At 61.9% G+C, this 57365-nt stretch carries 49 protein-coding genes and 4 pseudogenes; 33 read left to right on the forward strand and 20 right to left on the reverse strand.

All coding sequences use genetic code 11. The features are described from left to right. Positions 1 to 143 precede the first annotated feature (143 nt). Positions 144 to 440: a co-chaperone GroES gene (groES, locus tag NKI58_RS08320; protein ID WP_006203049.1), complete on the reverse strand. Its 297-nt coding sequence runs from the start codon at positions 438 to 440 to the stop codon at positions 144 to 146. Between the two features lie 217 nt (positions 441 to 657). Here groES and NKI58_RS08325 point away from each other — a divergent pair, with 217 nt between their 5' ends. Then, positions 658 to 1593 (forward strand): bifunctional helix-turn-helix transcriptional regulator/GNAT family N-acetyltransferase, encoded by a 936-nt coding sequence (locus NKI58_RS08325; protein WP_352788913.1) that lies wholly within the window; start codon positions 658 to 660, stop codon positions 1591 to 1593. Between the two features lie 40 nt (positions 1594 to 1633). Here NKI58_RS08325 and NKI58_RS08330 read toward each other — a convergent pair whose 3' ends face one another. Further along, a complete protein-coding gene (locus tag NKI58_RS08330) occupies positions 1634 to 3022 on the reverse strand; it encodes an FAD-binding oxidoreductase (RefSeq protein ID WP_352788910.1) in 1389 nt (462 codons plus the stop codon). 140 nt (positions 3023 to 3162) lie between these two features. Here NKI58_RS08330 and NKI58_RS08335 point away from each other — a divergent pair, with 140 nt between their 5' ends. The 5 genes and pseudogenes from NKI58_RS08335 to NKI58_RS08355 all read left to right on the forward strand — a co-directional run bounded on the left by NKI58_RS08335 (position 3163) and on the right by NKI58_RS08355 (position 10581). After that, on the forward strand, positions 3163 to 4071 hold the full coding sequence (locus tag NKI58_RS08335; RefSeq protein ID WP_352517858.1) for a LysR substrate-binding domain-containing protein: 909 nt from the start codon (positions 3163 to 3165) through the stop codon (positions 4069 to 4071). Positions 4072 to 4227: 156 nt separating this feature from the next. After that, the gene (locus tag NKI58_RS08340; protein ID WP_352788918.1) at positions 4228 to 4707 is read left to right on the forward strand and encodes a MarR family winged helix-turn-helix transcriptional regulator; all 480 of its coding nucleotides are present in this window, start codon (positions 4228 to 4230) and stop codon (positions 4705 to 4707) included. Further along, entirely contained in the window at positions 4704 to 5882 is a 1179-nt protein-coding gene (locus NKI58_RS08345) for an HlyD family secretion protein (protein WP_352853121.1), read from the forward strand. The genes NKI58_RS08340 and NKI58_RS08345 overlap by 4 nt, the downstream gene beginning before the upstream one ends. Positions 5883 to 6185: 303 nt before the next feature. Further along, the gene (locus NKI58_RS08350) at positions 6186 to 7721 is read left to right on the forward strand and encodes a DHA2 family efflux MFS transporter permease subunit (RefSeq protein WP_352788907.1); all 1536 of its coding nucleotides are present in this window, start codon (positions 6186 to 6188) and stop codon (positions 7719 to 7721) included. A 224-nt stretch (positions 7722 to 7945) separates the two neighbouring features. Further along, positions 7946 to 10581: pseudogene (locus NKI58_RS08355) on the forward strand (EAL domain-containing protein). Positions 10582 to 10625: 44 nt separating this feature from the next. Here NKI58_RS08355 and NKI58_RS08360 read toward each other — a convergent pair. After that, positions 10626 to 11144 carry a CAP domain-containing protein gene (locus tag NKI58_RS08360; protein ID WP_352788904.1) on the reverse strand — a complete coding sequence of 173 codons (519 nt, stop codon included), beginning with the start codon at positions 11142 to 11144 and terminating at the stop codon, positions 10626 to 10628. A 235-nt stretch (positions 11145 to 11379) separates the two neighbouring features. Beyond that, on the reverse strand, positions 11380 to 11772 hold the full coding sequence (locus tag NKI58_RS08365; protein WP_352788901.1) for a MarR family winged helix-turn-helix transcriptional regulator: 393 nt from the start codon (positions 11770 to 11772) through the stop codon (positions 11380 to 11382). A gap of 124 nt (positions 11773 to 11896) precedes the next feature. On the opposite strand from NKI58_RS08365, the gene NKI58_RS08370 reads away from it, so the two are divergent. After that, entirely contained in the window at positions 11897 to 12346 is a 450-nt protein-coding gene (locus NKI58_RS08370) for an SgcJ/EcaC family oxidoreductase (protein ID WP_352680705.1), read from the forward strand. A 276-nt stretch (positions 12347 to 12622) separates the two neighbouring features. Here the strand turns inward: NKI58_RS08370 and NKI58_RS08375 are convergent, their stop codons facing one another. After that, on the reverse strand, positions 12623 to 12988 hold the full coding sequence (locus NKI58_RS08375) for a winged helix-turn-helix transcriptional regulator (protein ID WP_023674333.1): 366 nt from the start codon (positions 12986 to 12988) through the stop codon (positions 12623 to 12625). A gap of 108 nt (positions 12989 to 13096) precedes the next feature. Here NKI58_RS08375 and NKI58_RS08380 point away from each other — a divergent pair, with 108 nt between their 5' ends. Then, positions 13097 to 13801, forward strand: coding sequence for a glutathione S-transferase family protein (locus NKI58_RS08380; protein WP_352788897.1), 705 nt, complete (start codon positions 13097 to 13099; stop codon positions 13799 to 13801). A 143-nt stretch (positions 13802 to 13944) separates the two neighbouring features. After that, positions 13945 to 14769 carry a DUF2189 domain-containing protein gene (locus NKI58_RS08385; RefSeq protein WP_352788894.1) on the forward strand — a complete coding sequence of 275 codons (825 nt, stop codon included), beginning with the start codon at positions 13945 to 13947 and terminating at the stop codon, positions 14767 to 14769. 6 nt (positions 14770 to 14775) lie between these two features. On the opposite strand, the gene NKI58_RS08390 is transcribed toward NKI58_RS08385, so the two are convergent. The 3 genes and pseudogenes from NKI58_RS08390 to NKI58_RS08400 all read right to left on the reverse strand — a co-directional run. Continuing rightward, positions 14776 to 15408: a LysE family translocator gene (locus NKI58_RS08390; RefSeq protein WP_352788892.1), complete on the reverse strand. Its 633-nt coding sequence runs from the start codon at positions 15406 to 15408 to the stop codon at positions 14776 to 14778. A gap of 119 nt (positions 15409 to 15527) precedes the next feature. Next, a pseudogene (locus NKI58_RS08395) lies at positions 15528 to 16136 on the reverse strand (hypothetical protein); the annotation flags it as partial. A 30-nt stretch (positions 16137 to 16166) separates the two neighbouring features. Continuing rightward, positions 16167 to 16379: pseudogene (locus NKI58_RS08400) on the reverse strand (TadE/TadG family type IV pilus assembly protein); the annotation flags it as partial. Positions 16380 to 16659: 280 nt separating this feature from the next. Between NKI58_RS08400 and NKI58_RS08405 the strand changes: the two are divergent. Together NKI58_RS08405 and NKI58_RS08410 are read left to right on the forward strand one after the other, a co-directional pair. Beyond that, positions 16660 to 17520: a TIGR01459 family HAD-type hydrolase gene (locus NKI58_RS08405; RefSeq protein ID WP_352788889.1), complete on the forward strand. Its 861-nt coding sequence runs from the start codon at positions 16660 to 16662 to the stop codon at positions 17518 to 17520. Between the two features lie 9 nt (positions 17521 to 17529). Continuing rightward, the gene (locus NKI58_RS08410) at positions 17530 to 18513 is read left to right on the forward strand and encodes a bifunctional riboflavin kinase/FAD synthetase (protein WP_352788886.1); all 984 of its coding nucleotides are present in this window, start codon (positions 17530 to 17532) and stop codon (positions 18511 to 18513) included. Between the two features lie 78 nt (positions 18514 to 18591). On the opposite strand, the gene NKI58_RS08415 is transcribed toward NKI58_RS08410, so the two are convergent. Together NKI58_RS08415 and NKI58_RS08420 are read right to left on the reverse strand one after the other, a co-directional pair. Continuing rightward, entirely contained in the window at positions 18592 to 19146 is a 555-nt protein-coding gene (locus NKI58_RS08415) for an HdeD family acid-resistance protein (protein WP_352788883.1), read from the reverse strand. 340 nt (positions 19147 to 19486) lie between these two features. After that, on the reverse strand, positions 19487 to 20047 hold the full coding sequence (locus tag NKI58_RS08420) for a DUF2165 family protein (RefSeq protein WP_352788880.1): 561 nt from the start codon (positions 20045 to 20047) through the stop codon (positions 19487 to 19489). A 238-nt stretch (positions 20048 to 20285) separates the two neighbouring features. On the opposite strand from NKI58_RS08420, the gene NKI58_RS08425 reads away from it, so the two are divergent. Then, on the forward strand, positions 20286 to 21191 hold the full coding sequence (locus NKI58_RS08425; RefSeq protein ID WP_352788877.1) for an alpha/beta hydrolase: 906 nt from the start codon (positions 20286 to 20288) through the stop codon (positions 21189 to 21191). Between the two features lie 198 nt (positions 21192 to 21389). Next, on the forward strand, positions 21390 to 22193 hold the full coding sequence (locus NKI58_RS08430) for a MipA/OmpV family protein (protein WP_352788874.1): 804 nt from the start codon (positions 21390 to 21392) through the stop codon (positions 22191 to 22193). A gap of 16 nt (positions 22194 to 22209) precedes the next feature. On the opposite strand, the gene NKI58_RS08435 is transcribed toward NKI58_RS08430, so the two are convergent. Further along, a complete protein-coding gene (locus tag NKI58_RS08435; RefSeq protein ID WP_352788871.1) occupies positions 22210 to 22644 on the reverse strand; it encodes an RES family NAD+ phosphorylase in 435 nt (144 codons plus the stop codon). 2 nt (positions 22645 to 22646) lie between these two features. Continuing rightward, entirely contained in the window at positions 22647 to 23021 is a 375-nt protein-coding gene (locus NKI58_RS08440) for an Xre family toxin-antitoxin system antitoxin (protein WP_352453467.1), read from the reverse strand. Between the two features lie 309 nt (positions 23022 to 23330). Between NKI58_RS08440 and ileS the strand changes: the two genes are divergently transcribed. Next, complete coding sequence (ileS, locus tag NKI58_RS08445) at positions 23331 to 26321, forward strand: isoleucine--tRNA ligase (RefSeq protein WP_352826854.1); 2991 nt, start codon at positions 23331 to 23333, stop codon at positions 26319 to 26321. 195 nt (positions 26322 to 26516) lie between these two features. Beyond that, complete coding sequence (locus tag NKI58_RS08450) at positions 26517 to 27197, forward strand: hypothetical protein (protein ID WP_352458053.1); 681 nt, start codon at positions 26517 to 26519, stop codon at positions 27195 to 27197. Between the two features lie 72 nt (positions 27198 to 27269). Here the strand turns inward: NKI58_RS08450 and NKI58_RS08455 are convergent, their stop codons facing one another. Continuing rightward, the gene (locus NKI58_RS08455) at positions 27270 to 27722 is read right to left on the reverse strand and encodes a nucleoside deaminase (RefSeq protein ID WP_352593023.1); all 453 of its coding nucleotides are present in this window, start codon (positions 27720 to 27722) and stop codon (positions 27270 to 27272) included. Positions 27723 to 27798: 76 nt separating this feature from the next. Here NKI58_RS08455 and NKI58_RS08460 point away from each other — a divergent pair, with 76 nt between their 5' ends. From NKI58_RS08460 to NKI58_RS08480, 5 genes are all read left to right on the forward strand, one after another. After that, entirely contained in the window at positions 27799 to 29727 is a 1929-nt protein-coding gene (locus NKI58_RS08460; RefSeq protein ID WP_352788863.1) for a pseudouridine synthase, read from the forward strand. Then, entirely contained in the window at positions 29708 to 30262 is a 555-nt protein-coding gene (gene rsmD / locus NKI58_RS08465) for a 16S rRNA (guanine(966)-N(2))-methyltransferase RsmD (protein ID WP_023674349.1), read from the forward strand. Before NKI58_RS08460 ends, rsmD begins: the two co-directional genes overlap by 20 nt. Before the next feature lie 95 nt (positions 30263 to 30357). Next, positions 30358 to 31722: a M16 family metallopeptidase gene (locus tag NKI58_RS08470; RefSeq protein ID WP_352788859.1), complete on the forward strand. Its 1365-nt coding sequence runs from the start codon at positions 30358 to 30360 to the stop codon at positions 31720 to 31722. Between the two features lie 289 nt (positions 31723 to 32011). Beyond that, positions 32012 to 33262 (forward strand): M16 family metallopeptidase, encoded by a 1251-nt coding sequence (locus tag NKI58_RS08475; protein WP_502897009.1) that lies wholly within the window; start codon positions 32012 to 32014, stop codon positions 33260 to 33262. Next, positions 33259 to 34128: a patatin-like phospholipase family protein gene (locus NKI58_RS08480; RefSeq protein WP_352465401.1), complete on the forward strand. Its 870-nt coding sequence runs from the start codon at positions 33259 to 33261 to the stop codon at positions 34126 to 34128. Before NKI58_RS08475 ends, NKI58_RS08480 begins: the two co-directional genes overlap by 4 nt. Positions 34129 to 34217: 89 nt before the next feature. Here NKI58_RS08480 and NKI58_RS08485 read toward each other — a convergent pair whose 3' ends face one another. Next, complete coding sequence (locus NKI58_RS08485; RefSeq protein ID WP_352474998.1) at positions 34218 to 35114, reverse strand: MBL fold metallo-hydrolase; 897 nt, start codon at positions 35112 to 35114, stop codon at positions 34218 to 34220. On the opposite strand from NKI58_RS08485, the gene NKI58_RS08490 reads away from it, so the two are divergent. Then, on the forward strand, positions 35092 to 35223 hold the full coding sequence (locus NKI58_RS08490; RefSeq protein ID WP_023674354.1) for a hypothetical protein: 132 nt from the start codon (positions 35092 to 35094) through the stop codon (positions 35221 to 35223). The two genes, NKI58_RS08485 and NKI58_RS08490, sit on opposite strands and share 23 nt — an antisense overlap. Before the next feature lie 30 nt (positions 35224 to 35253). Further along, positions 35254 to 36159: a LysR family transcriptional regulator gene (locus tag NKI58_RS08495; protein WP_352680688.1), complete on the forward strand. Its 906-nt coding sequence runs from the start codon at positions 35254 to 35256 to the stop codon at positions 36157 to 36159. A gap of 190 nt (positions 36160 to 36349) precedes the next feature. On the opposite strand, the gene NKI58_RS08500 is transcribed toward NKI58_RS08495, so the two are convergent. Further along, positions 36350 to 36886 (reverse strand): dihydrofolate reductase family protein, encoded by a 537-nt coding sequence (locus NKI58_RS08500; RefSeq protein ID WP_352788853.1) that lies wholly within the window; start codon positions 36884 to 36886, stop codon positions 36350 to 36352. Positions 36887 to 37109: 223 nt separating this feature from the next. Next, positions 37110 to 38840: an adenylate/guanylate cyclase domain-containing protein gene (locus NKI58_RS08505; protein ID WP_352788916.1), complete on the reverse strand. Its 1731-nt coding sequence runs from the start codon at positions 38838 to 38840 to the stop codon at positions 37110 to 37112. A 482-nt stretch (positions 38841 to 39322) separates the two neighbouring features. Here NKI58_RS08505 and NKI58_RS08510 point away from each other — a divergent pair, with 482 nt between their 5' ends. The 9 genes and pseudogenes from NKI58_RS08510 (at position 39323) to NKI58_RS08550 (ending at position 52076) form a co-directional block, all read left to right on the forward strand. Next, positions 39323 to 40111 carry a hypothetical protein gene (locus NKI58_RS08510; RefSeq protein ID WP_352707229.1) on the forward strand — a complete coding sequence of 263 codons (789 nt, stop codon included), beginning with the start codon at positions 39323 to 39325 and terminating at the stop codon, positions 40109 to 40111. Next, complete coding sequence (locus NKI58_RS08515; RefSeq protein WP_352853124.1) at positions 40104 to 43412, forward strand: DEAD/DEAH box helicase; 3309 nt, start codon at positions 40104 to 40106, stop codon at positions 43410 to 43412. The genes NKI58_RS08510 and NKI58_RS08515 overlap by 8 nt, the downstream gene beginning before the upstream one ends. Positions 43413 to 43654: 242 nt before the next feature. Further along, positions 43655 to 43867: pseudogene (locus tag NKI58_RS08520) on the forward strand (LacI family DNA-binding transcriptional regulator); the annotation flags it as partial. Between the two features lie 198 nt (positions 43868 to 44065). Beyond that, positions 44066 to 45403: a DUF6600 domain-containing protein gene (locus tag NKI58_RS08525; protein WP_352824328.1), complete on the forward strand. Its 1338-nt coding sequence runs from the start codon at positions 44066 to 44068 to the stop codon at positions 45401 to 45403. A gap of 310 nt (positions 45404 to 45713) precedes the next feature. Beyond that, on the forward strand, positions 45714 to 46769 hold the full coding sequence (locus tag NKI58_RS08530; protein WP_352786260.1) for a LacI family DNA-binding transcriptional regulator: 1056 nt from the start codon (positions 45714 to 45716) through the stop codon (positions 46767 to 46769). A gap of 82 nt (positions 46770 to 46851) precedes the next feature. Beyond that, on the forward strand, positions 46852 to 48105 hold the full coding sequence (locus tag NKI58_RS08535) for an ABC transporter substrate-binding protein (RefSeq protein ID WP_352786262.1): 1254 nt from the start codon (positions 46852 to 46854) through the stop codon (positions 48103 to 48105). A gap of 174 nt (positions 48106 to 48279) precedes the next feature. After that, on the forward strand, positions 48280 to 49209 hold the full coding sequence (locus tag NKI58_RS08540) for a carbohydrate ABC transporter permease (protein ID WP_352452309.1): 930 nt from the start codon (positions 48280 to 48282) through the stop codon (positions 49207 to 49209). After that, positions 49209 to 50066 carry a carbohydrate ABC transporter permease gene (locus tag NKI58_RS08545; protein WP_352617427.1) on the forward strand — a complete coding sequence of 286 codons (858 nt, stop codon included), beginning with the start codon at positions 49209 to 49211 and terminating at the stop codon, positions 50064 to 50066. The genes NKI58_RS08540 and NKI58_RS08545 overlap by 1 nt, the downstream gene beginning before the upstream one ends. Before the next feature lie 27 nt (positions 50067 to 50093). Beyond that, the gene (locus NKI58_RS08550; protein WP_352786265.1) at positions 50094 to 52076 is read left to right on the forward strand and encodes a glycoside hydrolase family 127 protein; all 1983 of its coding nucleotides are present in this window, start codon (positions 50094 to 50096) and stop codon (positions 52074 to 52076) included. Here NKI58_RS08550 and NKI58_RS08555 read toward each other — a convergent pair. Beyond that, a complete protein-coding gene (locus tag NKI58_RS08555) occupies positions 52063 to 52803 on the reverse strand; it encodes a gamma-glutamylcyclotransferase (protein ID WP_023674368.1) in 741 nt (246 codons plus the stop codon). The genes NKI58_RS08550 and NKI58_RS08555 overlap by 14 nt on opposite strands. Before the next feature lie 307 nt (positions 52804 to 53110). Between NKI58_RS08555 and NKI58_RS08560 the strand changes: the two genes are divergently transcribed. Further along, on the forward strand, positions 53111 to 54268 hold the full coding sequence (locus NKI58_RS08560) for a putative hexosyltransferase (RefSeq protein ID WP_352739180.1): 1158 nt from the start codon (positions 53111 to 53113) through the stop codon (positions 54266 to 54268). Next, positions 54255 to 54887, forward strand: a complete 633-nt coding sequence (locus NKI58_RS08565; RefSeq protein WP_352786268.1) for a hypothetical protein — start codon at positions 54255 to 54257, stop codon at positions 54885 to 54887. Before NKI58_RS08560 ends, NKI58_RS08565 begins: the two co-directional genes overlap by 14 nt. Here NKI58_RS08565 and NKI58_RS08570 read toward each other — a convergent pair. Genes NKI58_RS08570 through NKI58_RS08580 form a run of 3 tightly spaced genes read right to left on the reverse strand, consistent with a single transcriptional unit; the run spans position 54884 to position 57024 of the window. Beyond that, positions 54884 to 55324, reverse strand: coding sequence for a GtrA family protein (locus NKI58_RS08570; RefSeq protein ID WP_352707211.1), 441 nt, complete (start codon positions 55322 to 55324; stop codon positions 54884 to 54886). The two genes, NKI58_RS08565 and NKI58_RS08570, sit on opposite strands and share 4 nt — an antisense overlap. Further along, on the reverse strand, positions 55317 to 56009 hold the full coding sequence (locus tag NKI58_RS08575; RefSeq protein ID WP_352786270.1) for a class I SAM-dependent methyltransferase: 693 nt from the start codon (positions 56007 to 56009) through the stop codon (positions 55317 to 55319). Before NKI58_RS08575 ends, NKI58_RS08570 begins: the two co-directional genes overlap by 8 nt. Beyond that, the gene (locus tag NKI58_RS08580; RefSeq protein WP_352786448.1) at positions 55984 to 57024 is read right to left on the reverse strand and encodes a glycosyltransferase family 2 protein; all 1041 of its coding nucleotides are present in this window, start codon (positions 57022 to 57024) and stop codon (positions 55984 to 55986) included. The genes NKI58_RS08575 and NKI58_RS08580 overlap by 26 nt, the downstream gene beginning before the upstream one ends. Positions 57025 to 57365: the final 341 nt, after the last annotated feature.

A 57365-nucleotide genomic window follows, 5' to 3' on the forward strand; every position in this document is an offset into this window, starting at 1 on the left:
CACCGCGTCGGCGAGGATGTTGACGCCGCGCAGCATGCGCTCACGAGCGTCGCGGGAGAATTTTACGTCTTTGGCAGCCATTTTTAGCTCCTGGCAGGGGCTTGGATTGAGCCCGAAGATTTAAACGAGGGTGAGGCCGATATTCAGCCGATGATGCCCATGATGTCGGATTCCTTCATGATCAGAAGGTCTTCGCCATTGAGCTTGACTTCGGTGCCCGACCACTTGCCGAACAGGATGCGGTCACCGGCCTTGACGTCCAGCGGGACGAGCTTGCCGGCTTCGTCGCGGGCGCCGGAACCGACGGCGATGATCTCGCCTTCCTGCGGCTTTTCCTTAGCCGTATCGGGGATGATGATCCCGCCCGCGGTCTTGGATTCGGATTCGACCCGACGAACGACCACGCGGTCATGAAGCGGGCGGAACTTCGACTTTGCCATTTTTTATTCCTCGATGAGAATGGTGAGAACAGTTCCTCCGTCCGGCGGCGCCGGACATGTGGTTAGCACTCATCTTGGGGGAGTGCTAACGTGGCGCTGAAATAGGCTGGCAACTCGCGCGAGTCAAGGCGCCCGGTGAGCATCATCAGGACAATTGCTTCAAACGGATACTTGACCAAGTCAACTAAATCGCTGATCTTGCCGGGAGGAGGATGCCATGACCATTCATGATCACCCAGGCAAAGAGCGGATCGACGCGGTGCGGGCCTTCAACCGCTTCTACACCCGCCAGATCGGGCTGCTCGACGAAGGGCTGCTGAAAAGCACCTTCTCGCTGACCGAGGCGCGGGTGCTCTATGAGCTGGCGCATCGCGATGGCCTGACCGCCACCGACCTTGCGCGCGATCTCGGCCTCGATGCCGGTTATCTCAGCCGGCTGCTGAAGAAGTTCGAGGAGCGTGATCTGGTCGAGCGCGCCACGATCGAGGCGGATGCGCGGCGCTCGTCGATCGCGCTGACCAAGGCCGGGCGGCAGGCCTTCGCGCCGCTGAACCAGGGTTCGCACGACCAGGTGGCGGCTTTGCTCGAACGGCTTTCGGTTGCCGAACAGGACAGGCTGGTCAAGGCCATGCAGACGGTGCAGCTTCTGCTGGGCGGAAGCGCCGAACCCAAAATTCCCTATATGCTGCGGTCCCTGCAAGTCGGCGACATCGGCTGGATCATCCATCGCCAGGGCCTGCTCTACGCACAGGAATATGGCTGGGACGAAACCTACGAAGCGCTGGTCGCCGAAATCCTCAGTGCCTTCGTCAAATCCTTCGATCCGAAATGGGAACGCAGCTGGATCGCCGAGCGGGAAGGGGAGGTCGTCGGCTCGGTCTTCGTCGTGCGCCAGTCGGACGCGGTGGCGAAGTTGCGCCTGCTCTATGTCGAGCCGGCGGCGCGCGGCCTCGGTATCGGCAAGCGGCTGGTCGAGGAATGCATCGGCTTTTGCCGCGCCACGGGTTACACGACACTGACGCTGTGGACCAACGACGTTCTCGCCGCCGCTCGCCACATCTATGAGGCTGCGGGCTTTAAATTGACCAACGAGGAGCGCCACCATTCCTTCGGCAAGGATCTGGTCGGCCAGAACTGGAATTTGGAGCTGTAGCAGCGCCGCAGAATTTCGAGCATCGGCCTGGGGCGGTCGCTCAGGCCGCAGGCTTAATGTTTTGGTTCAAGCGAAAGAAATTGGTGGGATCATACTTGTTCTTTAGTGCGGCCAATCTCGGATAATTCTCGCCGTAAGCCGCCAGAACCCGATCAGTGCCCTCTTCGCCGAGATTATTCGCATAGACGCCGCCGGTCGAGAACGGTCTCATTGCATCCCACAGGTCGCGCGCCCATCGGATGTGCGTTTCGTCGTCAGACGGATTGTCCCAGATCGATATCGGGAAGCAATCGTAAAGTGCATCTCTGTTGGCGTAGGGCGTTCCGTCCATCGGTACTCGCGAGATGGCGCCGCCAACCTGCTGCAGGACCAGAAGCGATTCGCTGGGTGCAGTCATGTAAGCCGCAAGCATGGTATCGATCGCCTGATCTGTGATTTCGCGCATGAACTGCGCCTTCCAGTAGTAGCGCCGCCCGCGCGGAAAGAGGCTGTCCCCGGCCGATTGGATTTGAAGATAGGGGACAGGAGCAATCCGGCGCTCAACTGGCGTGCCATACTCTCTCAGAGCTTGAATGATTTGCTGGCCTTCGTCGAGTGGGCCGATGTAGCACGCCGATATGCTGAAGAAGCGTTCGCCCGAGGGCGCCGTCACAAGTGCTGCATCCAGGCTCAGCTCATCCGGGGCGCCGCTCGAGAACGCACGATAGAACCGCATCGCTTCGCGTGCCTCTTCGTAGCGGTATAGCATCGATCCCGCGATGAGGAGCGGACCCACGGGATGGAGCTTGTATTCGAAGGTGGTGACTATTCCGAAATTGCCGCCGCCGCCCCGAATGCCCCAGAACAAATCTGCATTTTCGGCCGCGTTTGCCGTGAGCAACCGGCCGTCCGCCGTCACGATTTCGACAGCGACAAGGTTGTCGCAGCTCAGTCCATGTTTGCGGCCAAGCTTGCCGAACCCGCCGCCGAGTGTCAGTCCGGCTATGCCGGTATCCGCGTTGACACCCATGGTCGTCGCAAGACCATGGACCTGTGTGGCTGCGTCGAACTCGCCCAGGTTTAGGCCGGCTTCTGCGCGCGCAACACGGCGGATCGGGTCGACTTCGATCCGCTTCATGCGTGACACATCGATCACCAAGCCGCCGTCGCATACCGAACTGCCGGCGACGTTATGACCACCGCCGCGGACGGCGACGAGGAAGCCTTGCGATCGGGCGAAGTTGACGGCCGTGACGACATCGCTGGATTCGGCGCAATAGAAGACAGCCGCCGGCCTCTTATCGACCATGCCATTCCAAACTCTGCGCGCCTGGTCATAGCCAGGGTCATCCGCAAGGATCAGATCGCCGCTAATCGCCTGCCTGAGCCGGGCGATATCTGGCGCCTGCAACGTCGGCTCGGAACCGTCTATAAGCTTGAACATGCTCATCGAGGGATACCCTTCGTGATCCAGCACGGTTGGACAGGCCGCTGTCGTTCACCGGATCATAATGATCTCATGCGGCGCCATTCGCTGCAAAATCGAATATCTCAGTCGCTGGATGAGCTAAATTCATCTAAACTGCCTGGATGAGAAAACTTCCGCCGCTCGGGTCGCTTCGCGCCTTCGAAGCCGCTGCCAGGCTGATGAGCTTCAGGAAGGCCGCGACGGAACTCGGAGTGACGCCAACGGCCATCAGCCACCAGATTCGATTGCTGGAGGAGGTCTGTGGGCAACTGCTGTTCCGGCGGCGCCCACGACCGCTCGTGCTCACAGGCGTGGGCGAACGGCTATTCCCGGTAATTTGCAGCGGCTTCGACGCTTTCGCTGCGGCAATAGCATCAGCCTCGGCCGGAGTTGGCCAACGCCCGTTGCGCGTGACGAGCCCAAATGCATTTGCCAGCCGATGGCTGGTTCCGCGCCTGTCGAAGTGGCGCGAACAGCATCCGAACATTCCACTGGAGATCATCGGGACAGACGCCGTTCTGGACCTGCGAGCCGGTGACGCCGACGTCGCGATCCGCTATGCGCGCAGGATGCCGCGGGATGTTCCCGCGCAGGAAATTTTTCGGGACGCATTCTTTCCGGTATGCAGCCCGGAGCTGTTCGCAGGAGGCGACCGACAGATCGAGCGCGCCGCCGATCTGCTGCAATACCCGCTCATCCATTTCAATTGGACGAACCGCGACCCGGAAGCGCCGACTTGGCAACGATGGCTGGCGATCGCACGCTCGATCGATCCCAGCATCCCCAATGCCAACCAGGCATGGGACCTAAGCTTCCGCGAAGAGCTGCACGCGATTGACGCGGTAGCGGCAGGCCAAGGTATCGCTATCTGCAGCGATGTGGTCGTCAGTGGCGAACTCGAGGCTGGCAGGCTAGTCAAGGCACATGATCTCTGTCTGCCAGGCTATGGCTTTTACCTTGCCTGCGTAGCCAATCACCCCCGACAAGCGCATATCGAAGCGTTTTCCGCCTGGATGAGATCGATAGTCTGAGCATCTGAACGCCGATCTTCTGCATGCTCGTCACAAGCGCCCGGCGTAATAAATTGCTAACCACGATCGCCCTGCACCGACTGCCATGCACACTTGCCGGCTTCAGGTACAATCGGGCTCCTTGAATTATGAGCACGCTTATTATATATGTCGCTCATGGTTTCCGATGGCATCGACAGATTGGGCTTTTTGATCCACGACGTGCAGCGCCTGATGCGCAAGCGCTTCGAGGCGCGCGCCAGTGGTTTCGGCCTTTCTTCGGCGCAATGGCGGCTTCTGGTACGTGTCGCCAAGGAGGCGGGTGTCGCGCAGGCGCGGCTTGCCGAGCTTCTCGAAATCGAGCCGATCAGCGTCTCGCGTCTTGTCGATCGCATGGAGGAGGGCGGCTGGATCGAGCGCCGTCCCGACGCAACCGACAGGCGAGTGCGCATGATTTTCCCGACCGCCAAGGCGAACGCGGCCTACGCCCACGTCAAGAGCCTTGCCGGCGAGGTTTATGAGGAATCGCTCGTTGGCGTTTCGCCAGAAGATCGCCGCGTCCTGGTCAAGGCGCTGGAGATGATGGTGCAGAATCTTGCGGATGGTGAGACGCCGCCCTCGGAAAAAGTGAAGAATACGGAAGGCGCAGCAGGATGAACGCGGTAGCCAAACTAGATGAGAATGCGGCCAAGCTGCAGATGGAAGCTCCCGCGAAGCCGGCGGCAGCTCCGGTAACGGTCGCTCCGCAGATAGCTCCGGCACCGGTGGCGCCGAAGAAGAAGCGCCGTGCCGGCCGCTTCCTTTTGATGTTTGTGCTGCCCGCTGCGTTGATCGCCGGCGGCAGCTATGTCTGGGTGACCGGCGGCCGCTATCAGGAGACCGAGAACGCCAATCTGCAGCAGGCCAAGGTGTCGATAGCCGCCGATACGGCGGGCCGCATCGTTCAGGTCGACATTTTCGACAACCAGTCTGTCAAGCAGGGCGACGTGTTGTTCGCTATCGATCCCGAGCCCTACCGGATCGCATTGGCCCAGGCCGACGCGGCGGTGGCCGGCGCACGGCTCAATGTCGAGCAGTTGCGTGCGGCCTACAGCCAGGCGCTGGCGCAGGAGAAGTCCGACGAAAGCCAGGTCCAGTACGCGCAGTCGCAATATGACCGCGCCGCCGACCTTGCCCAGAAGGGCATCAACGCCAAGTCGTCTCTGGACGAAGCCAAGAACGACCTCGACAAGGCGAAGCAGCAGCTGGCCGTGGCCCAGCAAGGGATCGTCAGCGCCAAGGCGGCACTTGGCGGCAATCCCGACATCGAGACCGACAAGCATCCAACGGTAATGGCGGCGCTCGCCGCACGCGACAAGGCGGCCTACGATCTGGTCCAGACCACGGTCAAGGCACCTGCCGACGGCATCATCAGCCAGGCCGCTTCGTTCAAGGTCGGCCAGTATGTCGGTTCGGGCACGCCGCTGTTTTCGCTGGTCGAGACCGGCGACACCTGGGTCGACGCCAATTTCAAGGAAACCCAGCTCACCAACATGAAACCCGGCCAGAAGGCCGAAATCATGGTCGATACTTATCCGGGCAAGACGTTCGAAGCCACCGTCAAGGCGATCGGCGCCGGCACCGGCGCCGAGTTCTCGCTGCTGCCCGCGCAGAACGCTACCGGCAACTGGGTCAAGGTCACGCAGCGCATTCCGGTCCGCCTGGAATTGACCGATGCCGACGCCAAGGCGGCGCTGCGCACCGGCATGAGCGCGACCGTCACGGTGGACACCGGCGTTTCCCACGGGCTGCCGAGCATTTTCCGCCGCGCCACGGCAGGCGAGGCCAGGTAAAGAGGCCTGGTAGCGGCCGCATAGCAAACAGCGAGATGGATGCAGGATTGGTCCGAGGGAGGCGCAGGAAAAGTTGAATGCGTAGACGGGCTGCGCTGTAGCCTGCCTGAGCAGACAACGCCGCGCAGGATCTTCGGTCCTCAGGTTTCCGGGCGGCAGGCGCCCGCTTTGCGAGACGCTCAGTCGATGTAACCCCCACATCGATGCTCGCGTCCCACCGCGATGAGGGTCTCTCTACAGCGGGGCCTCGCCGTCCGGAAACCTAATGTACACGTTTTTGTTACCTGCTGGAAGTTTTACGTCATGAGCAGCCCAGAACCCTTTCGCGAAGTACCGCACCGCGGCCTGATCACAGTTGCGCTCATGCTTGCGACGATCATGCAGGCGCTCGACACGACGATCGCCAACGTTGCGCTGCCGACCATGACCGGCGATCTCGGCGCCTCCCCCGACAACATCAACTGGGTGTTGACCTCCTACATCGTTGCCGCGGCGATCATGACGCCGGTGACCGGCTGGCTGGCCGACCGCTTCGGTCGCAAGGAGCTGTTCCTGACGGCCGTGGTCGGTTTCACCGTCTTTTCAATGCTGTGCGGCATCGCCTGGAGCCTTGAGACCATCGTTTTGTTCCGGCTCATGCAAGGCGTGTTCGGCGCGGCCATCGTGCCGCTGTCGCAGACCTTCCTGCTCGACATCAACCCCAGGGAACGCCACGGCCAGGCCATGGCTATCTGGGGCGCGGGCATCATGCTGGGACCGATCCTTGGCCCGACGCTGGGTGGCTGGCTGACCGAGAATTTCAACTGGCGCTGGGTGTTCTTCATCAACCTGCCGGTCGGCATCATCGCCTTCCTCGGCATGGCCGCATATCTTCCCAGCGTCGCCCGGCGGGTGCGCAGCTTCGATTTCTTCGGCTTCACCATGCTCTCGCTCGGTGTCGGCGCGCTGCAGCTGATGCTCGATCGCGGCGGCGAGGTCGACTGGTTTTCCTCGATCGAGATATGGATCGAGCTTGGTCTTTCCATCACCGGCTTCTGGGTATTCACCATACATACGTTGACGGCGGAGCACCCCTTTATCGACCCCAAGATCTTCCTCGATCGCAATTTCGTCACCGGGCTGGCGTTCATCTTTGTCATGGGCGTGCTCATCCTGGCGAGCATGTCGCTGCTGCCGCCAATGCTGTCGACCATCTTCGGCTATCCGACCCTCACCATCGGCGTCGTCCTGGGGCCGCGCGGTGTCGGCACGATGATCGCGATGCTGTTCGTCGGGCGGATCATGCACAGGATCGATGCCAGGATCCTCGTCGTCGTCGGCTTCCTGCTGACCGCGCAATCGCTCTACACGATGTCGAGCTTTTCGCCGCAGATGGACAACTGGCTTATCCTCAGCTCCGGCGTCATCCAGGGCCTTGGAATGGGAATGGTGTTCGTGCCGCTGTCCACCGTGGCTTTCGCCACGCTCGACGCACGTTTCCGCACCGATGCAACGGCGCTGTTCAGCCTGGTGCGCAATCTTGGCTCGTCGATCGGCGTATCGGTGGTGACGGTTCTGCTGGTACGCAACACGCAGATCAACCACGCCGAGCTATCGGCCTATATCAATCCGTTCAATCCCAACCTCTGGGCGGCATCGCCGGCAGCGGCGGGCGGCGATCCGACGGCGCTGTCGCTGATGGATCGCATGGTCAATATCCAGGCGATGATGATCTCCTACGTCAATGACTTCAAGCTGCTAATGATGATGACACTGCTTGCTGTCCCCTTTGTATTCCTGCTGCGCAAGCCAAAGGCTGCGCCGCCCGCCGGTGGCGCGCCTGCCGCGCATATGGACTAAGTCTCACGGCTCCGGCACCGCGACCGGCTCAGGGCTTCCGTTGCCTGTGCCGGTAGCGTCGGCGTTGAGTCAGGTTCACCTGCCATTAGTATATCCGGACCAATATGCAGTCGCTTTTGGGTTGAAGGCGAGCCTCCTTTGCTTGCCTCAGGCATCAGCGGGAGGAATTGTGTTTGGCCACGAAGTCATCCAGGCAAACCGCCGACGCGCCCGAATCCGCAAATTTGACGACGCTGGCACAACTGGCGACTGCCTCATATGAGGCCCTCGAGCGCGAGCTTCGCGCCACGATTGCGGCACTTCAGGACCAGGCACTGCGGTTCCAGACCGCGATAGAGAACATCTCGCAAGGCATCTGTTTCTTTGATGCCGATGAACGGCTGATCCTGTGCAATCGACGCTATGCGGAAATCTATCGCCTTGCACCGGAGCAATTGCAGCCGGGTGCGGCGCTGCGCGAAATCGTCGAGCGGCGCGTCGCTGTCGGAACCTCGGCAATGAATGCGGACGCTTATCTGGCGTTGGCCCGGGCAGTCAATTCGGGCACGGCTTCGGGGAACTGGACAGCGGAGCTCGCCGATGGCCGGACAATTCAGGTCTGCCATCAGCCGATGCCTGACGGCGGCTGGGTGGCCACGCATGAGGACATCAGCGAGCTCAGCGCCAACCGCTTGGTCGTCGACGAGCGTATCTCCTTGCAGACGCTGATCGACCTGGTGCCTGACTACATGTGGGTGAAGGACACCGAAAGCCGCTTCGTCGTCGCCAACCGAGCCATTGCGTCCGACAGCGGTCGAGACAGCACGAGCGACATGATCGGTCTGAGCGACTTCGACCTTCACGCGCCGGATCTTGCGCAGAAATTTCCCCTCATCGAGCAGCAACTGATGCGCGACGGACAACCGATGATCGACGAGGAGGAGTTCGTCGTCGATGCGTCAGGCACCGGCAAATGGTTCCTGTCTACGAAACTGCCGTTGCGCAACGTTCAGAACAACATTTTCGGCCTCGTCGGCATTGCCCGCGACATCACTGCGCGCAAGCAGGCCGAAATCCTTCGCGACGGGCAGGCGCATATCCTCGAGATGATCGCAAAGAGCGCTCCCCTCGAAGACGTGCTCGAGCGGCTCATGCGTCTGGTCGAGTCCCAACTGGCGGGGATATTCGGCTCGGTCTTGCTGCTCGACAAGGATGGCAGCCACTTGCGCCACGCCGCCGCGCCGAGCCTGGCGAGAGACTACACCGACGCCGTCGACGGCGCCGCGGTAGGCCCAAGGGCAGGGTCTTGCGGTACCGCAGTCCATCGGCGCGAGCCGGTGATTGTCGCTGACATCATGCAGGATCCGCTTTGGCAGGACTATCGCGAACTCGCGCGGCCACACGGTTTGCGTTCATGCTGGTCGACGCCGATCCTGTCGCATCAGGGCGCCGTGCTCGGCGTTTTTGCGATGTATTCTATGACGGTGCGCGAACCGACCGAGGCCGAGACTCGCCTCATCGATTTCACCACGCGCATCGCCGGGATCGCCATCGAACGCAAACAGGCCGAAGACCGGATCCACTTCATGGCCAATCATGACGTGCTGACCGGGCTTCCCAATCGCGCCTTGTTGGAGGACCGGCTTTCACAGGCGGTCTTGTACGCCCAGCGATACGATCGCTGGGTGACGGTGGTGTTCATCGATCTGGACAATTTCAAATTCGTCAACGACACCCTCGGCCACAATGCCGGCGACGAGCTCCTGAAGATCGTCGCAAGTCGCATGGTCGACTGCGTCCGGGCGACCGATACCGTCGTGCGACTTGGCGGCGACGAATTCGTCGTCGTGCTTTTCGACCAGCCGGCGAACGTCGATCTCGTTTCCGAGACCTTGCAAAAGCTCAGGGCTGCACTCGCCGAGCCGGTTCGGCTCGGAGCGCATCTTGTGCGGGCGACGGCCAGTATCGGCATTGCCAACTATCCCAAGGATGGAACGGATCCCGATACGCTGCTGGCAAATGCCGATGCGGCCATGTATCGCGCCAAGGAGTTCGGCCGCGATAATTTCCAGTTTTACGCTCCGGAGTTCAACACCAGGGCGCATGAAAAATTCGTGCTTCAGGAAGAGTTGCGAAACGCCTTGGCGCGTTCGGAATTCACGCTGCTCTACCAACCGCAGGTGGACCTTCGGTCAGGTCGGGTTTTTGCGGTCGAGGCGCTGATACGCTGGAACCACCCAACGCTTGGCACGGTAATGCCGACGATGTTCATCCCGACCGCCGAGGAGACAGGTCTGATCGTACCGATCGGCGACTGGGTTCTGCATGAGGCGTGCCGGCAGAACAAAGCCTGGCAAGACGCAGGACTGCCGCCCTTGACCGTTTGCGTGAATGTGTCGGCGCGGCAATTCAGGGAGCGCAACTTGATCGATCGCATCGTCAGCGCGCTGAAGGACAGCGGCCTAGAGGCCAGGTATCTTGAGCTGGAGGTGACCGAGAGCCTTATCATGCAGGATATCGAGCTGGCGGTCGCCACCATGAACGCCCTGCAAAGCCTGGGTGTCCAGATCTCGATCGATGATTTCGGCACCGGCTATTCCAGCCTCAGCGCACTCAAGACCTTTCCCGTGGCGCGGCTGAAGATCGACAAGTCCTTCATCAAGGGCTCGCCGCCGACGAGAACGATCAGGCTGTGGCCAGCGCGGTGATTTCATTGGGGCAAAATCTCAACCTGAGGGTCATCGCCGAGGGCGTTGAGACAGATGATCAGGTGGCTTTCCTGCGCAGGAACAATTGCGACGAAATGCAGGGCTATCATTTCAGCAGGCCGGTTTGTGCGCAGGACGTCGAGGAATTGCTCGGCGGCGGCCGCAAAGACTGACGGGTCGGCCATCCTGCAGGCTTCCGCCGACCAAATGGCGGAAATTATCTACCGAGCACAAGGCACCAATAGCGAAGCGTGCTGTCGCGGCCGTCGCGCACATAAGCGAGGCCGAAGCGGGTGAAGCGCGGGTCGAGCATGTTGCGGCGGTGGCCTGGCGAATGCACCCAGATATCAAACAGCTTCTGCTGGTCGAAGCGGCCTTCGGCGATGTTTTCGGCGGCAGCGCCGGCAATGCCATTGTCTTTGACGCGCGAGGCAAAGTCCTTCCCCCAGCCGGTGGTGTGGTTCATTCGGCCGCCGCGCGCCATATAGCCGGCCTGCTGCAGCGCCGCCTGCTCGATCTGCGCATCGGGGACAAGCGGCCCGAGACCCGCCGAAGCGCGGATGCCGGCCAGCGTGCCGGCGGCGGAAGCAGAGACACCGGCGCTTTCGCCGGTAGGCAGCACGGCGGTTGCGCATCCGGTGAGCCCGGCAAGGGCGCCAAGGCCGGCAGCTCTGAGCAGCACGCGCCTGCTTAGGCTTGGTTGGGCCTCATAATTTGCGATTTTCGTAACGGTCATGCCCGCCTGACATAACCGCGATCATGGCTTTTGCCGGGCAGGGCGGTGAAAATGCGTGATGAATGGTTTCGACGCGATGGCACTGTGTCAGATTGATTTCACCGCTCAATCGAAACAGGCTTGCTCGGATGGCAGCATTCGCCCAGACGGCTGTTCGGGCTCGACACTCCCAGGGACTCGATACCCAGTCAGGCATTCACGGACAGGGAGTTTCTTTTGCCCTACCTTTGCGGCTTCACGAGCGCTGGCGAGGTATCCTCGGTTGCAAATTTTCGCTGGGGGATATCGCTTGCAGTGACGACCGGAGCGATTCGTACGCCTGAGCACCAAGCAGCCTTCGGTATTGGTCTTCGAGACGCTGATTGAAATCGTGGACGGTCCGGATCACCGCAAGCGCCGCGTCAGTTGCAACGATTAATTTGGCCCGTCGGTCGTTCGGATCATGCGAACGCCGAACATAACCGAGGCGCTCCAGTTCATCGATCAACTCACCCATCGATGCTTTGCCGATGCCCGCACGCTCTGCGAGGACGCTGGGTCGGGTTCCCTCCGCGTCGATGTTGGCGAATACAGCGCCGTGTTTGGGCTTGATTGCCGAATGGCCGCTCTCCCGGAGAACCTGGACCAAAGCGCTCGCCGACGATTGATAAGCATAGAGAAGCAGAGACTGCGTGTATGGCCGATTATCCATCTTTCCAAACTATATGGTGCCCATATAGTATGGCAACCGAACTATATGGCAGGAGGTCAGCATGGCTACCGGCAACGTCCGAACTGAAGGGGTGGAAAGTGTCGCGCACAGGCTGATCGAAGCTTGGAATCGTCACGATGCTCGCGCCTTTGCCGCCGTATTCGCGGCAGATGCCGAATTTACAAACGTCTTCGGTATGCAGGCGACTGGACGTGACAAGATCGAGCAGTTCCATGCCCCGATTTTTGAGAAGATGTTCAAGCACAGCCACCTATCCGCCGAAAGCGTGCGGAACAGGCTTGTCCGCCCTGATGTTGCCACGCTCGACCTGCGGTGGTCCATGACTGGCGCGCTCGATCCGATGGGAAACGAATGGCCGCGTCGGCGCGGATTAATCAGCGTAGTGGCGACGCGGGATCATGATGAATGGTTGATTGCAACGATGCACAATATGGAACTTGGGGACGATCAAATGGCAAAGTCTCAGGAGAAACTTCAAGAGCATAAGTAGGCTCTTCATTCACACAGAATCAAAAGCGACAGCCAGCCAGCATGGTCAAGCCGATCTGATCGGGCAACGAGATCGAACGGCGGGTCACGTGATCGGGATTGGCGAGCTATGCTACAGGAGTTGGTGCCGGATGGCGGTGCCTTGTCCCGGTTTGGCTGGCACAATGGCGCGCCCCATAGCCGGTCGCCTTGGTCTTGCGGAATCTAATGTATGAACGGCTTGGAGCGCGCTGGGCTCTCGCCGGCAGTTCTTTGCGGCGCGGTGATCGCCGGGCGGCTATTCCGCCGCCACGAGTTTGGTTTCCGGCGTCGATGTAGCCCGGCTGGCCCGATCGTCCTCGGTATCTTCCCACCAATCGCCCAGGGCGTCGATGAGCGGCACAAGCTTGAGACCGGGCTCCGTCAGGTCGTAATCCACGTGTAGCGGATAGCCGGCATGCGCTGTTCGCCGCACAATCCCGGCTTCCTCCAGCTTGCGTAGCTCGAGCGCCAGGATGCGGTGCGACACTGTCGGATTGTCACGCCTCAGGTCGCTGAAGCGCTTGGTACCGTCCTTGAGATAATAGAGCAGCAAGGTGGGCCAGCGACCGCTGAGCACACGCATGGTCTCCTCGATCGGGCAGCGTGAGACGACATCTTTCATGGCGGGGACCTGGTTACAGAATAGTGCGTAATTTACATGGGGCGACCAGCGTTTAGGGTCAAGTTTCGCTGCGCAGCGTGATCCCTAAATCATGGAAGAGACAAAGAAATGGAACCTATTCTCCTTTACGGCTTCCCGCTGGGAAGTTCGATGGGGCTTGTCGCTGCTTTTGAACGCCTCGAACAACGCTACCGCCTGTGTCGTGTCGACATGCTCGCTGAGATGAAGAACGATGCCTATGCCAGCATCAACGGCCGTCAGGAAACGCCGGTGTTGATCACCGACGAAGGCAGGGTGCTCACCGAGACCATGGCGATTGCCGCCTGGCTCGAAGCCCGCGATACGCAACGCCGTATCAGCTTCGAGCCTCGCTCGCCGGAGGCCGACCGGATGCACCAGCTAATGGCTTTCGTGAACACCGGTTTCACCGCCGCCTTCACCCCGCTCTGGGCCGCATATGAAATGGAATCGGCGGAACCGGTGCTGCTGGCGACCTTGCGTGATTTCGGCCGCAAGGTCGTTACCAACCGCCATGACCAGCTGGAGGCGATGATCCTCGACACGGATTTCCTGGTCGGCGGCCGGCTGACGCTTGCCGATACCACGCTGATCGGCGTGGCGCGCTGGGCGGAGTTCCACCAGGCGGTCGACGGCGCCGCTTATCCCAGGGTGGCGGCGCTACGTCGCCGCATCGAAGCCGATCCGGCCGTGCGATACGCGCTTGCTGTCGAGGCTGGCGAAAAGCCCGCCGGGTCAGGCGCTTGCCTCGGTCACGTGCCGCTGGCCGAGGTGATCGATCGCTTCGCGGCCTAATCCGTTCGTTCAGCCGCCCGGCGCCCCGGCGCCGGGCGGTGGCGACAAGCACGCCGAGATCCGCTATCATACGGGCGTTCTTGAAGTGGCAGCTGCGGGCGGCCATCCTGGCGGTGACCGCCCCGACACACGGGAGAAAGGTTATGGCCGGCTTTCATGTCGTGGCGGACGCACGTGGAATGCATGTACAGCCCACGGTGCGCCGCATCAGCACCGAGGATCTGATCGATGCGCTCCGTCTCGGCGTAGAGGATTTCTGGGCCAAGCCGTCGCACTATGTGTTCCTGTGCCTGATCTATCCGGTGGTCGGCCTGATCCTGACGCAGTGGACCTCGGGCTCGAACGCCATCCAACTCATCTATCCGCTGATGTCCGGCTTCGCTTTGGTCGGTCCGTTCGCCGCTATCGGCCTTTACGAAATCAGCCGCCGGCGCGAGTTCGGCATGGATACATCCTGGTGGCATGCGCTCGACGTGCGCCACTCGCCGGCGCTGCCCGCGATTGCAGTCATCGGTATCATGCTGGTGGTACTGTTCCTGCTCTGGCTGTTCACCGCGCAATCGATCTACACCAGCCTGTACGGCAATCAGCCTCCGGCCTCTATCGTCGGCTTTATTCGCGAAGTCCTGACGACCAGCAAGGGCTGGACGCTGATCCTGCTCGGCAACCTGGCCGGGTTCGCCTTCGCCGCGATCGTGCTGGCGACGACTGTCGTCGCCTTTCCGCTGCTGCTCGACCGCGATGTCGGCGCGGTCTCGGCAGTCGAGACGTCGGCGCGCGCAGTTATGACAAACCCGCTGCAGATGGCGCTGTGGGGCCTGATGGTCGCCGTGCTCCTGGTCATCGGCTCGATCCCGCTATTTGCCGGGCTTGCCGTCGTCATGCCCATCCTTGGCCACGCGACCTGGCATCTCTACCGCAGGGTGGTCGAACCGGAGCGGGCACAGCAGGTCAGGCGGCCGATGTAGGACCGATCAGCGTTGCGCGTCGGTTGCCATCTTGACGGCCAGCGCGGTCAGCACCGTGCCCATCATCCAGCGCTGGATCACCAGCCATAGCGGCCGCCCGGCGAGGAAGATGGCGATCGAGCCGGCCGTCACCGCGATGATGGCGTTGACGGTCAGGCTGATCGCGACCTGCGTGGCACCGAGCACCAGAAGCTGCGACAGCACGTGGCCCTTGCCGGGGCTGATGAATTGCGGCAGCAGCGACAGATAGAGCACTGCCACCTTTGGGTTGAGCAGGTTGGTCATCAGGCCCATGGCGAACAGCTTGCGCGGTCTGTCTTTCGGCAGTTCGCGGATATGGAAGGGCGAGCGCCCGCCGGGCTTCACCGCTTGCCAGGCGAGCCACAGCAAATAGAGCGCGCCGGCAAGGCGCAGCACATCATAGGCGAAGGGCACGGCGAGCAGCAGCGCGGTGATGCCGAACGCCGCCGACAGCACGTAGAACAAAAAACCGAGCGCCACGCCGCCCAGCGAGATCAGCCCGGCCTTCGGCCCTTGCGACAGCGAGCGCGAGATCAGATAGATCATGTTCGGGCCGGGCGTCAGCACCATGCCGAGGCAGACCAGCGCAAAGGCAAGGTGGTTGGCGGGTTCAGGCAAGAGCGCATCTCCGGATGAGGACACTCACCACATGCTTCCATCACCCGCAAGGGCATGAGGGCAGGAGCCTTTGCGCCAGTGCGCCGGGCCCCCTGCCTTAGTCGCCAATCCCATCGCCTTCAGCCGACGATGCGCAGGTTCGACAATTCGTTGGCGATTTCCTTGAAATTGTCGGACAGCGTCGCGCCGGTTGCATTCCAGAACAGCTTGGCAGGTTTGCTCGGGTCGGCCGAATCCTTGCGGAAGCGCGAATCCGACGAACACGCCTTCAGCGCATCGATTGCCTTCTTGTCGCTGGCATCTGTGGGCGACAGGTCGAGCGCCACCGTCATCACCAGAACGTTCGAATTCTTTGCATTGGCGCAGAGCGTTTTCATCTGCTCGTCGAGTGCTGCCGTGTAGTTGGCACCGGTATAGGTGGTCTTGCCGATATCGGTGCTGGTATTCATGAACAGGCGGGTTACGCTTCCAGATCCCGGATAGGTCAGCCCAGTGTAGCCGTAGGCGGCGTAGGTCGACCTGTTGTTGGCGTAGCTGCCGTCGCTGACGGCACTATAAGTATTGGCTCCGTCGGTCAGCACCACGACCACCTTGTCGTTGCCCCTCTCGCTGTTCGGCCGACCATCGGTGAACGGTGGGTTGCTCGATACAGTTCGCCAGCCCCAGGCAAGGCCCTCCGGCACGTTGGTGTTGCCGTTCGGCGCCATGGCGTCGATGGCGTCCTTGATTTCCTGCTTCTCTGCGATCTGCTGGGCGGCGGCGAGGCCGGCCGCGTCAAGTGCGTTCAGCGTTTCGTGCTTCTGGCGCAACAACTCTCCGTAATCGACGCTGAGCGCCAACCCGCCCATCAGCGGTACAATGGTGATTGCGGTCATTAAGGAGTAGTTGCCACGTCTGTCGCGTCGGAAATTTCCGATCATTGCCTTCAGCGTTCCCGCCCGCCCCGTTTTTTTCCGGACGATGGCATGCATGTTTAAATTTCCGATTGCTAAAATACGTTCAAGGTCGGCACGGTTTTTCAATGCCCGTTAACCACACGTCCGCAATCGGCAATGTTGCTGCGCGGCAAAGCCCCATAAGGCTCTGAAAAAGAAGGCTTTCGCCATCACGTCCTCGCCGGCGTCCCCGGGCGGCAATCTTGCGGGCACAACGAAAGCTGGTGACAGAGCGAAATGCTTCGGTTAATCCGGGCCGGCCGCTACGGACCGTCGGTCGCGGCGCTTGCAAGCATCATGGTACAGGGACAACGGCATGGCGGATTCGCCCGACATCATTGGTTCGCTCGCAGACCTGTCGGGAGCCTATTCAGCCATCCTGTGCGATGTCTGGGGCGTGGTGCACAATGGCGAATGGCATTTCCCGGCGGCGGCTGCCGCGCTGATCGCTGCTCGCGCGGCGAAAATACCTGTCGTGCTGATCACCAATTCGCCGCGTCGCAGCGCCGACGTGGTGGCACAGATGAGCGCCATCGGCGTTCCGCCCTCCGCCTACGACCGTGTCGTGACGTCCGGCGACGTTACCCGCGACCTGATCGCCGAAGGGCCGCGAAAGATCTTCCATATAGGCGCCGATCGGGATTTCACGCTCTATGAGGGCCTCGACGTCGAACTCGTCGAGGAGTTCGAAGCATCCGGCGTGGTCTGCACCGGCCTGTTCGATGACGAGGTGGAGAAGCCGGAAGATTATGCCGATCTTCTGCAGAGGCTGCGTGCCAGGAACCTGCCCTTCATTTGCGCCAATCCCGACATCGTCGTCGAGCGCGGCGAACGCATGATCTGGTGCGCCGGCGCTTTGGCCCGCGAATACGCACAGCTTGGCGGACGCACGCTGATCGCCGGCAAACCCTACGCGCCGGTCTATGACGTCGCCATGAAGGAGATCGCCGTCATTCTCGGCCGCCGGGTCGAGCGTTCGCAAGTTCTGGCCATCGGCGACGGCATGATGACCGACATCAAGGGCGCGGCCGACAATGGCTTCGACGTGCTCTACGTATCGGGCGGCATCCATGCCCGCGATTACGGTGAGACGCTGCAGCCGGATCCGGCCAGGCTCGCGGCCTTCCTGGAAAAATATGGCTACAGGCCGGTCGCGGTGATTCCCAGGCTGCAATAGGTTCAAGCCATGACGGCCATGTTCGAACGCATTTCCGCAACCGCACCGCTGCCGCCCCATCTGCGCGGCGGCGTAGTGGCTATCGGCAATTTCGACGGCGTCCACCGCGGCCACCAGGCGGTGCTCGAACGCGCGCGCGCCGAAGCGGAGCGTCGAGGCGTACCCGCCCTGGTGCTGACCTTCGTACCGCATCCGCGAAAGGTGTTCAGACCGGACGTGCCGTTGTTCGTGCTGACGCCGCCGCCGATGAAGGCACGGCTGTTGTCGCATCTGGGCTTTGCGGCGCTGGTCGAGCAGCCGTTCACACGCGAGTTCGCCTCCTTGTCGGCGGAGGCTTTCGTCACCGGCGTGCTCGAGCGCAACCTCGGCATAAGCCACGCCGTCACCGGCTTCGATTTCCATTTCGGCAAGGACCGCCAGGGCGGTCCGGCCTATCTGATGGCTGCCGGCGAGCGCCACGGCTTCGGCGTCACGCTGGTGGATGCGTTTCGCGACGAAAGCGCCGAGGTGGTGTCGTCGAGCCGCATACGCACGCTGCTGTGCGAGGGCAATGTGGCCGAGGCCGCCGGCTTGCTCGGCTACCGTTTCACCGTCGAGGCGGAGGTGATCGGCGGCCAGCAGCTCGGCCGGACACTCGGCTTTCCGACCGCAAACATGAGGCTTTCGCCGGAAGCCACGCTCAAGGAAGGGATTTATGCCGTCCGCTTCCGCCGCGCCGACGGTTCGCTACACGATGGCGTCGCCAGCTTCGGCCGCCGGCCGACGGTCGACGACAATGGCGCGCCGCTGCTGGAGACCTTCGTCTTCGACTTTTCCGGCGACCTCTACGGCGAGATTTGTGCCGTGTCCTTCTTCGGCTACCTGCGCTCGGAGGTGAAGTTCGACGGGCTTGACGCGCTGGTCGCCCAGATGAAGCGCGACGAGGCCGAGGCGAAGGCACTGCTCGCCGGCGTCAGGCCGCTTTCCGGGCTGGACGCGGCCATAGCTTTTTAGAGCATGGTCCCGAACCGAAGGTCAGCGAAGCAAAAAGTGGGATCCGGTTTTCCGATTAAGATCATGCTCAACCAGAATTTATCTCTTCAGCGCCAAGCCAAGGGCGATGAAGGTCCAGCCCTGGAAGATCAGGTCGACGGCCAGGAACAGGCCCAGCACCCACACACTGTTGACCGGCCAGCCCATGGCGATGACCAGTCCCGCCAGCGCGCTGATGACGCCGGCCGCGACCACCCAGCCCCAGCCCGGCTGCGGCCGGTGGCTGTAGCCTACCCAGGCCCTGAGCACGCCTGAGGCAAGCAGCGCGACCGCCAGGAGGAAGGTCAGCACCGCCGAGGCGAGGACCGGATTGTCGAAGGCGAAGAAGCCGGCGACGGCGTAGAGGAGGCCGCTGAGCAGCCAATAGAAGAAGCGGCCCCATGTCTTCACGCCGAAGGCATGGATGATTTCGACAATGCCGGCCATCAGCATCAGCCAGCCCACGACAAAGACCGAGGCGACGGTTGCGATGAACAGATTGCCGAAGGCAATGCCGCCGAAGACAAGCAGCAGCACCCCGAGCGCGACGAACCATCCCCATTTCGCCCGCGTCTGGCTGATCGCATCTTTCAAGGCATCGCCGTGCAGTGTCATCGCCCTCTCCCTCAAGGCTACTTGGCCTTTTTGTCGGCTTTGAAGGTAACGCCGATAGGCCTTCTCGTAAAGCGAGCAGGCTGTGAGGGTCACACCCATGCTCGGGCGGTACGCCTGCGAGACGTCTGCTTTTGGCAAGAGCAGCCGCTGCGAGTTCATTTCCGTGAAACGTGGGCTTGCGCCCTCAGGCCAAACCGTGGTCACGCCGAGGTTTAGTTGGAGAATAGCTCCTGTCCGTAAAGCGGCCGCAACGTCGAGCTATGATACAGAGCCAAACCTCCAAACGCCGCGCAACGCCGGTCGCATCAGCATCCGCATGTCACAACCTTGCGTCGAGGTCTCAGTAATCGCCGCCCTCGCGATGCAGCGTCGCGAGGATTAGCCCGAGCGCGTTGGGCAAGAAGTAGATTGTTCCGCCGAGCTGGTTCGAGAGCGGCATGGTCTTGGCTTCCCATGACAGGAAATAGTCGCCGGCGATCATCGTGAAGCCGATGCCCCACACCAGGATTGCGCACAGGCAGCCCAACATCATCCATGCCTTGCCATGAGCGAAATCGGCGCTGCTGCCAACCACCTTGCGCAGCATAAGCACAACCCCGATCAGTCCGAATATCCCCGCCAGGGTCTCGACGGCCATGATGCCGACGAGTGCCACAGGGGCAGCCCATGGCATGGTGATGGCACGCCATTGCTGCCATGGGTTGCCGTAGGTGTTGGTCATTTCGATCATCGGCTTCACGGCATTCACCAGAGTGTCTTTGAAGTCGGTTGGATCGTTCAACAGACCGAGAAAACCCCACAGGGTGGGGAACAGCGCCATCACGATCAGCCCCAATCGTCCTACGCTGCGCGGATTGACAAGCCGCTCGGCAGTGGTTCCGGCATACGAATTGTCCGGCATCGGAATTCCCCCTCTTTTGAACCTTGCACCGTCGAGCAAATCGAAAATTGGCTGACACGGCAGCGCACCGCCAAATATGGCACGGACGTCGGGCGATTTCTCGCTGATGTTGATCGGGCTGATCGCAAGATGATCGTGGCGCTGGTTCGTCGCTATATTTGCAAGCGGGCAATCGGTATCTTGTCGATGACCTTTGGCTGTTCGCCTTTCTCGGCGCTTGCAAAGACTGGGGGAGCAAATGGGCGATGTGGACGAACACCTCGATCTGGCAGAGATCAACGCCGTCCGCAGGCTGTTGACGTCAAAACCACGAACGGTCCGCTGGGACGAACGCCGGGCGCGGCTCGACGAAGTCGGTTCGGTCTGGCCGGTCGCGGAGGACATCCGATGCGAGCGCGTGGTTTTCGATGGCCTTGAGGGAGAGTGGTCCCTGGCGCCTGGGAGTGACAGGGATAAGGTTCTGCTCTTTTTCCACGGTGGTGGCTACTGCTCCGGCTCCCTTAAAAGTCATCGTCGAATGGTTACCGAGGCAGGTCGGGCAATGGGAATACGCACCCTCGCGATCGACTATCGCCGCGCACCGGAACATCCTTTCCCGGCGCAACATGAAGACGCACTCACCGCATGGCGCTTTCTGAGCCGGCAAGGCATCGCGTCCGATCGCATCGTGGTTGGCGGAGACAGTGCGGGCGGCAACCTCACTCTGTGCCTGGTCAGTATATTGCGCACGGCAGGCGAGCCGTTGCCGCGATGTCTTTGGCTGGTTTCGCCCTGGACGGACCTTTCGATGTCCGGCGCGACACTATCAACCAAGGACGCAATCGACCCTATCATTCACCGGGCGTATTTGGAGGAACTGGCAACGGCCTATGTTCCCAATGGCGTTGGTCGGCGCGATCCGCTGATCTCGCCCTTGTTCGCCGATCTGAGCGGATTTCCCCCAATGCTGATACAAGCCGGTTCGGCCGAGACGCTGTTGTCGGACGCAACTCGGCTCGCCGAAGCCGCTGGCGCGGCTGACGTCAAAGTAGGTCTCGAAATTTGGCCGCATATGATTCACGCTTGGCCGGTTTGGAATGCGGGGTTGAGCGCCGGTCGCCGCGCTCTTCACAGCGCAGGCATGTTTGTCCGCGAATGTTTGTAACCCCTGCCGAGGCAACTGCTATCGTATTCCAAGCACTTGATCTGGAATCTTGGTGCGCCAAGCAATCGACTGCAACGCGGAACAGGCCGGCCAACGCTGCCAATGTTGCGGATATTAAGTCAAATTTTACCGAACTGGCGCCATGGCTTCAGTCAAGGCTGATTGTGTCGGCCAATGCGTTCGACGTATGGAGTAACGATGCGGTCTGTCCCGACGATCTTGGCCGCATTCATGCTCGGCACCTGCGGCGTTGCCAAGGCCGGCGAGGGCACCTTCGGCTGGCTGTCCGGAGACTGGTACCTGACGGTCGGCGCCACCGGCATGGTTGCTCCGAATTTCGAGGGCGGCAAGAACTACCTGCTCAGTGCCTCGCCGATCATCTCGCTCGGCAAGGCTGGTCCCGCGGCGCGCTTCACCTCGCGCAACGATAATATCTCATTGGCATTGATCGACGATGGCGGCGTCCGCGCCGGCCTGACAGGCAAGTTCTTGTTTTCCCGCGACGGTGGTGACGCCGACGAATTGAAGGGTCTCGACCCGGTGCGCTGGGGCGGCGAGGCTGGTGGCTTCTTCGAATTCTATCCTTTGGATTGGCTGCGTGCCCGCGCCGAATTGCGGCACGGCATTCGCGCCCATAACGGTTTTGTCGCCGACATCGCCGCCGACGCCTTTTACGATGTGACGCCCGACGTCAGGATTTCGGCCGGACCGCGCGTTTCGTTCGCCTCATCGGACTATTTCGACGCCTATTACGGCGTTGATGCCAAGGAGTCCCTGGCCTCGGGACTCAGCGAATATCATCCCGGCGGCGGGGTGAAGTCGGCAGGCCTGGGCGGCGCGGTGACCTGGAAGGTGACCGAGCCGATGACGGCCAGTCTGTTCGGCGAATATTCCCGCCTGATAGGCCCGGCCGCCGATTCCAGCCTGGTCAAGGAGCGCGGCTCCAGGGATCAGTTCATGATCGGCGTGTCGACGACCTATCGCTTCGATTTTTCGATGTGAGCGGGTAGGCGTCGGCTCATTTGATCAAACGGCTGTCGAACGGATAACGGTATAGGCCCGCAATCGTAATGCGTGACGCATCGTCATGGGTCGGGTTGAGCAGATAGTTGTTTGCTTTGCGCATTATGATCGAAGGAATTTTCATGAGCGCGTAACGATTGGCCGAGAGAAAGTCCGTGCCCTGTCGCCGTGTCGATTCCATATCCTTGTCCCAACCGTCATGGATAACCGGTTCGGTCATTTCTATTCCGTCCGGAACATCGATTTCGATAAGCTGGTAGGTTTCCGGAACGGTTTCGCGCGTCGCATGCACCAGTATCTCCAGCAGTGCCGTCGAAGGGTGGTCGGTGCAATACACGATGGGCATCCCGCGCCTGTTCCATCTTCCATCAACGAGCGTTCCGCCACGACCCGAGAGATCCGCGAAATTGGAGATGCGCCAGATGCGCATCGTCAGGCAAGCATGCCAAAGTCGATGCGGATAAGCTCTTCGGAAACGACGTGGGCGCCGGTCTCTGTCTCGAGGAGATCGATCGGCCTTGCACCATCCAATGCTATGATCTCGCTTCTCAGCCAACGCTGGGCTTTCTCATGGCTGCCGAATACCCGATCCGCCTGCTCGGCGATGCGTTCTAGGCGCAGGGCGCGGTCGGATTCAGCTGGCGAAAGCGGCTCGGCACGTTCCTTGCGACGCGCCAGCGTGCGGCGGGGGGCAACGATACGATAGAGTTCTTCGCTACTGAAACCCAGACTGCGCAGATGATCGATCTTGTCCGTAGGGACGGAAAAGTCGTGTGTTGCGCGAATTGCCCTTGCTGCGACCGACATGAACGTCTCCTTGGCACAGGCCATTCTGCTTGCCATTTGCCTACAAATGTATGCGCAATTGGCACATAACGCAATGAAGCATCAGAGTTCGGGCTTTTCAACGTCGCCTGTCTCGGTTAAAAGCCCAGCCATGACGAGCTTTTCGCGCCTTCCCGCGACTGCGATACGAATTACAGGCCCGGTGTTCCGGGCGGCTTGACCGCCGCCGGAGCCGCCGGGAATCTTGCGCGCGCCTCTCGCGCTTTTTCCAGATCATGATAGTTCAACGCCCGGGCTCTTTTGCCGCCGGGCAACGCATATGGCAGACGAATGACTGATACCGAGACCGCCGAGACGATCGATTATTCCAAAACGCTCTACCTGCCGCAGACGGATTTCCCGATGCGCGCCGGTTTGCCGGAAAAGGAACCGCTGCTGGTCAAACGCTGGCAGGACATGGATCTTTACCGCAAGTTGCGCGAAGACGCAGCCGGCCGCGAAAAATACGTGCTGCACGACGGCCCACCCTATGCGAATGGCAACATCCATATCGGCCATGCGCTGAACAAGATCCTCAAGGACGTCATCACCCGCTCGTTCCAGATGCGCGGCTATGACTCGAACTATGTACCCGGTTGGGATTGCCACGGCCTGCCGATCGAATGGAAGATCGAGGAGCAGTACCGCGCCAAGGGCAAGAACAAGGACGAGGTGCCGGTCAACGAGTTCCGGCAGGAATGCCGCGAGTTTGCGGCGCACTGGATCAAGGTGCAGGGTTCCGAATTCCAGCGGCTCGGCGTCGTCGGCGACTTCGACAATCCCTATACAACAATGGCTTTCCATGCTGAGGCGCGCATCGCCGGCGAGCTGCTGAAATTCGCCATGTCCGGCCAGCTCTATCGCGGCTCCAAACCGGTTATGTGGAGTGTGGTCGAGCGCACCGCGCTGGCCGAGGCGGAGGTCGAATACCAGGACTATGAGTCGGACACGATCTGGGCGAAGTTTCCGGTCGTCAGCCTCGCTCGCCAGGTCATCAACATCGAGGATGGGCAGCCAGCCCTGGACCCCAAGCTGACGCAGACGTCGCTCGATCTGCTTGATGCCAACGTCGTCATCTGGACTACGACGCCGTGGACAATCCCCGGCAACCGCGCCGTCAATTACTCGCCGCGCATCAACTATGGTCTCTACGAGGTTACGGCGGCCGAGAACGCCTTTGGTCCTCAGCCCGGCGAAAAGCTGATCTTTGCCGAGAAACTTGCGGACGACGCTGCCGCTAAGGCCAAGGTCACTCTGAATCGGCTTCGCAGCGTTGGCGCCGAAGAGCTTGAAAACCTTACGCTTTCGCATCCCCTCAAAGCTCTGGGCGGCGGCTACGATTTTCCCGTGCCGATGCTCGCCGGCGATCACGTCACCGACGATGCCGGCACCGGTTTCGTCCACACCGCGCCGGGACATGGCCGCGAAGACTTCGACGCCTGGATGGATGCTGCCTCTGACCTTCGCCAGCGTGGCATCGACACCGCGATCCCCTTCACCGTCGACGATGCCGGCTTCTTCACCAAGGACGCGCCGGGCTTCGGCCCGGACCGCGAGGGTGGAGCGGCGCGCGTCATCGACGACAATGGCAAGAAGGGCAACGCCAACCAGGCTGTCATCGACGAGCTGATCAAGCGCAACGCGCTGTTCGCGCGCGGCCGCCTGAAGCACTCCTATCCGCATTCCTGGCGCTCGAAGAAGCCGATCATCTTCCGCAACACGCCGCAATGGTTCGTCTATATGGACAAGGAGCTTGGCGACGGCACGACGCTGCGCAGCCGCGCCCTGAAAGCCATCGACGATACCCGCTTCGTGCCCGCCGCCGGCCAGAACCGCATCCGCGCCATGATCGAGGAGCGCCCCGACTGGGTGCTGTCGCGCCAGCGCGCCTGGGGCGTGCCGATCGCCGTCTTTGCCGATGCCGACGGCAATGTGCTGCGCGACGAGGCAGTCAACCAGCGCATCATGGACGCCTTCGAGAAAGAAGGCGCCGACGCCTGGTTCGCCGCCGGCGCCAAGGAGCGGTTCCTCGGCAATCACGATGCCTCGAAATGGCAGCAGGTCATGGACATCCTCGATGTCTGGTTCGATTCAGGCTCGACGCATGCCTTCACGCTTGAGGACCGGCCCGACCTGAAATGGCCGGCCGACGTCTATCTCGAAGGCTCCGACCAGCATCGCGGCTGGTTCCACTCCTCGCTGCTCGAAAGCTGCGGCACCAGGGGCAGGGCGCCCTACGACACCGTCGTCACCCATGGCTTCACCATGGATGAGAAGGGGCGGAAAATGTCGAAGTCGCTCGGCAACACCGTCGTGCCGCAGGACGTCATCAGGCAGTCCGGCGCCGACATCTTGCGGCTGTGGGTGGTGACGACCGATTATTGGGAAGACCAGCGGCTCGGCAAGAACGTGCTGCAGACCAATATCGACGCCTACCGCAAGCTGCGCAACACCATCCGCTGGATGCTGGGCACGCTCGCCCATGACGACGGTGAGGAGGTGCCGCTGGACAAGATGCCGGAGCTGGAGCGGCTGATGCTGCACCGGCTCGCTGAACTCGATGAAGTCGTACGCTCGGGCTACGACGCGTTCGAATTCAAGCGCATCACCCGCGCGCTGCTCGACTTCATGGTGGTCGAGCTGTCGGCCTTCTATTTCGACATCCGCAAGGACGCGCTTTACTGCGAAGCGCCTTCCAGCGTGAAGCGCAAGGCTTCCGTGCAGGTGGTGCGCCATCTCTTCGACTGCCTGGTGAAATGGCTGGCGCCGATGCTGCCCTTCACCATGGAAGAGGCTTGGCTCGACCGTCATCCGGATGCGGTCTCCCTGCATCTCGACCAGTTCCGGGAGATCCCGGCGGACTGGAAGAACGAGGCGCTGGCGGAGAAGTGGCGCAAGGTGCGGCAGGTCCGCCGTGTCGTCACCGGGGCGTTGGAAATCGCCCGTGCGCAGAAGGTCATCGGCTCTTCGCTGGAAGCGGTGCCGGTCGTCACCCTCGACGATGCCGTGCTCGAAGCGGCGATCGCCGATGTCGACATGGCCGAGATGGCGATCACCAGCGATCTGGTTATCATGCACGGCAAAGCGCCGGCGGGCAGCTTTACCCTCGACGACGTCAAGGGCGTCGCCGTGGTCGTCGAGAAGGCGGAGGACCGTGGCCTGGTGAAGTGCGCGCGCTCCTGGCGCTACACCGCCGATGTCGGCTCAGATCCGGAATTCCCGGATGTTTCGGCCCGTGACGCCGCTGTTCTGCATGAGCTGAAGGCTTTGAGCCGTCTTTAAGGCGGTGCACAAATGCCACGGCGGGCGGCCGATCGGCCCCCGCGCGTTGCCCTTAACGAGTGGTTGAGGTAAACACGCGAAACTCCGGACGACAAATTGTCGCCGGAATTCCGTCGGAAGAGCATAGGCGATGGGGACCGGACCTTTCTTTGGCCGGCGGCAATCGAGAGGCTGTCTACAGTGGGACTTTTTGGCATGACCGAGAGAACTTACGCGCGCGTTGCGCTGCTGGCGCCGCTTGTCGTATCGGGCCTCGCCTTGTCCGGCTGCATGGGCTCGCCTACTTACGGGACCGACAAGACCGCGGGCGCGCAGCTTGCCGGCGACCTCACCGGGGCTTTTTCCTTCGCACCCAAGCGCAAGGATAGTATCGACTACAAGCCGCGCCCCACGCTGGTGAAGCCGGGGCCGGGGCAGAAGGAAGTCTTGCCGCCGCCGCAGGAAAGCATCGAGACGGCGAGTGCCGAATGGCCCGAATCGCCGGAGCAGCGCCGTGCCCGCCTGCGCGCCGATGCCACCCTGCATCAGGACGACCCGGCCTACCAGGCGCAGGTCATCGATGACGTGCAGACGGATCCGGCGTCGGTCAAGGCCGCGCTGAAGCAGTCGGGCTCGAGCCACCCGCCAGCCTGGACTCCGGCCGATTCGGACAAGAGCCGCGCCGCGGAAATCATGCGCCGCCGGGCTGAAGGCAAACAGGGCGACCCGACCACCCGCAGATATCTGAGCGAGCCGCCGGTGCAATACCGCGCTGCCGCCGCCACCGCGCCGCAGGGTGACCTCGGCGAGGACGAGTACAAGAAGGAACGCCGCCTCAAGAGGGAGGCGGCCGCCAAGAGTAAGAGCGGCGGCATGTTCGACTGGCTGCCCTGGTAGGCTGACGGCGCCAGAGACGTTCTTGCCCTGGATTGGCTGACTTGGATTTGGACCGTCTGCCGGACCAGAAAATCAGGGTCCGCGTCGCTCGCGAAAAAAGTCCTTCAGCAATGCTGCTGCTGCGTTCTCGGCCATGCCCGGATAGATGTCGGGCACATGGTGGCAGGTCGGTGACGTGAAGAAGCGAACGCCGTTGACCACTGCGCCGCCCTTCTCGTCGGCAGCGCCGAAATAAAGCCGGCGCAGCCTGGCGAAGGAGATGGCGCCGGCACACATGGCGCACGGCTCCAGCGTCACATAGAGATCGTGGCCGCTGAGCCGCTCGGTGGAAAGCTTGCGGCAGGCCTCGCGGATCGCCAGCATCTCGGCATGGGCGGTGGGATCGGCAAACTCGCGGGTGCGGTTGCCGGCACTCGCAACGACCGTATCGCCGCCGACGACGACCGCGCCAACCGGCACTTCGCCACGCAGGGCGGCGGCTTCGGCTTCTTTAAGCGCCAGCGCCATGAAATCCTGCCGCTTCACGCGGTTTCCATTCCGATTATCTCCTCGCCACTAGAGCGCGATCCTGTTACTACCCGCGCAAACGAGCAAAGGCCACATGGACGACAAAAACAAGAAATTCCCGCGCAAGGCCGGCCCGAAGCCGGCGGGGCCGCGTGGTCGCGATGGCGCTCCCGGCAAGGGCGGCAAGCCGCCCTTCGGCGCCAAAAAACCTTACGCTCCGCGCGGCGACCGGCCGGCGGCGGCCGAAGGCGAACGGCCGAAGCGCGACCTCAAAGGCGGCGACAGGCCGTTCAGCAAAGGGCCGCGTCCGGAAGGCAAGCCTTATGAACAGCGCGAGGGTCCACGCAAGCCTTATGCGCCGCGCGGCGACCGGTCGGCAGCTGCCGAAGGCGAGCGGCCGAAGCGCGACTTCAAAGGCGGCGACAGGCCGTTCAGCAAAGGGCCGCGTCCGGAGGGCACGCCTTATGAAAAGCGCGAAGGTCCGCGCAAGCCTAACGCACCGCGCGGCGACCGGCCAGCAGCTGCCGAAAGCGAGCGCGGCGAGAGGCGCTTCGACCGTCCCAAGCGTGATTTTGGCGATCGTCCCAAGCGTGATTTTGGCGGCGATCGACCGCAAGGGGCACAAAGGGCACAGGCGGCATCGGAAGGCGGCTTCAGGCCGCGCCCGCGTCGCGTCGAGGCAACGGAAGAAGCCGGCGAACGCATTGCCAAGCGGCTGGCGCGTGCCGGCCTGGCCTCGCGCCGCGACGCCGAGGAACTGATTGCGGCCGGCCGCGTCAAGGTCAATGGCAAGGTGTTGTCCTCGCCGGCCTTCAACGTCATGCCCGGCGACATCATCCATCTCGACGGCATGGAGATCCCGCCGATCGAGCGCACCAGGCTTTTCCTGTTCCACAAGCCGGCCGGCGTGGTCACGACAAACCGCGATCCCGAAGGCCGCAAGACCGTCTTCGACGTGCTGCCGCCCGGGCTGCCGCGGCTGATGACCATCGGCCGGCTCGACATCAACACCGAAGGCCTGCTGCTGCTCACCAATGATGGCGGCCTGTCGCGCGTGCTCGAACTGCCGGCGACCGGCTGGTTGCGACGCTACCGCGTGCGCGTCCACGGCAAGGTCGAGGAAAGCGCGCTTGCCGGCCTGCGCGAAGGCATTGCCGTCGACGGTGTCTTTTATGGCGCCATCGAGGCGACGCTCGACCGCGAGCAGGGTTCGAACGCGTGGCTGACACTCGGCCTGCGCGAAGGCAAGAACCGCGAGGTCAGGAACATCCTGGGCGCGCTCGGTCTCGACGTGACGCGGCTGATCCGTATTTCCTACGGGCCGTTCCAGCTCGACGATTTACCGGAAGGCCATGTGCTGGAGATCAAGGGCCGCGTGCTGCGCGACCAGCTCGGCGAGCGCCTGGTCGAAGAGTCCGGCGCCAATTTCGATGCCGATATCGCCAAGCCGTTTTCCAACAAGCCGGTCAGGCGTGAGCGCGAGGAGGAGCCCGAGCGGCCGAAATTCACCCGCGACGGCGAACGCCGGCCGATCGGCGAGGGCGGCCTGATCAAGAACCGCAAGCGGCGCGAGGGCAGCCGCGACGAAGCGCTCGGCAAGCTGTCGACAAACCCTGACAGGAGCTTTGCGCCAAAAAAGAGCTTTGGCGAGCGTGGCCCCAGACCTGAACGCAGCGACTTCGGGGACAAACCCCGTGGCGACAAGCCTCGTGGCGGCTTCGGTGGGAAAAAATCCGAACGCGAGCAGCGGCCGATCGAGCCGCCGGGCCAGCGCAAGGCCAATGTCTGGATGGCGCCGGGCGCACGGCCGATCGGCAAGGGCAGGGCGGAGGCAGACGCCGCCAAGGCGGCAGAAAACAAGGCGCGCAAGGCATCGTTCAAGCCGTCTTACGGCAAGCCCGGCGGCAAGCCGCAAGGCGGCGGTGCAAAGCCGTTCGGCAAACCGCGCGGCGAGCGCCCGGATGGCGGTGGCGACCGGCCGCGCGGCGGCCCGAAAGGGAGCAATGCGGATCGTCGGCGGTGAGTTTCGCGGGCGTCCGCTGGCGACGCCCCGCACCTTTGCCATCCGCCCGACCACCGACCGCACGCGTGAGGCGGTCTTCAACGTGCTGGCGCATCGCTTTCCCGAAAGACTGGACGGCGCGCGCGTGCTCGACCTGTTCGCCGGCACCGGCGCGCTCGGCCTCGAAGCGCTGTCGCGCGGCGCCTCCTACGCTGTCTTCATCGAGGAATCCGCCGAAGGGCGCGGCCTGATCCGCACCAATGTCGAGGCCTTCGGCCTCACCGGCCGCACCAAGATTTTCCGCCGCGACGCGACGGGCTTGGGCGAGGCGGGCACCATCGCCGCATTCGGCCTGGTCTTCGCCGATCCGCCCTATGGCAAAGGCCTTGGCGAACGCGCGTTGCGCTCGGCCAAGGCCGGTGGCTGGCTCGCCCCCGGCGCGCTCTGCGTCGTCGAGGAAGCGGCGGTGGCGCCGTTCGAGGCAGGGTCGGGCTTTTCGGTTGTCGACGAGCGCAACTATGGCGAGACGGTCATCCGGTTCATCGAGGCCGCCTGAGTTCGGCTTCCACGATGGCCTTCAAAATGACGAACAATTCGCTTTGCCTCGACCAGCAACCCCGCCTATCGTCCCACTACAAACCGGAGCCATCTATGACATTTCAGGCTGAATGGCTGCGCGGAACGCTCTTGGGACTGGCTCTGGTGATGGCCGCGCCGGCTCTGGCGGATAACAATCCTGACGATGGCGTGGTGACCGATTTCCTGCTCGACAACGGCATGGAGGTCGTCGTCATCCCCGATCACCGCGCCCCCATCGTCACCCATATGGTCTGGTACAAGATCGGCAGCGCCGACGAGCCGCCGGGCAAGTCCGGCATTGCCCATTTCTTCGAGCATCTGATATTCAAGGCGACCAGCAACCATGCGGCGGGCGAGCTCGACCGTGCCGTCGCCGCCATCGGCGGCTCGGACAACGCCTTCACCTCCTACGACTACACCGCCTTTCACGAGACGGTGGTGCCTCAGGCGCTCGGTGAGATGATGGGCTTCGAGGCCGACCGCATGCGCAATCTCATCCTCAACGACGACGTCATCAAAACCGAGCGCGACGTCATCCTCGAGGAGCGCCGCTCGCGCATCGATGGCAATCCGCAGGCAGTGCTCGACGAGGAGATCGACGCCACGCTGTGGCAGAACCAGCCCTATCGCATTCCGGTCATCGGCTGGATGCAGGAGATGGAGAAGCTGAACCGCACCGACGCGATGGCCTTCTACAACAAATATTATACACCCAATAACGCCGTGCTGGTGGTGGCCGGCGATGTCGAACCGGAAACGGTCAAGGCGCTGGCCGAAAAGACCTATGGCAAGATCGCGCGCGGCCCGGACCTGCCGCCGCGCATCCGACCAGTCGAGCCCGAGCAGAACACCAGGCGCACGGTGACGCTGACCGACGGGCGCGTCAGCGTGCCGAGCTTTACCACGCAATGGGTGGTTCCGTCCTATCACACGGCAAAGCCCGGCGAAGGCGAAGCGCTCGACGTGCTGTCCGAAATCCTCGGCGGCGGCAACCGCAGCCGGCTCTACCAGGAGCTTGTCGTCAGGCAAGGCATCGCCGCCGAGGCCGGCGCCTTCTTCCAGGGCACCATGCTCGACGACACCAATTTCACCGTCTACGGCGCGCCGCGCGGCGATGCCAAGCTTGCCGACATCGAGGCCGCGGTCGACGCCGAGATCGCCCGCATCGCGAAAGACGGCGTCACCAGCGACGAGCTGGAAAAATCCAAGGACCGTTTCGTACGCTCGATGATCTTTGCCCGCGACAAGCAGGAAGACATGGCCAACATCTACGGCTCGACGCTCGCCACAGGCGGTAACGTCCAGGACGTCCAGCAATGGCCGGACCGCATCCGCAAGGTCACCGCCGACCAGGTCAAGGCGGTCGCTGCCCGCTATCTCAATCTCGACCACGCAACGACCGGCTATCTTCTGCCGCAAACCCAAGCCGGGAATTGATTTGATGATGAGCCAGCATGGTCCCGCTCTGCCTTCTCCCCTCGTGGGCTCCTCCCCTTCTCCCCTTGTGGGAGAAGGTGGCCGAGCGAAGCTCGGTCGGATGAGGGGTGTTCCAGCTTGGCACCAACGGCACTCCGTCCAACACCCCTCAACCGTCTCGGCGCTTCGCGCCGATCCACCTTCTTCCACAAGGGGAGAAGGGAAGCGCCAGCACGCTGGCGCTCTTCTAGCAACCCTGTTCCTCTCCCTTCTCTTTCTCCTCCTGCCGGCGCTTTCCGCTCGCGCCGCCGTGAACATCCAGGAGGTGACCTCGTCGAAGGGCATCACCGCCTGGCTTGTGGAGGACTATTCGGTGCCGATCGTCGCCATCCGCTTCGTCTTCGATGGCGGCGCGACGCAGGATCCGCCCGGCAAGGAAGGGCTTGCCAATCTGATGAGCGGCCTGTTCGACGAAGGTGCCGGCAACCTCGACAGCGAGGCCTTCCAGATCAAGCTTGACGATGTCGGCGCCGAGATGAGCTTCGATGCGCAGCGCGACGGCATCTACGGCTCGATGCGCATGCTGGCCGAGCAGCGCGACGGCGCCTTCGACCTGTTGCGGGTGGCGGTCAACCAGCCGCGCTTCGACCAGGTGCCGATCGACCGCATCCGCGCGCAAATCCTGTCCGGCATCATCGCCAACGAGCGCGATCCCGATACGCTCGCCCAACGCAAATGGCTGGACGCGATCTACGGCAGGCATCCCTACGCGCGGCCCGACCAGGGCACCAGGCAAAGCATCGCGATGATTACGCCGGCCGATCTCAGCGCCTTCCACAAGGCAAATTTCGCCCGTGACGGCCTGCATGTCGCGGTAGTCGGCGCCATCGACGCCGAGACGCTGAAGCAGAAGCTCGACCTGGTGTTCGGCAGCCTGCCGGAAAAGCAGGCGCTTACGCCCGTTCCCGACATCGAGCTGAAGCTCGGCCAGCAGCTCGAGGTCGTTTACGACCAGCCGCAGGCTTCGCTGCAACTCGCCTATCCCGGCGTGAAGCGGAACGCGCCGGATTTCTTTGCCGCGGTGCTGATGAACGAGATCCTCGGCGGCGGCACCTTCACCTCGCGGCTGTTCGACGAGGTGCGCGAGAAGCGCGGCCTGGCCTACAGCGTCAGCTCCGACCTCGTCGACCACCAGCATTCCGAGGCGCTGTCCATCACCACCTCGACCCGCGCCGATAGGGCGGCCGAGACGCTGGCCGTGGTGCGCGATGTGGTCAAGCGCATGGCCGAGGAGGGGCCGACCGAAGCCGAGCTGGCGGCGACCAAGAAATACATGATCGGCGCCTATGCCATCAACAATCTGAATTCCTCCGGCGCGATCGCCTCAACGCTGCTCGAGATCCAGCTCGGCAAGCTCGGCATCGACTACATGCAGCGCCGCGCCGCCCTGATAAACGCGGTGACGCTGGACCAGGTGAAAGCGGTGGCGAAAAAGCTGCTCTCCGCCGAGCCGGCCGTCATGGTGGTCGGGCCGAAGCTCGGCGCGGCCAACAAGGGATGAGCCCTAGCTTCGGCATCGCCTTTGGCGGCGGCGGGGCGCGTGGGCTGGCGCATATCCATGTCATCGAGGCGCTGGACGAGCTGGGCATAAGGCCGGCAGCAATCGCCGGCTCGTCGATCGGCGCCATCATGGGCGCCGGCATGGCCTCGGGCATGACCGGCAAGGACATCCACGACTATACGCGCTCGATCCTCGGCCGCCGCGCCGAAGTGGCAACGCGTATGTGGCGGGCGCGGCCCGGCACTTTTGCCGAGGCGATGCAGGGCGGCCTGCGGGTCAGCCAATTCAATGTCGAGCGCATCCTCAAGGCGTTCCTGCCCGACGCCATTCCCGAAACCTTCGCCGAATTGAAGATACCGCTGAAGGTGACGGCAACGGACTTTTATGGCCACCAGCTCGCCGTGTTCGACGAAGGCGAGCTGCATTCGGCGCTGGCCGCTTCGGCGGCGATCCCGGCGGTGTTCCGTCCGGTGATGCGCGACGGCAGGCTGCTGATCGACGGCGGCATCTACAATCCCGTGCCGTTCGACCTGATCGAGCTCGACGCCGACATCATCATCGCCGTCGACGTGGTCGGCGCGCCGACCGAGGCGGGCCGCAAATTCCCGACCTCCGTCGACCTGATGTTCGGCGCCACGCAGCTGATGATGCAGTCGATCATCGCCAGCAAGCTGAACCAGAGCCGGCCCGACATTCTGATCCGGCCGGCGGTGTCGAAATACCGGGTGCTCGATTTCATGAAGGTCGAGGCGCTGATGGCCGAGACGGTGGCGATCAAGGACGAGCTGAAGCGCGAGATCGAAAAGGCGGTCGAGGCCCGCGCCAAAGCCGAAGCCAGCAAGCGCACCAACCGTCTCGGCGGATGACAGCCATCAGTCGTCCGGCGTCAGCGCCCGCCGGACCATGAGCGTATCCTTCGTAAGTGGCGCGGATCAGCTCGCGATTGGCGGCCATCTCAGCCCCACTTCATCTCGCCGGTGGCAACCTTGGAGCCGATGTCGAGCGCAACGCCCATGCCGAGGCCGGGGAAGCGGGCTTCCATGGCGCTCTTCAGTGCGGCCGCGTCCTTGGCCTTGGCCAGTTCTTCCTCGAAGGCGATGAGATAGGTCTTGGTATGCTCGACGCCTGAAAGGTCCGTAGCGGCCTCAGGCGTCATGTGCCCGGGCACGACGATTGCCGGCTTGCGCGCCGCGATCTTTTCGAGATTGGCGAGCCAGGCGGCGCGCAGTTCCCTGGTCGGCGTGTCGGCGGTCCAGACATGCACGCCGGCAAAGATCATCACCCCGCCGAACACCGCATTCAGCGACGGCACGAAGAGATAGCGCCGGTTGGCGAGGCCTTCCGCGGCGACGATCTCGATGGTCTCGCCATCGACGCTGAGCGTCTTGCCGTCGAATGCTTCGGGGATGACGACGTCGGCTAGCGCCTGCGGGCCATTCTCCTTGAGCTGCGGCCCCCAGACGGCGAGCTTCTTTTCGACATTGCCGTTGATGGCGGCCACCGTCTCGGCTGCGGCGATCACCCGTGCCTGCGGGAACGCCTGCTTGATCGGCTTGAGGCCGAAATAATAGTCCGGGTCGGACTGGCTGACATAGATGGTGGTGAGCGTCTTGCCGGTCGCCTTGATCGCCTCGGCCACGGCCCGGCCGTCGGGGTAAGTGAAACCGCCATCGATCAGCACGGCTTCGGCGGCGCCGGAGACCAGCACCGGGGCGCGGAAGAAGCCGTTTTGCCCGGCGGGGAAATGTTTCCAGGAAAGCCCGCCTGCCGCATGGCCAAGCCCGGCGGGAGCAAAGACCGCGGCAGCGCCGGCGGCGAGGGTGGTTTTCATGATGCTTCTCCGTGTGAACATGGATGTTTCCTGGGATCCGGAATTCGGCGGCCTCGATGCCCGCAAGATGGCAAAAGCGGAATGCGTATTGAAGGCCGACAAAATAGACGTAATGTATGCCATTGCCTGACAATGAGACTGCCTCTGCCATGAGCGAAGCATGAACCTGAACCGGCTGGCCTATTTCGCGGCGGTGGTCGATGCCGGCTCGTTCACGCGGGCCGCCGAGCGGCTGGGCATCACCAAGGCGGTGGTCAGCCAGCAGGTGGCGCGGCTGGAGCGCGATGTCGGAACGACGCTGCTGATCCGCACGACGCGGCGCGTCCATCCGACCGAGGCCGGCCGAACGTTCCATGCCCGCTGCCTGCAGGTCCTGCAGCAGGCCGAGGATGCATTCGACGAGCTCGCGCAGGCGGCCGCCGAGCCGACTGGCACGCTGCGCATCGCCGCGTCCAACGACTACGGCACATCGGCGGTGGTGCCGGTGGTCGCCGCCTTCAGCGCGCGCTATCCCGCCTGCCGGGTGGAGCTGACGCTGGGCGACGAGACGATCGACCTGGTTTCCGGCCACATCGACGTGGCCATCCGCGTCGGCTGGCTGGCCGATTCCAGCCTGCAGGCCCGGCGCATCGGCACCTTCCAACAATTCATGGTATGCGGCGCCGGCTTTGCAGGCCGGTTCACCGCCGGCGAACCGCAAGACCTCGCCGGGCTGCCCTTCGTCGCCAACATGGCGCTGCGCGAACCGCTGCTATGGCAATTTTCGCGCGGCGATGACGAGCAGCAGGCCGTGCGCATGCAGGCAACGATTTCGATCGACGCAACGCCGGCAGTGCTGGCAGCGGTCCGCGCCGGCGCCGGCCTGTCGGTGCTGCCGGACTTTTTAGTGCGGGACGAACTGGCCGCCGGGCGGCTGGTGCAGATCCTGCCCGAGTGGCGGCTGCCCTCCGGTGGCATCTACACAGTCTACCCCGCCGCCCGCTTCCGCCCGCCCAAGGTGACGAGGTTTGTCGAGATGCTGATCGCGGCCGAGCAGAAGCTGGAGGCAGGCGGGCGGGGGCGGTAGCTTGGGTGAGGCGCTGATGGCCGAAACTGCGATCTCCCCCCTTGAGGGGGAGATGGCCGGCAGGCCAGAGGGGGTCGGTTCGACCGGGCGCGGCCTGCCTCTTGCGTCGGTGGGGGTTGGCGCATTACGCGAGACGCCCCCCTCTGCCCTGCCGGGCATCTCCCCCTCAAGGGGGGGAGATTAGCCTTCATCACTCCATCCCAGCCGCATACTCCAGCGCCACCACGCCGTTGCTGAATTGCGTGGCCGAGATCAGCTCGAGCGGCAATTGCGCGCCGGGCGGGAACAGCAGCTTGCCCTGGCCGACGGCACCGGGGTAGCTGAGCAGGCGGATGCGGTCGACAAGGCCGTGGCGCAGCAATTCCTGCGCGACGCTGAGGCTGCCATGCACATAGATGTTGCCGCCGCTGCCTTGCTTCAGCCCTCTGACCGCTTCCGGCAACGCGCCCTGCAGCAGCTCGGCCGGCTGCCAGTCGAGCGCCTGCAAGCTGGTCGAGGCGACATATTTCGGCAGCGCATTGAACCGGTCGGCGAAATCTCCGGTCTCCTTGGGCCACGAGCCGGCAAAGATCTCATAGGTCGTGCGCCCCAACAGCATGGCGCCGCTGTCGGCAAGCTCGTCGTCCTTGAATTTCTGCATCTCATCGTTCCAGGCCACGCTCGGCAGCTTCTCGACCTCGGCAATGCCATCGACGCTGATGAATTCGGTGATGATGAGTTTTCTCATGGCGGGTTCCTTTCTGGCAGGGCCGAATGGCGCGGGCCTTATGCGACATGCGCCGTCAACTAGCGCGGCGCTTTTTCAGGGGGAGGGTTTTCCCTGTTCGCTTCCAAAGACCGATACCGTGGGAAAAACTTCTCCGACCTGCCGTCGTTCGGTCATGCCACAAGGTCCGCATCGGGGGCCGGTCTTTTTTGCCGATTGGATCTGGGTCGTAGTCACCGGCTGCCTACAGGTTGGCAATACCGGCTTTCAGCAGTCCTTCGCGGACGTGCTGCACATCAGGCTCCTGGGCAAAGTGCAGGGTGGCGATGAATGAATCGAGGTCGAATTGGGGATCGAGCGTTCTGATCTTGCCTAGATGCGCCGCGGCCGCGATTTCGTCGCCGAGCCAGCCGTAGCAGGCAGCGGCGAAAGCGTGCTGAGCCGAGTCCATGGTTGACAGATGCATGAAAGCTTCGATCGCCTCGCCATACTGGCGCGCGGCGAAATGCGCCTTTCCCAGATGGCTCCAGAACCTCTCCGGGTGGTGCGGGTTCAACTGCATTGCCTTGCGGATCCATTCAATTCCCTCTTCCGGCCTCCCCAGCCACGTCAACAACTCGCCTTGCTGCACCACCACGAGGTCGTAATTGGGATTGAGGGCCAGCGCCCGCTCTTGATGGTAGCGCGCAGTGGTCAGCTCATTGTTGTTCACGTTCACTGCCGCGAGAATGCGGTGGACATCGGCATCGTTGTTGTCCAGCGCCAGCGCCCTGTCCAGCGCTGCCATGATGTTGTTCCAGACGGCATCCCTGTCTTCGCACCAGTTATGGACCCAGGCCTGGCCAAGAATGCAGGCCCGCCAGGCATGGGCATGGGCATAATCGGCGTCGAGCGTGACGGCCCTTTCTATCAAGGTTTGCGCGCGTTCATTATCCGCAATCGTGCTTCGGTGATGCAGCACCTTGGCAGCAAGCACACATTCATACGCGGCCATGTTTGCAGGTTTCGCCCGCGCGAGCTGGTCCCGCTGAGCCGCCTCGACACGACCGGGCAGCGTGGCTGCGATCGCCGCGGTCACCTCATCCTGAATCGCGAATATGTCGTCCAGCTTCCGGTCGTACTTGTCTGCCCAAATATGAGCGTCATTCGCCGTGTCGATGAGCTGAACCGTCACGCGCACCCTGTCGCCGATCTTGCGGACGCTTCCCTCCACCAGGTATTGGACGGTGAGTTTCTCGGCCACCTCGCGCACATTCACGGCGCGGTTCTTGTAGACGAAGCTGGAATTGCGCGAGATGACGAACAGCTCATGGTGGCGGGACAGTTCGGTGATGATGTCCTCGGTCAGTCCGTCCGCGAAAAATTCCTGCTCGGGGTCGCCGCTCATGTTGGTGAATGGCAGCACCACTATCGAAGGTTTCGAGATAGATCGCTTTGCCTCGACTTCCGGCAGGACAGAACTATCAAACCCAACGCGATAGAGGCGAACCGGGCGGCTGATGTTCTTCAACGTCTTCTCGCCCAGGTCCTCCATGGCAATTTCGAGACGGTCGGCAATTTGGGTCGCCACCGCTGCGGTCACGCAGATACCGCCGACGTCGGCGAGTTGCTCGATGCGCGAGGCAATATTGACGCCGTCGCCGAAAATATCCTCATCGTCGAAAATGATGTCGCCGAGATTTATGCCGATCCTGAATTCGATGCGCCGTTCTTGCGGCACATCCGAATTGCGCCGTTTCATGCGCTGTTGGATTTCCACGGCGCATTTCACGGCATCGGTCACGCTCTGGAACTCAACGAGCATGCCGTCTCCGGTGGTCTTGATGATCCGGCCCTTGTTCTTAGCGATGGCGGGATCGACCAGTTCTATGCGATGGGTCCGAAGGCGTGCGAGCGTGCCGGATTCATCGGCCTCCATTAGCCGACTGTAGCCCGCCATGTCGGCAGCCAGAATTGCGGCTAGTCTCTGTTCCATCGCTTGAACCAAAAACCAAGCCTATCCTTCCTGGGCTGCCAAATCCAGCAATTTGGGCTTGTGGCTGAATCAAGACGTCTTCTACCGCAGCAGCAAGAAAGGGCGGATCAGAACCTTCCGCCTTCCGCCAGGTGGCTGCGAACTCGATCGCATCAATGGCGGGAGGGATCCGCGCGGCGTCAAGCTCGTCGAGGCGACATATTTCGGCAGCGCGTTGAACCGGTCGGCGAAGTCTCCGGTCTCCTTGGGTCACGAGCCGGCAAAGATCTCATAGGTCGTGCGCCCCAAAAGCATGGCGCCGCTGTCGGTAGGCTTGTCTTCCTTGAAAATTCGCCATTCTCCCTCTCGCTCCGTGGGGCATGTGGCGAATAGTCTTTTCTTTCTTTAACCTAGAATTATTTTTCCTCGCGTGAAGTAATCGAGCTTCCACCTAATAATATAATCCGCTACAATAACCGGGGGGATTTATAGTGACCTTAATATTGACGCCGATCGTCCACGGTGACATATGTCATGGATATGCTTGGACCGTTGAAGATATCGATCTCTTAGCCGAACGCGTCGCACGCGTCGCTATGGGGCAGTATCGTCACGTCTCTCAAATCCTCGAGGGACTGAACGTAGTTGCACCAAAAGGCTCTAAGGCTCATGCCGCTAATGCCATTGCAAAGATGCAGGTCGCCAAAAACGGTGACCCCTGGCAGCGCGATGGCTGGATTTTTCAGATAATATCCTGGATTGCGGCAAATCAGCAGAAAACTGACGGGGCGGTTCTGAAGCCACCCCATATATTCCATGCGCATAAAGGCTTCGATGGTATGCAACTCGAAGTCTCCGCAGATGGACAATCAGTTTCAGCCATTGTGATTTTTGAGGATAAGGCCAGCGAAGATCCGAGAAAGACAATCAGGGAAGACGTCTGGCCAGGAATTGCCAAACTCGAAGCGGGCGAGCGCGTCGCCGAATTAACGCATGAAGCAGCTGGTCTTCTGGAGGCACAGCAGCATCTTTACCCCGGCCTTAATGTTGATGAGGCAATCGACCGAATTTTCTGGCAAGAGGCTCGCCGTTATCGCGTGAGTATCACAATTGGAGACGTGCATAAGGAAGACGCCGATCGTGCGCGACTGTTTTTAGACTACGACTCGATGGCTAAGGGAGACGTTGTACGCCGGCGGGCGGAAACCATGCATTTCGAAGAACTTAGAAAATGGATGGCCGGATTCGCGAATCTAGTTGTTAAGAAATTGAACGAGCTGGCCAATGTTTGATCCAATAACTGCAGCAATTATTGCTTCATCCCCCAGATTGTCTGGTCTCGACCTTGAACAATTGCCCAAGCGACTCACCCAGGCGTTCGCGGAGATAGTGGCTGCGCGTATCCAATTTCGAGGACAGCCCGGGATTGAAGCATCCGAATCGCTCTCTCGAACATTACTTGAGATGCGTCGTCTGGCGGCCGCATACGAATCATATGTCGCGTTATTGCCAGATCGAGAAAATCGATCCGCTGCTGCCTTCGTGGCAGCATCGGCGCATCAAGTCTATCTACTAAGCACGGCAAACTTAGACCGCCCGGCCTCGTATTTGGATGGAGCCAGCGTTTCCCCTGAGGTCTGCGCAAGCTTGCTATTCTTAGTGGCGGAGGCGCATGCCGATGCCGCCGACTGCGCAAAGCGCATTTCTATCCCAACGGACCCCCAGCGCGCTGTGGAAGCAGCGCTTCTGACGGCCATTCAACGCTTTTGCCTTGGTCGTCTGAATACAGTGAAGCGGGTTGCGGTGCCCGAACTTCCTTCTGGCATGGAGCCTGGAGAAATTGCAGTTAGCGCGCTCTATCTTGAGCTTCTGAAAGGCGTAAGACATCTGGCGGATCGAATAGTCAGCCGTGCCGATCTGGATGTTGCGGACGGGGGCATCGAGGCGCCGTCGTCATTTTTCAATCGCGTCAAACAACTAAGCGTCGGCCAATTGGAGGATTTACTTGGGACCGGTAATCCGGTTTTTAGTCTCTTCCCCGGCCCGCTTCATCTGGCGAACCTCCTGCTAGCCGTAGATCGGGACCTTATAGGCTCGGCGCTGAGCCGGATCCCAGCACCAGGTGGGGTATCCGAGGATGATTGGTGGCCTGTAATCCGACGTATGGCTCGCAATCGTCCTTACTTATGGCGCAACCATCGTGAAGCGATCGCGAGCGGATATCTCAACAAAGGGACTTCGTCAGCAATCAGTTTTCCGACCGGGGGAGGTAAATCGACGCTTGCGGAACTGAAGATTGCAACAGCGTTACTGCGGGATGAGAAAGTTGTTTTCTTGGCACCAACGCATGCATTGGTTGATCAAACGGCCCGCGCTCTAAGGAGCACTTTCAACGCCTTTGAATTCGACATTGTCGGAGACATTGATGATGACGTCACTTTCAGTGAGATTGTGGTTCTGCCCGAAGCTATCGTTACGACGCCGGAGCGCTGTCTAATGCTCTTGACTACACAGCCCGAGGCGTTCGCTGATCTCGGGCTTGTCGTATTTGACGAATGTCACTTGTTGCATCCCAGGGATGCGGAGAGAAGCCGACGCGGCGTCGATGCCATGTTGGCCGTCCTTAATCTGTCGCTTATAGCGCCGAACGCAGATTTTCTTCTGCTGTCCGCGATGATGAAGAATACGAGCGAGATCGCTCAGTGGATTGAAGAATTGACAGGTCGAACCTGTCTTCCCATGAGCTTGGCCTGGAAGCCGACGCGACAGGTACGGGGGACCGTTGTTTACCCGGCTCGCAGGATCAATGAACTCAATGAGGTTCTCAAAACGGCTCGCCAGGCCTACAAAAACAAAAACGTGCCTGCATCGGTCGGGCGCGAACTTTCCGCGCAGCCCTTTGGGTTCTTTGGGCTCCTGCAGACTTGGGCGACGCAGGAACGAAATGACTACGCTTTGTTGCCTTTGCTGGCCGAAGAACATCAACTTTCTACGGGAACCACGAAAGCCAAGAATTGGTACCTAACTCCGAACGGAAACCACACTAGCGCATTGATCGCGGCGGCCGCAGCGGATGCAGGTTTAAGGACACTTGTTTTCGTCCAGTCGGTCGTTCTCGCCGAGTCCGCCGTACGCGAGTTTCGAAACCTGCGGGAAACTACGTCGGTAGCTCTCAGTGAGCAAGAGCTGGAAATGTATCGGATAGCCTCCGAAGAGATGGGCGGAGCCGATCACTGCTACATCAGCGTGGCATCCGACGGTACGTATAGTGGCGGATCGGCAGGGCATCATTCATTTCTGCTCCGGGAGGAACGACTGCTGCACGAATCCTTGTTCCGGAGGGCAGACGGCATTGGTGTACTTTTTGCGACCTCGACTTTGGCACAGGGTATGAACCTTCCCAGTGAATTGGTTATCATCGCGGGGGATAGTCGCTTTGATCAGTCAACCGACAAAATGGCTCAGCTAGAAGCTCACGAACTGCTTAATGCCGCTGGTAGGGCAGGCAGAGCGGGCGAAAGCTCCCAGGGGATCGTCCTCGTCGTTCCAAGCCGCGTAGTTGAGTTCGATCAGGAAGCGGGCCTGATCAATCAACACTGGATGACCCTTCAGTCTATTTTCTCGCAGAGTGATCAATGCTTGGACATTGATGACCCGACCACAGTTTTGCTCGACACGATCCACGCCGGTTCGTCCGAAGAGGGCATGCCGGCGTACTTCATCAGCAGGTTGCCTCCCGTAGACCCAGATGGGACCGACCAATCTTTGCGAAAAGTGCTGAATAAGTCGCTGGCCGCCTTTCGCGCTAGACAGCGAGGAGACGCGCTGTGGTTGGAAAGTCGCATCGGTGCTGTTTTTGCTGCTCGTAACAAATCGCCAGTCGCGGCCGAGGACGGATGGCTGGACAGAGTTTCGGGACTGACAGGCGTCGCGGTCGAGTCCCTTCGTCAGATAGCAGATACCTTTAGTAAGGAAGATGCGTCGCAGTCCACCAAAGCAGCAGTAGATTCTTTAATGGGCTGGCTCGTTACGAACCCTGCCAAATTGCTAGAGGTGATGCGGCCTGAGAATGTCGAGGGGTTTTTTGGAGGCGAGTTCGCGAAGCTCTCAGATAGTGAGAAAGGTCGGCAGGCCCTGCCAGTTGTCGCTGACTTTCTGGATCACTGGATGCGCGGCATAACTCTCAAGGACATTGAGGCTCGCTATCCGGATGGAGGCGATTCTGCGCAATGCAAGCGTGCTCGTCATTTCGTCCTTCGAATGATCCCCGACTTAGCCTTTTTTGCCGGCTTACCGGCTCGCCTTTTGGCGGCGCGGCAATCTGCAAAAGAAGAGGAAGTATCGCTGCCGATTGTTATCGCAACGTTGAGTGCTGCAGTCCGAGAAGGTTGCGATAGCCCAGAATGTCTGGCGGTACGAACATTGTCGCCGCGACACGTCACATCGCGTGTTGCCGCTCGTGCGAGGTATGACGAACTTAGACCGCTCATTGGATCGGGTGAAAAGAACGAGAAGTTCGAGCAAACGATTGAGCGCGCTCGCAACGCAGCGGCCCTACAAGCATTCGATGAAATTGACCTGGGCGATTTGTAGCTGGATCGGACAATAAACTTATGGCCGAGGGTTGAGCGACAGCGCTTCCTGTCGTCGTCAGCGAGTCAGTCGGACAAAGCGGCCAAGATGCAGGTCGCCAGCGGAATGGCACCTTTCTGGCTAGTTCGTTCCAGAATCGGACCGTCGGCTTCCGGCCCAAAAACGCGACGTCCGAGTAGTGGTTCGGTGATGACCGCTCTTTAGGCGCAACGCGGTCGTTGCGGGATAACCGCTCGCTCGCGTTGTCTGCCCACCATGCCCGCTTGCATTGCCGGCAGCCCGTCACCCTCCGCGAAGTGGCCGCCCTTGCCGGCGTCAGCGTTGCCACGGCGTTGAACGGCAGGGGCGGATGACGGCCGAGACGCGCGAGCGGATTCGCGAGACGGCGCAGCGGCTTGGCTTTCGCCCGAACAGCCTGGCGCAGAGCCTGTTGCGGCGGCTCCTTTACCGTCGGGCCCACTGACCAACGATCTATCGCCGCGCCTTCGGCGCGCATTTGTGACCGCCCTCATGAAGCAACTCTGATATTTGGCATCATTGTGCGATGCCAAGCCGTCGCGTGAGCGGATGCGGGTAGCGTCAGCAAAGTGGAACAATCCGGCAGCCGACGGGTTTGTACGATGAAGGGCGATCTGTTTCGGAGGAAGATTACGATGAAACGCGTCCTTGCCGACCATGCGGTACGACTGATGCTCGGCGGCGTAACCGCCTGTCTGCTCACGGTCGTCGAGATTCCCAACCCGATCATGCCATTGTCGCTTGTGTCCGAGGCAAGGGCTGCCACCACCGTTTCGATCAGCACGTTCTACGAAGACCTGTCTTCCTATGGTGATTGGGTCTCGTATCACGGAGCGACCGTTTTCGTGCCGGTTGATGTGCCTGACGATTGGCGTCCGTATACGCTTGGACACTGGGTCTATACCGAGCAGTATGGCTGGCTCTGGGTGTCCGACGAGCCATTCGGCTGGGCGACGTACCATTACGGCCGGTGGGGCTATGCCGACGATATCGGCTGGTACTGGGTTCCGGGCACTCGCTGGGCGCCAGCATGGGTGAGTTGGCGTCGTGACAGAGAGCACATCATTTGGGCGCCGCTGCCGCCCCGCCGCGATCCGGATTTGATTTCCATCGAGGTGACCTTCGACACGACGCCGGATTATTACTGGGTTGTGGTCCCCACCCACGAATTCCTTGCCGCGGACATTTCTGTGGTCGTTATTCGTGATGAGCCGGAGTTTGTGCGCATTGTCGAGGCGGCCGAACCGGCCGGCGACGTGACGATCCAGAACAATTTGGTGATCAACAAAGTCATTGATGTCGATGTGATCGAAAAGGAGACGAACCAGAAGGTGACTGCCGTCAAGGTTAGCAAGACCGACGCGCTCGAGCAGTCCGGCAAACTGGAAAACGATACGGTCGCTGTCTTTGAGGGCGAGGTGAAAGCCGACCCTAGGGCCAAACCAGCTAAGCTCAAAGACATCGAGGAGGTGAAGCAGGTTCAGGCTGGCCGGAAATCGAAGCCGACCGAAGGCGCTGCAACGACCGAGCAGGCCAAGCCCGAAGAAACCGCCAAGCCTGAGAAGTCGAAGGCCAAGGAGCAACCCGCCGCCGAGCAGCAGCAGGCTGAGCCCGAACAGACGGCCAAGCCTGAGAAGCCGAAGACCAAGAAGCAGCCCGCCGCCGAGCAGCAGCAGGCCGAGCCGGAGCAGGCGGCCAAGCCTGAGAAGCCGAAGACCAAGAAGCAGCCCGCCGCCGAGCAGCAGCAGGCCGAGCCCGAGCAGGCGGTCAAGCCTGAGAAGCGGAAGGCCAAGAAGCAGCCCGCTGCCGAGCAGCAGCAGGCTGAGCCGGAGCAGGCTGCCAAGCCTGAGAAGCGGAAGGCCAAGGAGCAGCCAGCGGCCGAGCAGCAGCAGGCCGAGCCCGAGCAGGCGGTCAAGCCCAAGCCACAGAAACAGAAAAACAAGGCGTGCGATCCACAGACTGAGAACTGCTAGCTCTGCGGGTAGACTGCGGCACCCCGATTATTTGATCGCGGTGCCCGTAAAACGGCAATGCACGCCAAAGCTGCTCGCCCTCTTTCCTTCGTGCCGCCACGGCAGATCCTGGACCCAGGGCAGCGAGTCGTAGTTGACTGCCGAACATGCCTGTAACCAGGCCATTCCCTCTTGCCATCCTTGCATCCTTCCCCTAATCTTCCTTTTGAGAAAACCTTTTCCCAAATCGCCCCGCACCCGCTGACCTCACCCCTCAGCACCCCGCAGGGCCATAAGAGAAAAGCTTTTCTCAAATGGGAGGATCAATATCATGGCGCCCGACGTCCAGCCAACGCCCGCTAAGCAGCCCGTCACCTTGCGTGAGGTGGCCGCACTTGCCGGCGTCAGCGTGGCCACGGCATCGAAGGCGCTGAACGGGCAGGGGCGGATGACCGCCGAGACGCGGACCCGTATTCGCGAGACGGCGCAGCGGCTTGGCTTTCGCCCGAACAGCCTGGCGCAGAGCCTGTTGCGGCGGCGCTCCTTTACCGTCGGGCTGTTGACCAACGACACCTATGGCCGCTTTTCGCTGCCGCTGATGGCCGGCGTTTCCGATGCGCTGGTCGATGCCGGCGTCTCGGTGTTCCTGTGCAATGTCGAGGACGACCAGCGCCTTGCCCAGCTGCATGTCGATGCCATGCTCGACAAGCGCGTCGACGGCATCATCGCCACCGGCAAGCGCATCGACCGCCATCTGCCGGTCGATCTCGCCAATCTCGGCATTCCGGCAATCTACGCCTTCACCGAACCCGATCCCGGCGCCATCGCTTTCGTGTCCGACGATGCCGGCGGCGCGCGGCTGGCGGTCGAGCATTTTTGCCGGCTGGGACGGCGGCGCATCGGCCATGTCAGCGGTCCGGCGAGCTTTGCCGTGGTGCATGCCCGCGCCGAGGCCTATCGCGCGGTGCTGGCCGAGAACGGCCTGCCGGTCATGGAGCCGCTGCTCGGCCCGTGGTCGGAGGCCTGGGGGCACGAGGCGGTCAAGACGCTGTTCGACGGCAAGGGACGCGATGGCAACGGGGAAAAACCCGATGCGGTGTTTTGCGGTAACGACCAGATCGCGCGCGGCGTCATCGACGCCTTGCGCGAGCGCGGTATCGGCGTGCCGGACGAGGTCGGCGTCATCGGTTTCGACAATTGGCAGATCGTCGCCGAGGCGACGCGGCCGCCGCTGACCTCGGTCGACATGAACCTTTCAGCACTTGGCCGCGAGGCCGGCCTTGCCTTGCTTTCGCTCGTCGGCGGCGAACCCGCTTTGCCGGGCATCAGAAAACTGCCGTGCCGGCTGGTGGTGCGTCAGTCATGCGGCCGTCCGCCGGACGGCTGAACGAAACGGGCCGTTCCGATTGGCACCCGCTTGGGGCGCGGCTAAATTAAAACGCTAAATTAAAACCATGTGGAGGAGAAGCATGAAAACCAACATTACCGGGCTCGCCATCGCCGCGAGCATTTTCGGCACGCTGGCGACAGCCGGCTCGGCCGCCGCCGACACCGCCAATATCTGGGTTCGCGCCGACGGCTCGAACTTCATGCCGCGCATTGTCGATGCCTTCAACAAGGGGCATCAGAACCAGATCAAGCTCGACATCATCCCCAACGCCGAAATCATCCCGAAATACGGCGCCGCGGCTGCCGGCGGCACCGCGCCCGATGCGCTGTCGCTCGACCTGATCTACACGCCGTCCTTCGCCGCCGCCGGCCAGTTGGAGGACATCACCGACTGGGCGAAATCGCTGCCCTATTTCGCCAGCCTGTCGCCGGCGCATGTCAAGACCGGCACCTATAAGGGCCGCATCTATGGGCTGCCGTTCTCGGCAGACTCCTCGGTGCTGATCTGGAACAAGAAGCTGTTCAAGCAGGCCGGCCTCGACCCCGAAAAAGGCCCGACCAACTGGGCCGAGATCGAAGCCGACGCCGAAAAGGTCAACGCGCTCGGCGGCGATATCAAGGGCTTCTACTTCTCCGGCAATTGCGGTGGCTGCAACATCTTCACCTTCACGCCGCTGATCTGGGCCTCGGGCGGCGACATCCTGACGGAGGACGGCTCCAAGGCGACGCTGGATACGCCGCAGATGCGCGGCGCCATCGACCTCTACCGTTCGATGGTCAAAAAGGACCTGGTGCCATCAGGCGCGCAGACCGACACCGGCTCCAACTTCTTTGCCGCCTTCGCCACCGGCAATATCGGCATCTCGCCGTCCGGCGCCTTCGCCATCGGCGCGCTCAACACGCAATATCCCGATATCGACTACGGCATCACCTTCCTTCCCGGCAAGGATGGCAGCTGGTCGTCGTTTGCCGGCGGCGATAATTTCGTCGTCACCAAGGGCACCACCAAGGTCGCGGTGGTGAAGGAGTTCCTCGATTTCGCCTATTCGCTCGAGGGCCAGACGATCCTGGCGAAATACGGCAGCCTGCCGGTGCGCGGCGACATCGCCAATGAGGCGCTGAAGGAACTCGACCCGCGCTACAAGGTCGCCGCCGAAGCCATGGCCAAGGGCCGCACACCCTATTCGGTGGTGTTCAACGACCTGATCAACTCGGCCAACGGTCCGTGGAACCAGATGATGAACGAGGTCTTCTTCGGCGAAGACGTCGACGGCGCCATCGCCAACGCGCAGGAGACCATGCAGTCGATCATCGATTCGGCGCCGCAGAAGTAAAGCGCCACCTCCCCCTCGAGGGGAGGTCGGACCGAAGGTCCGGGTGGGGTCCTAAGTGAAACGCGCCGACAGAAAGAACCGTCGGCGCACTTCGCAGACGACCCCACCCCCGGCCTTCGGCCGGACCCTCCCCTCAAGGGGGAGGGGGACGTAGCGCTAACGGAAGACCACGGCATGACCACCATCACAGCAACCACCGCCGCGCCAGCGCGCGCATACAAACTGGTCGGCGCCGGCCGCCGGCAGTGGATCGGCCTGCTCTATGTCGCGCCGGCCGTTGCCCTTGTCGTCGTCTTCTTCATCGTGCCGCTTTGCATGACCGCCTGGATGTCGCTGCACAACTGGCCGCTGATGGGCGCGCATAGCTTTATCGGCCTCGACAATTACTGGGCGATCCTGCGCGATACCCGTTTCTGGAACGCTCTGAAGTTCACCGGCTATTACACGGTGGTGGTGACGATCGCGATCTTTGCCGTCGCCTTTCCGCTGGCGCTGTTCATCGAAAGGCCGCGGCAGCTGACCGGCTTCTACCGGACGTCCTTCTTCATGCCGGCGGTCATCGGTTTCGCTTCGGCGAGCCTTTTGTGGTCGTGGCTGCTCAATGTCGATTCCGGCCTGTTCAGCCCGGCCGCCTTCGAGCTTGGCCTGACCGAGAAGAAATTCAACCTGCTGGCGACCTTCCAGCCGGCCTTCTGGTCGATCATCGCCATGGTGGTGTGGAAGGTGGCGGGCTTCACCATGATCATCCTGATGACCGGCCTGCAGTCGATCCCGCCGGACCTGCAGGAGGCGGCGATGATCGACGGGGCAGGGCCATTCGCGCGGTTCCGGGCGATTACCTTGCCCTTGATGCGCCGCACGCTGGCGCTGGCGCTGATTCTGTCGGTTGCCGGCTCGATCCTCGCCTTCGACCAGTTCTACATCATCCTGCGCGGCGGGCCGCGCAACCAGACGCTGACCGCCGTCTACTGGATCTTCAACCAGTCCTTCGTGTCGTTCAAGCTCGGCTATGGCGCAGCACTTTCGATGGTCCTGCTGGTCATCCTGGTGGCGCTCAGCCTCATCCAGCTGCGACTGCTGCGCAATCCCGAGGGGGTCGACTGATGGCGCAGGCAAGGAGCCGCAAACGCCGCATTGGCATGCAGATCGCCGAGCACTCGACCGGCATCATCGCATCCATACTGTTCCTGGCGCCGATCGCCTGGACGGTGCTTTCGGCGTTCAAGCCGGCGCAAGAGGCGCGCCAGCCGCCGCTGCCGCCCTGGCCGACGACCGGCTTTTCGCTCGAGAACTACGCCACGCTCAACACCTTTGGCGACGGCCTCTGGCTGCCGGCGCAAAACAGCATCTATGTTTCGGTCATGACCGTGGTGCTGTCGGTGATCGTCAGCGTGCTCGCCGGCTACGGTTTCTCGCGCTTCCGTTTTCCGCTGAAGAACCTGCTCTTCGTCGTCATCCTGTCGACGATCATGATCCCGTTCCAGTCGATCCTGACGCCGATCTTCCTGGTGCTGACAAAAATCGGCCTGCACAACACGCTGACCGGGCTGGTCTGCGTCTACGTCACGCTGCAGCTGCCGTTCTCGATTTTCATGATGCGCAACGCCTTCGACGCGGTGCCGCGCGAGATCGAGGAAGCCGCGCGCATGGACGGCGCCAACAATGTCACCATGCTCTTGAGGGTGATGCTGCCGCTGGTCTGGCCGGGCATCGTCACCATCGCGCTGTTTGCCTTCCTCGGCGCCTGGAATGAGTTTTTGGCGGCCCTCGTGCTGATGACCGACCAGTCCAAATTCACGCTGCCGATCATGATGACCGCACTCCAGTCCGGCCGCTTCGGCGCCATCGACTGGGGCGCCGTGCAGGCCGGCGTCACCGTGATGATGGTGCCGTGCCTGGTGCTCTTCCTGCTGCTGCAGCGCTTCTACATCCGCGGCCTCATGGCAGGGGCCGTGAAGTGACCAACCGAACCGAACCGGAGTAAATTGATGACCGCATCGCAATCCGCCAGTCAGGGCGCCAAGCCGAAACTCGCCTTCCGCCCGCTGCCGGTGCCGCAGGTCGATGTGCGCGGCTTCTGGGGCGACCGCGTCGATGCCGTCGCCTCGAAGACCGCCGGCATCCTCTATGACCGCTGCGTCGAGGCGCGCATGCTCGAGCAGATCGACCCGGACCGGCCATCGCCGGGCGTCGTCATTCCGTTCCACTCACCCTCGCCGGACGAGGCAGCCACCGCCGGCAACGAATTCACCGGATCGACGGTGACGACGCAGATGTTCTGGGACTCCGATTGGGGCAAGACCATCGAGACCGCCGCCTATTCGCTCTACCGCCGCCGCAACGACGAGCTGGAGAAGAAGATCGACGCCGTCATCGACATGTACGGCAAGCTGCAGCAGCCCGACGGCTATCTGTCGAGCTGGTACCAGCGCATCCAGCCCGGCCTGCGCTGGACCAATCTGCGCGATTGCCACGAGCTCTATTGCGCCGGCCACCTGATCGAAGGCGCGGTCGCCTATTACCAGGCCACGGGAAAACGCAAGCTGCTCGACATCATGTGCCGCTATGTCGATCACATCGCTGAGACGTTCGGTCCCGAGCCCGGCAAGAAGAAGGGCTATTGCGGCCATGAGGAGATCGAGCTGGCGCTGGTCAAGCTGGCACGGGTGACCGGCGAGCGCAAATGCATGGAGCTTGCCAGATATTTCATCGATCAGCGCGGCCAGCAGCCGCATTATTTCGACGAGGAGGCGCGTGCCCGCGGCGCCGACCCCAAGGCCTATCATTTCAAGACTTACGAATACAACCAGTCGCACAAGCCGGTGCGCGAGCAGGACAAGGTCGTCGGCCATGCGGTGCGGGCGATGTATCTCTATTCGGGCATGGCGGATATCGCCACCGAATACGGCGACGACACGCTGCGGGTGGCGCTCGACCGGCTGTGGGACGACCTCATGACCAAGAACCTCTACGTCACCGGCGGCCTCGGGCCGTCGTCGCACAATGAGGGTTTCACCGCCGATTACGACCTGCCCAACGACACCGCCTATGCCGAAACCTGTGCTTCGGTCGGCCTGGTGTTCTGGGCAAGCCGCATGCTCGGCATGGGCCCCAATGCGCGCTACGCCGACATCATGGAGTGGGCGCTCTACAACGGCTCGATCTCCGGCCTGTCGCTCGACGGCTCGCTGTTCTTCTACGAAAATCCGCTCGAAAGCCGCGGCGCCCACCACCGCTGGAAATGGCACCGCTGCCCGTGCTGCCCGCCCAATGTCGGGCGCATGGTCGCCTCGATCGGCAGCTATTTCTACGGCCTGTCGGACGACGCACTCGCCGTCCATCTCTATGGAAACGGCACGGCTCGTTTCGATATCGCCGGGACGCAAATAGAGCTCACCCAGACGAGTAACTATCCCTGGGACGGCGCGGTCTCGATCTCCGTCGAACCGGAAGCTCCGACCGCGTTCACTTTGCACCTGCGCTTGCCGGCCTGGTGCCGCAAGGCAGCGCTCAAGGTGAACGGCGCAGATGTCGATCTGGCTGCTGTCACCAGCGACGGCTATGCCGCGATCCGCCGCGAATGGCGCAAAGGCGACCGCGTCGAGCTCGACCTCGAAATGGCCGTCGACCGCCTCTACGCCAATCCGCAGGTGCGGCAAGATATCGGCCGTGTCGCACTGGCGCGCGGCCCGCTGATCTATTGCGTCGAGGAGACCGACAATTCCAGCCAGCTGCACCGCATCGCCTTGCCGCGAACGACCGACATCGAGGCGCATCAGCAGCCGAACCTTCTGGGCGGCGTCGTGACACTTTCGGCGATTGCCAAAAAGGAGGCTTTCGAAAACTGGGAAGAGGGGCTCTACCGCACCGAACCGCCGGCGGTCGAGGACGCGAAAATCACCGCCGTGCCGTATTTCGCCTGGGACAACCGCGACCCCGGCGAGATGCTGGTCTGGCTCAGGGACGAATGAAGCCCGATCGCAGCGCCCGACCGATCTCCTCGGCCACAAGTTCCTGCAACTGCCAGAGATTGCGGTCGCGGATGCCGCAGGCGTCGAGATGGCGAATGGTCTCGAACAGATATTCGGCGCCCGAACCCCAATGGCCGACGGCCGTGGCCAGGGTCGCCGCTATCGCTCGCTTTTCGAGCTTGCCGGCATAGCGCGGATTGGCGGGATCGACAACGAAACCAAGCGCTTGGCCCGTGCCGTCGCCCGTCCTGACCTGCAGCCAGCGCGGCACGTTGACGGCCGGCAGGATGGTCATCTCACGTCGCAGCAACGTTTCGAGATTGGCCCCCACTGGCTCGGCGATCTCGAATACCATGCCCTGACACTGGCCGCCGCGGTCGAGGGCCATCATCAGGCCGGGCTGCTCGATGGTGCCCCTGAAGCGCTGCACCGTAAAACAGAACGAACGATGCCAGCCCGTCGCCACGGCCCGTTCGCCACCCCTGACCTCGCCGGCCGGCTTCCACAGCAGCGAGCCATAGGCGAACAGCTTCACCGGCCCGCCCGGCGCGCCGGCCAGCACCTCGTCGCGAATGCGCGCGTAATCGGCATCGGTCATGTAGACCATGCCCGGCGTCGGCCCGGCATCCTCGACCGCACGCAAGGTGCGGGCGACCAGCGCCTCGGTCAGCGCCATCGGTGTCTTGCGCGGCGAACGCCGTGATGCGGCGGAAATGACCTTGCTCATCCTCATGCTCTCAGCCTTGCCGCCATGTTGCCGAAGGCTGGAGGATTCTCAAGGGCCGAGTACACCGGCGGTATCAGGATTCGAACTGTCGTGTACAACAGCTTGACTGCACAAATACCCACGCGACGGGTTAAACGCGTCGACTGAACCCATTTCAACGTGATGCGGCGAGATGCTGGTCTGGCTCAGGGACGCCGGATAGGCGGTATCGCCAATTTTTGAGCCGCGTTGCATGCCTTGAATTCGCCCGGGCGCGCGTCATCTAGCTTTGAGTGGCGCCAGTCACTTGAACGGGTGGAGGCAGATTGTGGCGCTCGAAGCTGTCGCGCGTCCCGGCGGTCGCTATATTGCGGTCGCCGTCGTGGCGGTGCCATTGCTGTTCGTCGTCGGTGGACTGGCCATTCGCTATGCGGCATTTGCCTCGATCTCGGCGGAACCAGGCTTCGCAGCCTATGCCCAGGCGCTCTGCCGGTGGGATTGCGCGTGGTATGTCGACATTTCCGAACACGGTTATGAGCGCTTTCCCATTCCAGGCCAGAGCAATGTCGGACGCTGGGGCTTCTTTCCGCTCTATCCGATGCTGGTGGCGGCAATCCGGTCTGTTTTCCCTTTGCCGACGATACTGCTCGCGTCGATCGCATCGATTGCGTGCAGCTACGCGGCCTGTCTGGTGGCGTGGCCGCTGCTCGAGAAGAACATGCGCGCTTATGTGCTGTATTGCGCCTTTCTGCTCAGCGGCCCGTTCTCCTTTCACTTCACGACTTTCCTGACCGAACCTCTTTTCGTGCTCCTGACGTCGTGCGTTTTTCTGGCACTCAAACGCTCCAGCTATCTGACCGCGGGGCTGTCATCGGCTCTGCTGTCGGCAACCAGGCTCGTCGGAGTGCTTGTTGTATTTGCGACTGTCATTCAGATGTTCAGGGATTACCGCGCAAAGGGCGGATCGGCGCTTTCGTTCCCACGTTGGGTGCTTGGCCGACCGGATCTGCTCGTTGCAATTCTCATCTCGCCTGCCGGCTTGTTCGCCTACATCCTGTTCCTCTATCTGACGGTCGGGGACGGCTTTGCCTTCCTGCACGTCCAGCGCGCGTTTGGACGGGTGGCGGGCAATCCGCTCGCCTTCATATGGGATGGACTCTCGGCCGTTCCGACGACTGGATGGCTGCCTACGGCGCCGCAATGGAGCGCGCTCGCCGCACTCATAGGACTGGCGCTATCGGCGGTTCTGGCGGTTCGCAGGCAATATGGTGCCGCGCTGTTCTGCGCCTGCTGCATCATCCTGCCGCTGATCACGAACCTGGCCTCGATGGTCAGATACGTCATTGGGCTTTCGCCTCTGACAATGTTGCTGACCACGTTGTTGTCGGCGTCGAAGCTGACTTTTCTTTCGGCTCTGGGTCTCTTCCTGGGCGCCTGCTATTTCATGACGGTGGCATGGATCGGGGGCTATCTTGCCCTGGTCTAGCACTCCGGGCCCGCATCGGCGCGCGGCCTCGCTTGGCGGCTACACGCTGGCGGCGGTTCTGGCCGGGGCGGAAGTCATCATCCTTGCGCTTGCTCTCAATCCAGACGTCAATGCCGACTATCGCGCCTATTACATCGACCGGACGACAACCTGCCTCAATCGCGATGCGGTCGGCAGCTACACCCTTGGCCAGACGGTGTCGTTCCGGTCCGACGGAGCCAAAAAGGCAGCCGGCATGAGGGTCTGCGGCTGGTCGGGACCGGTAGCCGACGGCACCCATTCGCTGGGCGAGACCTCGCGGCTTCGCCTGGAGATACCGCCGCTTCGCGACGGCCTGACTGCCACGCTGCAAATGGCCGCCGTCATTCGTCCGCCACAGATCACGCAAAGGGTTGTGATCTCGGTGAACGGCGTTCGGGTGCATGCGGTGACGCTGTCCGGCAAAGAGCCACGCACCGTCTCGTTCGTCATCCCACCGGCGGCTCTCGCCGAGGCCAAGACACTCGACATCGCCTTCGACTACCTCGACGGCATTCCGCAAACTCCTGCCGCCAGCAACATCTATAAGCGCTCCATCAAATTGTTGTCGCTCCGGCTCGATCCCACTGACGCGGATTAGGGCGGGCGATCGCGCTGCTGGCCGCGTCTTCGCTGCGCAAAAACCCAGCGGTCGAGCATGAGGAGATTGACCGCTGGAACAAGCAAGCATGTAACCAGGATGGCAATGATCGGCGGCAGACTGAGTTTCGCCGTCAAAAGCGCCGGCGCCGCGTAAGCCACCGCGAAGCCGGTTGCCGTCAGCAAGAGAAAACGCGGAGCCTCCGATCGATGCGATCCGCTCGACGCGAAGGTCACGAACTTATGCGCGAGATAAGAAAACAGGGCGGCAGCGGTATAAGCTGCAAGCGAGGCACCGACCGGCGAGAGGCCGAACCGTTGCCATTCGACCAAAGCCGTGGCCATCACTGCATATAGGATCGTTGCAGCGATGCCGACCGACCCGAAGCGCGCCAGCAGCCTCAGCCCGGCGTCGCCGGTCGAACGGCGCTCAGACATGCGCACTGCACGCATACTGCGCTCCAAGCGGCAAAGGCGCGAATACGCGCTCGACTCTTCTGGCCAAGGGCCTTGCCGAGGGTAGCAGCAGAAAATGCTCGGAGCGGATGTGGCTGAAGCCTGTTTCCTGAAAGAGGGACCTTGCTCTGGCGGCTTTGAGCAGGACTGCGTCCTGATCGAACGGACACCGGAACACCGCAAGGCGCGTCATCGGATTATAGGGATTGTGCTCGATGATGCAGGCGATGCCGCCTGGCCGCACGACGCGCCGCATTTCCAGGAAGAAATCGAGCCAGGAGGAGGGCGTAACGTGATGGACGACACAACTGGCGAAAGCCAGATCGAACGTGCCGTCCTCATAAGGCAGCCCCTGCGTGCTGCAGGTCCTGTAGGCCACACGCGGATTGTGTTGGCTGGCGCGCAAAATCGAGTCTTGCGAGACGTCGCAACCATCGAGGCTGTCGAAAGCGCCGTCGAGATAGGGGTGGAGCGAACCGACGCCGCAGCCGACATCCAGCGCCCTTACAGCCGACCCACCCTGCCGAAGCTTTCGCTCGACCACCAAACGCCGCAGCAGGTCCGCCTTGGCGATAAGGAAGAAGTCGTGCCTGAGTCCGGAAAACCGGATGGACCCTTCGACCGCCTCGCCGTAGTTGGAATTATAGCTGTCGAAGAGTTCGCCCATTGGCGGGGACTCCACTCCTGGGCTTGTGAAACGATTGGCGGCGCTTACCAGAGACGGCACGCATCGCCTCGTCGAAGCCGGTGAGCCGATCGATCACGTACAGCGGGCGGCGTTTCACCTCGGCGTGGATGCTGCCGACATAGAGCCCGACCACGCCGGTCATGAAAAGATTAATGCCGCACAGGAGCGACACGATCACCACCGTGGATGTCCACCCGGCAATGACGCCGGCTTCAAAAAACCAGGCAAACATGGCGTAGGCACCAAAGACCACCGCCAGCGCGGAAATGGCCAATCCGCCCCAGAGCGCCAGGCGCAACGGCTTCTCGGAGAAACTGACGATGCCGTGAACCGCAAGGTGCATCATCTTCCAGAATGGGTATTTGGTCTGGCCCAGGGTTCGCGCGTGGCGCTCAAATGGCACTGCCGTCTGCTTGAAGCCCATCCAGCCGAACATGCCCCTGACGAAGCGGTCATGTTCGGGCATATGCTTGAAGGTTTCCAGCGCCTTGCGGCCGACCAGGCGAAAGTCGCCGACGTCGCGCGGAATATCGACCGACGTCATTTTCTCCAGCAGGCGATAGAAAAGACTTGCCGTAAAGCGCTTGAACCGGGATTCGCCGTCGCGCTTGACTCGGCGGGCATAGACGATCTCGAAGCCTTCCTTCCACTTTGCCACCAGATCGAGAACGACCTCCGGCGGGTCCTGCAAGTCGGCATCCATGACGATGACGGCATCGCCCGCAGCGGCATCCATACCGGCGGTAATCGCCATCTGGTGGCCGAAATTGCGGGAAAATTCGATCAGCCGAAAACGCGGCTCGGCGGCAACCACCTTTCGCAGGTATTCGACGCTTCCGTCGAGGCTTCCGTCATCGACGAAGATGGCCTCCGTTTCTCCGTCCAACCGGCCGATCAGGCAACTGATCCGCTCGATCAGCCGAGGCAGCACCTGTTCTTCATTGTATATGGGCAGGACCAGCGAGTAGCGAGGCGGTGACCTGTTCACCGTCATTCCAGGGTCGTGGACCACAGACTCTCGCATGCGGTTGAAAATGGAACGCAAGCTACAAAGTTCCAAAGGCACTTAAGAAACTGCTAATTTATCTAATTCTGGAGGGAATACCGGTTCTCGATGAGCACTGGAGGGCGTCGTCGTGAGGTCGGACGTCCACATCGAGGCGTAAACTATCGGTGGCTGCTGGCGCGATCGGCCTGGCGAGAAACAGTCGTTGAGGCATAACGCGTTGACCGCGAGGCCTACTCCCGGACTTGCCGGCTGAAGCGGGCTGCGGGTCACCCTAAGGGTGCGGGCCGATCGCTTTTGACGCATGCCGGACATCGCTCATGGAACAC

It is taken from the genome of Mesorhizobium sp. M0522, assembly GCF_040321085.1.
Taxonomy (GTDB): Bacteria; Pseudomonadota; Alphaproteobacteria; order Rhizobiales; family Rhizobiaceae; genus Mesorhizobium.

Coding starts and splice junctions, on each gene's coding strand:
- NKI58_RS08490 (WP_023674354.1), top strand. CDS start 35,092: ATGATGCTTCTCCGTGTGAACATGGATGTTTCCTGGGATCCGGAATTC.
- NKI58_RS08505 (WP_352788916.1), bottom strand. CDS start 38,840: ATGGAACAGAGACTAGCCGCAATTCTGGCTGCCGACATGGCGGGCTAC.
- NKI58_RS08345 (WP_352853121.1), top strand. CDS start 4,704: ATGAACGCGGTAGCCAAACTAGATGAGAATGCGGCCAAGCTGCAGATG.
- NKI58_RS08360 (WP_352788904.1), bottom strand. CDS start 11,144: ATGACCGTTACGAAAATCGCAAATTATGAGGCCCAACCAAGCCTAAGC.
- NKI58_RS08460 (WP_352788863.1), top strand. CDS start 27,799: ATGGACGACAAAAACAAGAAATTCCCGCGCAAGGCCGGCCCGAAGCCG.
- rsmD (WP_023674349.1), top strand. CDS start 29,708: ATGCGGATCGTCGGCGGTGAGTTTCGCGGGCGTCCGCTGGCGACGCCC.
- NKI58_RS08450 (WP_352458053.1), top strand. CDS start 26,517: ATGACCGAGAGAACTTACGCGCGCGTTGCGCTGCTGGCGCCGCTTGTC.
- NKI58_RS08335 (WP_352517858.1), top strand. CDS start 3,163: ATGAGAAAACTTCCGCCGCTCGGGTCGCTTCGCGCCTTCGAAGCCGCT.
- NKI58_RS08420 (WP_352788880.1), bottom strand. CDS start 20,047: ATGCCGGACAATTCGTATGCCGGAACCACTGCCGAGCGGCTTGTCAAT.
- NKI58_RS08370 (WP_352680705.1), top strand. CDS start 11,897: ATGGCTACCGGCAACGTCCGAACTGAAGGGGTGGAAAGTGTCGCGCAC.
- NKI58_RS08480 (WP_352465401.1), top strand. CDS start 33,259: ATGAGCCCTAGCTTCGGCATCGCCTTTGGCGGCGGCGGGGCGCGTGGG.
- NKI58_RS08325 (WP_352788913.1), top strand. CDS start 658: ATGACCATTCATGATCACCCAGGCAAAGAGCGGATCGACGCGGTGCGG.
- NKI58_RS08385 (WP_352788894.1), top strand. CDS start 13,945: ATGGCCGGCTTTCATGTCGTGGCGGACGCACGTGGAATGCATGTACAG.
- NKI58_RS08425 (WP_352788877.1), top strand. CDS start 20,286: ATGGGCGATGTGGACGAACACCTCGATCTGGCAGAGATCAACGCCGTC.
- NKI58_RS08440 (WP_352453467.1), bottom strand. CDS start 23,021: ATGTCGGTCGCAGCAAGGGCAATTCGCGCAACACACGACTTTTCCGTC.
- NKI58_RS08485 (WP_352474998.1), bottom strand. CDS start 35,114: ATGTTCACACGGAGAAGCATCATGAAAACCACCCTCGCCGCCGGCGCT.
- NKI58_RS08430 (WP_352788874.1), top strand. CDS start 21,390: ATGCGGTCTGTCCCGACGATCTTGGCCGCATTCATGCTCGGCACCTGC.
- NKI58_RS08330 (WP_352788910.1), bottom strand. CDS start 3,022: ATGAGCATGTTCAAGCTTATAGACGGTTCCGAGCCGACGTTGCAGGCG.
- NKI58_RS08575 (WP_352786270.1), bottom strand. CDS start 56,009: ATGGGCGAACTCTTCGACAGCTATAATTCCAACTACGGCGAGGCGGTC.
- NKI58_RS08525 (WP_352824328.1), top strand. CDS start 44,066: ATGAAACGCGTCCTTGCCGACCATGCGGTACGACTGATGCTCGGCGGC.
- NKI58_RS08555 (WP_023674368.1), bottom strand. CDS start 52,803: ATGAGCAAGGTCATTTCCGCCGCATCACGGCGTTCGCCGCGCAAGACA.
- NKI58_RS08570 (WP_352707211.1), bottom strand. CDS start 55,324: ATGTCTGAGCGCCGTTCGACCGGCGACGCCGGGCTGAGGCTGCTGGCG.
- NKI58_RS08415 (WP_352788883.1), bottom strand. CDS start 19,146: ATGACACTGCACGGCGATGCCTTGAAAGATGCGATCAGCCAGACGCGG.
- NKI58_RS08535 (WP_352786262.1), top strand. CDS start 46,852: ATGAAAACCAACATTACCGGGCTCGCCATCGCCGCGAGCATTTTCGGC.
- NKI58_RS08405 (WP_352788889.1), top strand. CDS start 16,660: ATGGCGGATTCGCCCGACATCATTGGTTCGCTCGCAGACCTGTCGGGA.
- ileS (WP_352826854.1), top strand. CDS start 23,331: ATGACTGATACCGAGACCGCCGAGACGATCGATTATTCCAAAACGCTC.
- NKI58_RS08410 (WP_352788886.1), top strand. CDS start 17,530: ATGACGGCCATGTTCGAACGCATTTCCGCAACCGCACCGCTGCCGCCC.
- groES (WP_006203049.1), bottom strand. CDS start 440: ATGGCAAAGTCGAAGTTCCGCCCGCTTCATGACCGCGTGGTCGTTCGT.
- NKI58_RS08515 (WP_352853124.1), top strand. CDS start 40,104: ATGTTTGATCCAATAACTGCAGCAATTATTGCTTCATCCCCCAGATTG.
- NKI58_RS08495 (WP_352680688.1), top strand. CDS start 35,254: ATGAACCTGAACCGGCTGGCCTATTTCGCGGCGGTGGTCGATGCCGGC.
- NKI58_RS08340 (WP_352788918.1), top strand. CDS start 4,228: ATGGTTTCCGATGGCATCGACAGATTGGGCTTTTTGATCCACGACGTG.
- NKI58_RS08545 (WP_352617427.1), top strand. CDS start 49,209: ATGGCGCAGGCAAGGAGCCGCAAACGCCGCATTGGCATGCAGATCGCC.
- NKI58_RS08550 (WP_352786265.1), top strand. CDS start 50,094: ATGACCGCATCGCAATCCGCCAGTCAGGGCGCCAAGCCGAAACTCGCC.
- NKI58_RS08380 (WP_352788897.1), top strand. CDS start 13,097: ATGGAACCTATTCTCCTTTACGGCTTCCCGCTGGGAAGTTCGATGGGG.
- NKI58_RS08580 (WP_352786448.1), bottom strand. CDS start 57,024: ATGACGGTGAACAGGTCACCGCCTCGCTACTCGCTGGTCCTGCCCATA.
- NKI58_RS08435 (WP_352788871.1), bottom strand. CDS start 22,644: ATGCGCATCTGGCGCATCTCCAATTTCGCGGATCTCTCGGGTCGTGGC.
- NKI58_RS08530 (WP_352786260.1), top strand. CDS start 45,714: ATGGCGCCCGACGTCCAGCCAACGCCCGCTAAGCAGCCCGTCACCTTG.
- NKI58_RS08375 (WP_023674333.1), bottom strand. CDS start 12,988: ATGAAAGATGTCGTCTCACGCTGCCCGATCGAGGAGACCATGCGTGTG.
- NKI58_RS08540 (WP_352452309.1), top strand. CDS start 48,280: ATGACCACCATCACAGCAACCACCGCCGCGCCAGCGCGCGCATACAAA.
- NKI58_RS08350 (WP_352788907.1), top strand. CDS start 6,186: ATGAGCAGCCCAGAACCCTTTCGCGAAGTACCGCACCGCGGCCTGATC.
- NKI58_RS08470 (WP_352788859.1), top strand. CDS start 30,358: ATGACATTTCAGGCTGAATGGCTGCGCGGAACGCTCTTGGGACTGGCT.
- NKI58_RS08500 (WP_352788853.1), bottom strand. CDS start 36,886: ATGAGAAAACTCATCATCACCGAATTCATCAGCGTCGATGGCATTGCC.